This is a genomic window from Actinotalea alkalitolerans (assembly GCF_023369855.1).
Taxonomy (GTDB): domain Bacteria; phylum Actinomycetota; class Actinomycetes; order Actinomycetales; family Cellulomonadaceae; genus Actinotalea.
Genome location: NZ_JAMBPP010000002.1, coordinates 115344 through 172122, shown reverse-complemented (window position 1 = coordinate 172122; position 56779 = coordinate 115344). Strand labels below are relative to the sequence as shown.

Sequence of the window (56779 nt, the reverse complement as noted above, 5' to 3'; positions counted from 1 at the left end):
TTCGACCCGCGCCCCCCGCGCGTCACCTCGGGCCTGCGCATCGGCACCCCCGCCCTGGCCACCCGCGGGTTCGGTGACCCCGAGTTCCGTGAGGTCGCCGACATCATCGCCACGGCCCTGGTCCAGGGTCAGGGGGCCGACGTCGACGCGTTGGCCGCACGGGTGCGCACCCTGACCGACGGCTTCCCGCTCTACCCGGGTCTGCAGCAGTGACGGCGAGCGACGAGGGCGCCGGCCTGACCGACGCCGCGGCACCGGTGGCGACCGACGAGGCCCTGCCCGACGGCGCCGTGGGCACGGCCGAGACGGCGAGCCCGACCGGTACCGCGCAGGTCCTGGACGGCAAGGCGACGGCGGCTGCGATCAAGGCCGAGCTCGCGGTGCGGGTGGCCGCGCTGCGTGAGCAGGGCGTGGTCCCCGGGCTCGGCACGGTCCTGGTCGGTGACGACCCCGGCTCGCGCGCCTACGTGGGCGGCAAGCACCGCGACTGCGCGGAGGTGGGGATCGCCTCGATCCGTGAGGACCTGCCGGCCGACGCGACCCAGGCCGACGTCGAGGCGGCGATCGACCGGCTCAACGCCGACCCGGCGTGCACGGGCTACATCGTCCAGCTCCCGCTGCCCCGGGGCATCGACGTCAACGCGGTGCTCGAGCGCATCGACCCGCGCAAGGACGCCGACGGCCTGCACCCCACCAACCTCGGTCGGCTCGTGCTGCGGGTCAACGAGCCGATCGACTCACCCCTGCCCTGCACCCCGCGAGGCATCCTCGAGCTGCTGGGGCGGTACGGGCTGAGCGTCAACGGCGCCCACGTCGTGGTGCTGGGTCGAGGGACCACGGTCGGGCGCAGCATCGGGCTGCTGCTGACCCGCCGGGAGCACAACGCGACGGTGACGCTGACCCACACCGGGACGCGTGACCTGCTCGCCCACCTGCGCACCGCCGACGTGATCGTGGCGGCCGCGGGGGTGCCGGGGATCGTCCGGGCGGAGGACGTCAAGCCCGGTGCGGTCGTGCTCGACGTCGGGGTCTCGCGGAGCGTGGACGAGTCCACCGGACGGGCCCGGCTCGTCGGTGACGTCGACCCCGGGGTCCGTGAGGTCGCCGGGTGGATCTCGCCCAACCCGGGTGGGGTGGGTCCGATGACCCGCGCGATGCTCCTGGCCAACGTGGTCGACTCGGCCGAGGCCGCGCTGCGCTGAGGAGGCGGCGCGGTCTGCGTCGTCGACCGGTCGCGAGGATGTCGGGCATGTCGGTGGTGTGAGGTTGGATGTCCTGGTGCTGACCATCGCGACCGCCAACGTCAACGGCATCCGTGCCGCCTTCCGCCGGGGGATGGGGGACTGGCTCGACGAGCGCAAGCCCGACGTCCTGCTGCTGCAGGAGGTCCGGGCGCCGCAGGAGATGGTGGGCGACTTCCTGTCGCCCGACCTGTGGGACCTCGCCCACGCCGCGTGCGAGATCAAGGGGCGTGCCGGTGTCGCGATCGCCTCCCGCCTGCCGATGAGCGCGATCCGCATCGGGCTGGACCAGGGCGTCCCGGTCAACACCGGTCGGTGGGTCGAGGCGGACCTCGAGCTGCCCGACGGCGAGCCGCTGACCGTCGTCTCGACGTACATCCACTCGGGGACGGTCGGCACGCCGTCGATGGCCGAGAAGTACCTGTTCCTGGACCTGGTGACCGCACGGCTGGCCGAGCTGCGCGCCGGGGGCGGCAGGGTCGTCGTGGCCGGGGACGTGAACATCGCCCACCGCAACGCCGACATCAAGAACTGGAAGGGCAACCTCAAGGCCGCGGGCTTCCTCCCCGAGGAGCGTGCCTACCTCGACCGGTGGTTCGCCGGCGGCTGGGTGGACCTGGGGCGTCGGTTCGGCGGCGAGGGACCGGGGCCGTACACCTGGTGGTCCTGGCGCGGGCAGTCCTACGCGAACGATGCCGGGTGGCGCATCGACTACCAGCTGGCGAGCCCGGCTCTGGCCGAGGTGGCCCGCACGGTCGAGGTGGACCGGGCGCCGACCTACGAGGAGCGCTGGAGCGACCATGCGCCGGTCGTGGTGACCTACGAGGTCTGAGCGGTCGGCGCGGTCTGGTCGGGCACGATGTGGTCGGGCACGGCGAGGTCGCGCATCGTCCTGAGCGGTGACAGCAGCACGGGCAGTGCCGCGAGGGCCGTCCCGGCGGCGGCGACCCACAGGGTGGGCACGATCCCCAGCTGCGTCCCGAGGAGCCCTCCCAGCAGGCCGCCGAGCGGCACGGTGCCCCAGACGATGAACCGCACCGAGGCGTTCATCCGTCCGAGCAGAGCAGGCGGGCACAGCCGCTGCCGGAAGCTCACCTGGGCCACGTTGTAGACCACGACGGCGAAGCTGAACAGGGCTCCGCCGGCGACCAGCGGCACCTCGGGAGGGACGCCGAGGTCGGCGAGAGGCAGGGCCAACGGGCTCAATGTGAAGGCCGGTCCCATGGCGAGCGCCGAGAGCACGATGATCCGCCCCTCACCGACCCACCGGGCGGCCCGGTCGGCCGACACGGCGCCGACGAGCCCACCGATCGCCGAGGCGGAGAACACCAGACCGAGCCCGGCCTCGTCGAGCCCGAGCACCCGCAGGGCGAAGATCACGGTCAGCGCACTCGCGACGGCGTTGAACAGGTTGCCGATCGAGGTGCATGCCACGATGCGCCGGAGCAGCGGCTGGCGGACCACGAACTGCAGGCCCTCGGCGATCTCGGTGCGCAGCGGGCGACGGTCCTCGCGTCGCGGCAGGGTCTCGGGCTTGTCGATGCGTCCGACGGCAGCGGCCGAGAGCAGGTAGGTGACGACCGTGACAGCGATGAGGGCGGGCGCACTGATCACCCGCAGCAGCGCCCCACCCACCGCGGGCGCGGCCACCATCGCGACCGAGTGCGTGGCCTGGAGCTTGGAGTTGCCCTCGACGATCCGGTCCAGGCCGACCAGGCCCGGGACGTAGCTCTGGTGGGCGACGTCGAAGAAGACCGTTCCTGCACTGATGAGCAGGCCCGCGACGTAGAGCAGCGGCATCGACGCGTGGCCCGTGAGCGCGGCGACCACCACGACCGTCAGCACCGCGGCACGGACGAGGTCGGCGACGATCAGTGTGCGGCGCTTGCGCATCCGGTCGACCCAGGCGCCCGCCGGGAGGCCGATCACCAGGAAGGCCGCGGTCTCGGCGGCGTTGAGCACCCCCATCTGCCAGGCAGTGGCGTCGAGGTGGGTCACGGCGAAGACGGGCAGGGCGAGCCCGGTGAGCTGCGCGCCGAACTGGCCGAGGGCGTCGCCGACCCAGAGCTGGCGGAAGTTGCGGTGGTGCACCAGCGACCGGCGTCGCGTGACGGAGGTGGTGCTCATGGACGGATCATGACGTGACTGATTGGGAGATGTCAATCAGTGGGTAGGATCGAGTATGGACGACGACGAGGCGACCGACGACGCGACCCTCGAGGCCGACGCGCGGGCGCTGGCCTCGGTGGTGCGGATCCGGATCCTGCGGCTGTGCCTCGACGAGGCGCTGACCAACAAGGAGATCGCCGACCGGCTGGGCCGCGACCCGGCCACCACCTACCACCACGTCCGCACGCTGGCCGAGCGCGGTTTCCTGGCCGCCCAGCCCGAACGGCGGGGGACCCGGGGAGCCCGCGAGGTGCCCTACCTCGCCACCCGCAAGTCCTGGCGCACCCCGGGCGGCCCGACCATGGGCCAGGTGCTGATCGACACCTTCGTGGCCGAGGTCGCCGAGGCGGACCCGGCCGGCGTCCGTACGGTGCGGTTGGGAGTGCGCCTGGACGCGCCGGCCGTGGCCGAGCTGGACCGCCGGATCGGTGAGCTCTTCCAGGAGCTCGCCGACCGCCCGGTCGACCTCGCAGCGACGCCCTACTCGATCTTCTACGCGATGCACGAGGACGTCGGCCGCCGTCCCCGGTGAGCGACCGGCCCGCAGCCGGGCAGGTAGGGCTCAGGTGCCGCCGCGCAGCGCGGTGATCGGCTCGATCGCAGCGGCCTTGAGTGCGGGGTAGGTTCCCGCACCCAGGCCGATGACCCCGCCCAGCAGCGCCGCGCCGGCCACGACGGCGTTGTCCAGGATCGGCGTCCACTCCTTGCCGAACGAGACCCCGACCACGACCAGCACCCCCAGCGCGGCACCGATCAGGCCGCCCAGCAGACCGATGACCACGGACTCAACCAGGAACTGGCTCCCGATGTTCGTCCGTGTCGCACCCAGCGCACGACGCAGGCCGATCTCGCCCACCCGCTCCATGACCGAGAGCAGGGTGACGTTCGCGATACCGAGTCCACCGACCAGGAGCGCCACCGCGCCCAGGGCCAGGAAGATCGAGTTGATGTCGGCCTGGACGTTCTGCTGGACCTGGGAGCCGCTCGGCGGGACCTGCACCTCGAAGGTCTCCGGGCGCGAGGGGTCCAGTGCCCAGGGCGTCTGCTCACCCACCACCGACCCGGCGCCGACGGCGATCGTCGCGTGGGCCTGCTCGAGCTGGGTCATGCCGAAGTCGGCCCGGGCGGTGCCCACGGGCAGGATCACGGCGTCGAGCAGGTCTCCGCGACGCTGGACACCGTCGATCACGCCGATCACCGTGTACGACCGCTCGCCGATGAAGATCGAGGGCTGCCGGTCCACCCGGTGGACGCCGAGCCGCTGGGCCGCGCGGGCACCCAGCACGACGATCCGGTCGGCACGCGCGTCGTGCCCGGCGTCGAAGTAGCGACCGGTCACGACGGTGCCGCGCACCGCCTCGAGGAGGCCCGGTGTGGTGGCGAGCACCTGCGGGGCGACGGCCGCGGCCGCCGAGGGGTCGTTGACCGGCACCGCGGTGATCCGGGCGTTGTTGGTGTTGACGCTGCCGACCGCGCCGACGGCCTCGATCCCGGCCAGACGCACCATCCTGTCCTCGACGTCCCAGGGGATCCGCCCGATCGCACGCTCACCACCCTGCGTCCGGCTCGTCGTGGGCTGCACGAGGACCTGCGTCGCGGCCACCGCGTCGAACTGGCGGGCGATCTGACCGGCGGCGGTCTGGGCCAGCCCGATGGTCACCACCAGCGAGCCGATGCCGAGCACGGTGCCGACGATCGTCAGCACGAGCCGCCCGGGACGCGCCCCGATCCCGTGCGCGGACTCGGCCACGAGGTCGCGGATGCCGAACCGGTCCAGTGCACCGCCCCCGGCGAGGACGGGCACGGGCGGGGTCCCCGATCGCCTCAGCCGCGCCGGGAGGTGCAGCCACCTGGCACGGCGCGAGCGCGCCGGACGCGGGTCCCGAGGTGGTCGTCCGGAGCGGCGCCGCACCTTCGGCCACCGCACCATCAGGCCACCTCGGTGAGCGTGCCGTCGGAGATGCGGACCCGTCGCTCGGCGCGGCTGGAGACCGTGGCGTCGTGGGTGATCACCACGAGGGTCAGCCCGTCACGGTGGAGCTCGTCGAACAGGTCGAGCACGTCGGCCGAGTTGGATGTGTCGAGGTTGCCCGTGGGCTCGTCGGCCAGGAGGACGTGCGGGGAGGCGATCACCGCACGGGCGATCGCCACGCGCTGACGTTCACCACCCGACAGGACCGTGGGAAGGAAGTCGAGACGGTGCGACATGTGCACGCGCTCGAGCGCGGCCAGGGCCCGGTCGCGTCGCTCACCACGGGGGACACCGCTGTACAGGGTCGCGAGCAGCACGTTGTCGAGCACCGTGCGGTGCGGCAGGAGGTGGAACGACTGGAAGACGAACCCGATCCGGCCCCCACGCAGCCGTGCCCGGACCTTCTCCGAGGCGGTGCCGGTGGCGACCCCGTCGAGCAGGTAGTCGCCCGAGGTGGGGCGGTCCAGGAGCCCCAGGATGTGCAGGAGCGTCGACTTCCCCGAGCCCGAGGGGCCGATGATCGAGACGTACTCACCGAGCTCGATCCGCAGGTCGGCGTCGCGCAGGGCCTCGACCGGCGGTTCGCCGGGGAACGAGCGGGTCAGCCGGCGCAGCTCGATCACCGCGGGCGGTCGGCTGTCGACAGGATCCGGCTCCGGGTGCGGTGCCGGGTTCTCGAAGAGGTCCACGGCGGTCATCAGCCGGCCGCGTCCTGGGTCTCAGCCTCGTCGGTCTCCTCGGTCTGCGTGTCCGAGGAACCCGACTCCTCGTCCTCGTCGTCCCCGCTGGAACGGGTGATCCCCACGACGACACGGTCGCCGACGCCCAGCTTCCCGCCGTCCACCGCGGTGACCTCGACGAAGCCGCCGGCAGCGAGCCCGGTCTCGACCGTCACGAGGGTCGAGACACCGTCGCCGTCGAGAACCTCGACACGAGCCTCGCCCCCGGGACCGGCCGAGAGCGCTGCGGTGGGCACGGCGAGCACCTCGCCGCCGGTCGAGCTGACCGGGACCCGTACGCGCACGTTCGAGCCCTGGAGCTCAGCGCGCTGCTCCTCGGTGAGCTCCCCGGGCACGATGATGATGCGCTTGCGACCCGAGTCGCTGCCGGAGGAGCCACCCGATCCACCGTCCCCGCCGTCCCCGGAGGTCGTCGTCGGTGGCGCGCCGATGGACTCGATGGTCCCCGGGACGTCCACGCCGCCGGGGAGCGTGATGATCGCCTCGGCACCGACGGTGAGGAGCCGGGCATCGACGTCGGAGGCCGAGCCCGCGATCTGCAGGGTCGCGCCCGAGACGCTCATCACCGAGCCGGTCACGGTCGAGCCGCGGCTCACCGTGACCTGGTCGACCCGGCGCGGTGTCGTGGACAGGTAGACCACCTCGCTGGCCGGCAGTGGGGTGAGGGTGTCGCGCTGCGCGGCGGACAGGTCCTGCTGCGCCTCGGCAAGTGCTCGCTGGGCCGAGGCGAGCGCTGCCTGCTGCGACGACACGTCGGGTGCGACGTTGCCCTCGTCGCGGGCGGCGATCGCGTAGGCGAGCGCGCCGTCGGCCTCGACGACCGCACCCGGGTCGCAGAGCTGTCCCTCGACCGGTGCGTCGCAGGCCTGTCGGGCAAGGTCGAGGCGGGCCTGGGCGCTGTTGACCTCGGCCTGCAGGCGAACCCGCTCGGAGTGCTGCACCCCGGCACGGGCCGCGGTCAGCTCACGCTGCGACGAGGCGACCTGCTCCTCGGCGGAGCGTACGGCGGCGCGAGCGCTGTCGACGGTGGCGCCGGCGTCCTCGCTCGCCGACGGTGCGGGATAGCCGATCCGGTTGTACAGCTCGGCGACCCCCGCCGCGGCCGCGGCGTCGTACGCGTCGGACTCCGCACCACCCGGGTCGATGCCCAGGGAGAGCAGCGCCTGCTTGAGCTGGAGCACGTCGGGGCCCGACACCCCGGCCCGCAGCGTGCGGTACACCGGCAGCTCGCCGGGCAGCAGGATCACCGGCCGACCCGTGATCTCGAGCATGACCGCCCCCGCCTCGAGGGTCGCCCCGACCTCGGGGACCTGCCCGGTGACGATCGCCGGGCCGCCGATGTCGCCGGTCTCGACGGTCACCTGGACCGGGTCCTCGTAGATCGCGTCACCACGGATGGTGACGTCGTTGGCCAGCGCGCGTGACTCCACGGGGACGGTGATGGGACCGGCCTCGGGCGGCTCGGCGTTCGCGGCCGCCTGGGCCGGGGAGATGATCAGCTTGCTGAGTCCGATGCCCGCGATCAGGCTCACCACCGCGACGGCTGCGATGATCCAGATCGTGCGGGTCGAGCCCGTCATCGTCGAGACCTTCACGGCCGCCCCCGCCTCGGGGTCGTGGCGGGCAGCACGGCGGTCGCCGTGCGGGGGGACGTCCGGATCATCGTACAGGCCTCTCGTGGCGCGTGGTCAGGAGTGCGCAGGTCGGGCTGCGCGGGGTCGTGTCGCGGTCAGCTGGCCTCGTTGAACGCTGCGACCCACGCCTCGAGCTCGGCCTTGTGGGCGTCGACGAACTCCTGCTGGTACTCGAAGTTCACGTCGCGCTGGACCTTGTCGTAGCGGATCTTGTCCTTGCACTCCCAGTCGGCGACGGCCGTGGCGATCTCCTCCTCGGTGATCTCTGCGAGCTGGCTGTCCACCGTCGCCTGGAAGGCCTCCCAGTCCTCTTCGGTCGAGTCCTCGGTCCACTCGTAGCCGTCGTAGATCGCGTTGACCCGCTCGTGGATCGAGTTCTCCGCGTCGCCGACCGCGGCGAACCCGCTGTAGCCGGCGTCAGCCATGCAGGTCGACCACTTGCTGTTGAGCTCGGTCACCCGGGGGTCGTTCATCGAGCTCTCCCACATGGTGTTCATCTCCTCCTGGAGGGCCTCGAACTGCGGGTCGTTGAAGCCGCCGTCGGTGTCCCAGACCTCGTGCTGGGCCTTGCCGCTGCAGCCGGCCTGCTCCCAGTCCCACTCGACCTCGGCCTCAGGGTCGGACTCGTCGAAGGTCTGGACGCCGTAGAGAGCCTCGTAGTAGGCCGCCTGCTCGGTCTCGGACATCGACTCGAGGTACTCCTGGTTCGGGTCGAACCACTCCTGACCCTCACCCTCGTCGGGCATGGGCTCCTCGGCGTCGCCCCAGGGGTCGGTGGTCGCCCCGTAGCCGTACTTCTCGGCGAACTCCTTGCTGCCCCATTCCACGTCGAGGTCGTCCGAGGAGTAGCTCCCGCCGCTCATCGAGGAGTAGTCCACGGGCGTGTACTCGAAGCCGAGGTCCTGCATGCACCTGGCAGTGATCTCCTCGACCTCGTTCTGCTTGGCGTTGCTGTCCTCCTCGGACCACTCGCCGTACATCTGCTCGAAGAACGCGTCGAGCGGACCCGCCTCGGGGGTGCTGCTCTCGTCACCTCCGCCCGTCGAGCAGCCGGCGAGGACCAGCAGGAGGGCCATGCCGCCTGACGCGGTGGCGGTGCGGAGCGTGGTCGTCATGACAGAACCTCTCGGTCAGGCGTGCGGGCGGGGCTTCGTGGAGAACGTAGCGATCGGCGCCGGGCGCGCAGATCGTCCTGTGGGATGACATCGGCGAGGGGTGCCCCCCCTTGGAGGAGGACGTACGGGGGAGTCAGAACGTTGTGTCACGTTCGCGAGGAGTCGTGGCGATGCCTCGTCGCGGTGCCCCGGCACATCGGCACGCCGAGGGCGGCATCCGGCGCGTGCGTCGATCATCGGTGCCCCCGTGCTCACCGCAGCCGGCCGGTCCCCCCGGATCGGTCCTGGCTGCGCGAGGAAACCGTACCGAAGACAGCGCTCCCACGGTGTCACGACGCGGTCACGATCCGCACCGGGCATCGCGCGCCCACCGTCGTGCACGACGCTCCAGGTGGCACGGCGACCTCCGGTGGGCGCGGACCGCGGCGCGGACCCCTCACCGAGCCTGTGTCACGGGACCCGGCCGGCTTGCAGGGTCCCGCCGGCCGTCAGTCGCGCCCGGCAGGTCCGTCTGCGATCGCGACCAGGAAGGCCGGGGCGGTCATGCCCTGGCGGTCGAAGGCGCGTGCGACAGCGGTGGCCACCGCGGAGAGGTCCGCCGTCCGGACCAGGGCGACAGCGGAGCCACCGAAGCCCCCGCCCACCATCCGACCACCCAGTGCACCCGCGGCGATCGCGGTGTCGACGGCGAGGTCGAGCTCGGCGCAGCTCACCTCGTAGTCGTCCCGCAGCGAGGCATGGGCGGCGGTCAGCACCGGTCCGATCTCCTGGACCGCGCCGCTGTCGAGAAGCTGCTCGACCAGCTCGACGCGGGCGTTCTCGCGGACCACGTGGCGTACCCGTCGGCGGGCGACAGCACCGCCCTCACCGTCCACGGCGCCGGTCAGCGCGGCCAGCGCCGCCTCGAGGTCGTCCACCTCCCGCAGGGTCCTCAGGCCCAGGTGGGCCGCGGCCCGCTCGCACGTCTCGCGCCGCGCGGCGTACTGGCCGTCGGCGAGCTGGTGGGCGGCCCGGGTGTCGATGACGAGCAGGGCGAGGTCGTGGGCCGCGAGGTCCAGGGGGATGTGGCGGGTCGACCCGTCGCGGCAGTCCAGGAGCAGGGCGTGACCGGCGCGGCACCGCAGCGAGGCCGACTGGTCCATGCCTCCGGTCGGGGCGCCGGCGATCTCGTTCTCGGCGCGGATGCACGCGGCGACCAACCGGGTGCGACCGGCGTCGTCGCCCGCCAGGCCCAGGCCGTGCACCTCGTCCAGCGCCACGGCCACGGCGCACTCGAGGGCAGCCGAGGACGACAGCCCTGCGCCGTACGGCACGCACGAGTCCACGACCGCGTCGAACCCGCGGACGTCGTGCCCGGCCGCGCGCAGCGCCCAGGCCACGCCGACGGCGTAGGCCGTCCACCCCTGCACCGTGCCCGGTCCGACCTGCTCGAGACGGACCGTGCGCAGGCCGGCTGCGGGCTCCTGCGCAGAGGCCAGCCGCACGACGTCGTCGGGCCGGCTGCGCAGCGCGACGTAGGTGCGGTGCGGAAGGGCGATCGGCAGGCACAGCCCTCCGTTGTAGTCGGTGTGCTCACCGATCACGTTCACCCGGCCGGGAGCGGACCACAGGCCGTCGGGCTCACCGCCGAAGCGCTCGGCGAACGCCGTGGCCACCCGGGCTGCCCCGGCGTCCCGGTCCCAGGACTCGATCCACTCGACGCTCATGCGGAGACCTCCTGCAGACGGGCGGCGATGCGCTCGGGGGTGGTGTCGCTGATCCAGGCCGCCTGGCCCGACTCGACCCCGGCGAGGTACTTGAGCCGGCCGGGGGCCCTCAGCACCGAGAAGATCTGCAGGTGCAGGCGACCCAGCTCGCGACCCTCGCCGACCACGGCCTGGTGCCAGCCCGAGATGTAGGGCAGGGGGATGGGTGCGCCGGTCTCGGGCTCCACGAAGAACCTGTCCAGCCGGCCCAGCAGCGTGAGGTAGGTGGTGGCCAGGTCGTCCCGTTCGGCGTCGGTCAGGCCCGGAAGGTCGAGCACGTCGCGACGCGGGGCCAGGTGGACCTCGACCGGCCACCGGGCGGCGGCCGGGACGTACGCCACCCAGTGCTCGGACTCCAGCACGACCCGGGTCCCGGCCCGCAGCTCGGCGTCGAGCACCTCGCGCAGCAGGTGGCCCCCGGTGCGCTCACGGTGAGCGGCGGCCTGGCGCAGCATCGCCTGGGTGCGCGGGGTGACGAAGGGGAAGGCGTAGATCTGACCGTGCGGGTGGGGGAGGGTGACGCCGATCTCCGCGCCGCGGTTCTCGAAGCAGAAGACCTGCTCGATGCCGGGCAGGTCGCTGAGCGCGGTGGTGCGGTCGGCCCAGGCCTCGATGATCGTCCGCACACGTCGCGGTGTCAGGCCCGCGAAGGAGCCGCTGTGGTCCGAGCTGAAGCACACCACCTCGCACCGCCCGGCGGCGGGTCGGGCGGGCCACACGGCCTCGCCGTCCACCGACCAGCCGTCCTCCAGGGTGACCCCCGGGAGCTGCATGAGCGCCGGGAACCGGTTCTCGAAGACGGCGACGTCGTAGTCGGTGTCCGGGATCTCCCCGTCGGAGTACGCGGCGCCGGGGGTCGCCGGGCACAGCGGGCACGAGTCCGCGGCCGGGAGGAAGGTCCGGTTCATCCGGTGGGAGGCCATCGGGATCCAGTCCCCGGTGAGCGGGTCGAGTCGCATCTCGGGGCCCGTCACCGGCCGCGCGACGCCGTCGGGCCCGACGACCGGGGCGAACCTGTCCGGCAGCGGGCGGGGGTCGTCCAGCCGCCGGGTCCGGGCGCCCGAGACGTGGTCCGGGGAGTCGTCGAAGTAGATCAGCTCGCGACCGTCGGCGAGGGTGGTGGCGGTTCGCCGGAGGTCGGTCACGGGTGCTCCTCGGTGGGGTGGGCGGGACGGACGACGACCAGGTGCCCGACGACGTCCTGCACGGTGGCGCGGACCTCCTCGGGCAGGCGGTCATCGGTGATCAGGACGTCGACGGCAGTCAGGTCGACGATGCGGCTCAGGCCGATCGCGCCCCACTTGGTGCGGTCGGCGAGCACCACGGTCTGCCCCGCGGCGGCGATCAGGGCGCGGTCGGTCTCCGCCTCGAGCAGGTTGGGGGTGGTCAGCCCTGCGGTGAGGTCCAGGCCGTGCACGCCGAGGAAGAGGGTGTCGACCCGCAAGGTGGCCAGCGCCCCGGTCGCGACCGGCCCGACCAGGGCGTCCGAGGGGGTGCGAGTCCCGCCGGTGAGCACGACGGTGAGCTCACGGTCCTCGGGGCGGTGCAGCGCCTCGGCGGCAGGCAGGGAGTTGGTCACCACGGTGAGCGGACGCAGCGTGGTGTCGGCGGCGATGAGCTCGGCGAGCAGGTGCGTGGTCGTCCCGGCGGACAGCGCGACGGCGCCTCCGGCCTCGACCAGGGTCAGGGCGTGGGCCGCGATCGCGGACTTCTCGTGCGCGGCGAGGCCGCGCTTGGCGCCGAAGCCGGGTTCGTGGGCCGCGTGCCGGGCGTCGACCGCTCCGCCGTGCACCCGGTGGACCAGGCCGCGGCGGGCCAGCTCGGCGATGTCGCGCCGGATGGTCATGTCCGAGACGTCCAGGCTGGTCACGAGGTCGGCCACCCGGACCGCTCCGCGCGAACGGATCTCGGTCAGGATGAGCTCCTGGCGCTGGGTCGCGAGCATGGAAACAGTATCCACCACAACTCAACACTTTCCAACATGCCCGAGCCCCGGGGTGGCCACCAGGACGGGTCGGAGAGGTGGCGTGCCGGGGACGTGCTCAGTGCGAGACGGGTGACAGCCCCAGGGATCGGCCGGCGAGCCCGCGCGAGCGGCGCACCAGGCCCGAGGCGACCTCGCGGAGCACCCGCGCCGCGGCGGAGTCCGGGTCGGTCAGGGTCACCGGGGTCCCTCCGTCGCCCGCCTCGCGCAGCCGGGGGTCCAGCGGCACCTGGCCGAGCAGCGGCACGTCGGTCCCGGTGATCCGCGAGAGGTTCTCGGCGACCCGCTGACCGCCCCCCGAGCCGAAGACCTCGAGCCGGCTGCCGTCGGGCTGCTCGAGCCAGGACATGTTCTCCACGACACCCACCACGTGCTGGCGCGTCTGGGTCGCGATCGACCCGGCGCGCTCGGCGACCTCGGCCGCCGCGACCTGCGGGGTGGTGACCACGAGCAGCTCGCTCGAGGGAAGCATCTGCGCGACCGAGATCGCGATGTCCCCGGTCCCCGGCGGCAGGTCGAGCAGCAGCACGTCGAGGTCGCCCCAGAACACGTCGGCGAGGAACTGCTGGAGCGCCCGGTGCAGCATCGGCCCTCGCCACACCACGGGCTGCCCTGCCGGGACGAACATCCCGATCGAGATGACCTTCACCCCGTGCGCCACCGGCGGGAGGATCATGTCGTCGACCTTGGTCGGGGTCTGCGAGACACCCAGCATGCGCGGGATCGAGAACCCGTACACGTCGGCGTCGAGCACCCCCACCTTGATGCCGTCGGCGGCCATCGCGACCGCGAGGTTCGCCGTGACCGAGGACTTGCCCACGCCGCCCTTCCCCGAGGCGATCGCGTACACCCGGGTGAGGTTGTCGGGCTGGGCGAACGGGATGACCGGCTCGGCGGCCCCGCCCCGGAGCATCGACTTGAGCTCGGCGCGCTGCTCGGCGCTCATCGCGCCCAGCTCGACCCGGACCGAGGTGACCTCGTCGAGGGCCTGCACGGCCTCGGTGACCTCGCGGGTGATCGTGTCCTTGAGCGGGCAGCCCGCCGTGGTCAGGTCGATTCCCACCACGACGGCCCACCCCGAGCCCTCGGCGGTCAGGTCGACCGACCGCACCATCTTGAGCTCGGTGATGGGGCGACGGATCTCGGGGTCGATGACCCCGGCGAGGGCGGCGGTGACGGACTCGACGGTGGGGGACGGCATGCCCCCATCGTAGGTGCGCCGTGCAGGACCGCCTGGGCCCTGGGGTCGTGAGCTCTCCGCGGTGTGCTGCGACCAGCCCGCACCTAGGTTGGTCCCATGGACCACGAGGCCTACGTGATGACCGTCCGCGAGCAGTCCGAACGCTTCCTCGAGGCGCTCGCGGACGCACCGTCGACCACCCCGGTCCCCACCTGCCCGGGCTGGACCGCCGCCGACCTGCTGCACCACCTCACCGAGGTGCAGCACACCTGGTCGCGGGTGGTCGCCGAGGGCCTCGAGGGGCCTGACGTCCCCGAGCCCGTGGCCGACGAGCCCATCACCGGGGCCGCCCGCGCCGGCACCGCGCTGCTCGCCGCCCTCGAGGCGCACCGGCCCGAGCAGCCCTGCTGGTCCTGGCACGAGGCCGGCGGCACCGTCGGCTGGGTCGCGCGGCGCCAGGCGCACGAGGCCCTGGTGCACCGGGTGGACGCCGAGCTCACGGCAGGCCTCGCCGTCCGCCCGCCCCCGGTCGACCTCGCTGCCGACGGTGTGGACGAGGTGCTGACGGTCATGCTCGACGGCGTTCCCGCCTGGGGCACGTTCACCCCCGACGGGACCACCGTCGTGCTGCGGTGCAGCAACCACCCCGACCGCTGGACCGTGCGGCTGGGACGCTTCGCGGGGACCTCGCCGACCACCGGGACGACCCACGACCTGGACGCCGCCGCGGTCGACCGTGGGGAACCCGCGGACGGGGCGAGCGACCTGACCGTGACGGGTGCTGCCTGGGACCTCGACCGCTGGCTGTGGGGCCGCGGCGACGCACAGCGGCTCGAGGTCGCCGGTCCGACGGAGCTGCTCGACCGGCTGCGGGCCCTGCTCGCCGAGACGACCGGCTGATCCCGCGTCCCGGTCAGCCCTGGTACCGCTGGCCCCGGTCCTCACGCGCCGGGGGGCCGCCGTCACCCTCGGCGCGGGCGCGGTCGGCCACGACGTCCTCGAGCAGGTTGCGCAGCTCGGACCGGACGAAGTCGCGGGTCGCGACCTCGCCCAGCGCGATCCGCAGCGAGGCCATCTCGCGGGCCAGGTACTCGGTGTCGGCCAGCGACCGCTCGGCGCGCTGCCGGTCCTGCTGGAGGCTCACCCGGTCCCGGTCGTCCTGGCGGTTCTGCGCCAGCAGGATCAGCGGGGCGGCGTAGGACGCCTGCACCGAGAAGAAGAGGTTGAGCAGGATGAACGGGTACGGGTCCCAGCGCAGACCCCACAGGGCCACCGCGTTGAGGATCACCCAGACGATCACGAAGCCGGTCATGTAGAGCAGGAAACGGCCGGTGCCCATGAAGCGGGCGAAGGCCTCGGCGCCCCTGCCGATGATGTCGGGGTCCAACCGAGGACGCCAGGTCCGACGGCTGTCCTTGGGGGTGTCGAGCCGGTCATCCACGGCCGGTCTCCATCCGCTCGTCCATCACACGGTCGGTCTCCTCGTCGTCGGACTCCCGCCAGTCGTCGGGCAGCAGGTGGTCCAGCACGTCGTCGACGCTGACCGCGCCCAGCAGGCGCCGTTCCTCGTCGACCACGGGCAGGGCGAGCAGGTTGTACGTGGCGAGCAGCCGGGTCAGCTGACCCAGGGGAGCGTCAGGGGTCACCGTCTCGATCTCCGCGTCGATGAACCCGCCGATCGGGTCGTGCGGGGCCTCCCGCAGCAGCCGCTGGATGTGGACCACCCCCAGGAACCTGCCGGTGGGTGTCTCGAGCGGTGGGCGCACCACGAAGACCATCGAGGCCAGCGCGGGGGTCAGGTCCTGACGGCGCACGTGCGCCAGTGCGGCGGCCACCGAGGTCTCGGGGGGCAGCACGACCGGCTCGGTGGTCATCAGACCGCCGGCGGTGTTCTCCTCGTAGGCCAGCAGCCGCCGGACGTCGCGGGCCTCCTCGGGCTCCATCAGCTCGATCAGCTGGGCGGCCTGGTCCTGCGGGATCTCGCTGAGCAGGTCGGCGGCGTCGTCGGGCTGCATCGCGTCCAGGACGTCCGCTGCCCGGTTCGCGGCCAGGCCGGTGAGGATCGCCACGCGGTCGTCCTCGGGGAGCTCCTCCAGGACGTCGGCGAGTCGTTCGTTGGGCAGCGCGGCCGCGACCTCGAGCCGCCGGGTGGTGCCCATGTCGTGCAGGATGTCGGCGAAGTCCGCGGGCTTGAGCCCCTCGTAGGAGGCGAGCAGCAGCTCGGCGCCCTGCACGTCGGTGCCCGCCGCGAGCGTCACGACGTCCTCGACGTCCACCAGGAGGGTCTCGCCCCGTCGCCGGATCCCCAGGCCGGACTTGCTCCTGGACTGGCGACGCACGTAGACCTTGGTGATCAGCCAGTCGCGGGTGCGCTGCTGCTCCATGGCCAGGTCGACGACGGTCGCCGACCCGCTGCCGTCCACGAGCTCGACCTCCCGGTCGAGGAGCTCGCCGATGGCCATCGTCTCGCTGGCCCGCTGCTCGAACCGTCGCATGTTGACCAGCCCGGTGCTGATGACGTGGCCGGCGTCGACGCTCGTCACCCGGGTCAGGGGGAGGAAGACACGTCGTCGGCCCGGGACCTCGACGACCAGGCCCACTGCCCGCGGGGCACCCTTGGAGCGCAGCAGGACGACGACGTCGCGCACCCGGCCCACCTGGTCGCCGAGGGGGTCGAAGACCGCCGTCCCGGCGAGGCGCGCTGCGAAGACACGGGTTCCGACGGTGCTCACGCGGTCAGCGTAGTGCGCGCCCTGCCGCCAAGCCTGGCCGGTGCTGGCGCCGTGGGCGACAATCGTGCCATGAGCATGAACCGGTCAGCCCGTGTCCCTGCCGTGCCGACGCCGCCGCGTGGCGACACGATCGCCACCTACGACACCTATCTCGAGGCGCAGAAGGCCGTGGACCACCTCTCGGACAAGGAGTTCCCCGTCCAGCACGTCACGATCGTCGGCACCGACCTGCGGATGGTCGAGCGGGTCACCGGACGGCTCACCTACTCGCGGGTCGCGCTGGCGGGGCTGGCCTCGGGCGCGTGGCTCGGGCTGTTCGTGGGTCTCCTGCTGTGGATGTTCTCCGGCCCCGAGCAGGCAGCGCTGCCGATCTTCCCCGCCGTGGCCATCGGCGCCGCCTTCGGCATCCTGTTCTCGATCATCTCGTACTCGTTCACCAGTGGTAAGCGCGACTTCACCTCGTCGAGCCAGATCGTCGCCTCGACGTACGCCGTGCTCTGCGCGGGTGAGCACGCGCACCGGGCCCGCACGCTGCTCACCGAGCTGGGTGGAGGGCGTCCGATGCCCACCCCGGCCCGACCCGTGGCCTCGACGGCCCCCGGTGAGCGGGACCCGGGCGTCGGGCAGGACCCGTACGCCTCGCCCACCCCGCACACCACCCCGCACGACCAGGCCACCGGACGGACCTCGCCGGACGGAGCGAGCGGACCCCGGCAGCACGAGGGCTGACCCGCGGCCGCGCGCCCGGTCGGTGCGGCAGCCGCCCGGTCAGTGCGGCAGGAGGGTGCGCATCCAGGCCTCGACGTCCTCGGGCCGTCGGGGGAGGGCCGCCGAGAGGTTCTCGTGCCCGTCGGCAGTGATCAGGACGTCGTCCTCGATCCGCACCCCGATCCCGCGGTACTCCTGCGGCACGGCCAGGTCGTCCGCCTTGAAGTACAGCCCCGGCTCGATCGTGAAGACCATGCCCGGGACGAGCTCGGCGTCCAGGTACATCTCCCGGCGGGCCAGGGCGCAGTCGTGCACGTCCAGGCCCAGGTGGTGGCTGGTGCCGTGGACCATCCACCGCCGGTGGAACTGCCCCTCGGGAGACAGCGACTCCTCGACGGTCGAGGGCAGCAGGCCCCAGCCCGCGAGCCGGTCGGCGATGACCTCCATGGCGGCAGCGTGCACGTCACGGAACCTCGCTCCTGGACGGGCCACCGAGAACGCTGCGTCGGCGGCGTCGAGCACCGCCTGGTAGACCCGCCGCTGGACCTCGGTGAACGAGCCGTCCACCGGCAGGGTGCGGGTGATGTCCGCGGTGTAGAGGGACTCGACCTCGACCCCGGCGTCGACGAGCACGAGCTCGCCGGTGCGCACCGCGCCGTCGTTGCGGATCCAGTGCAGCGTGGTCGCGTTCTCCCCGGCTGCGGCGATGGTCTCGTACCCCACCGCGTTGCCCTCCTCGCGGGCGTGCCCGTCGAAGGTCGCCTCGATGACGCGCTCACCCCGCCGGTGCGCCGTCGCACGGGGAAGTGCGCGCACGATCTCGGCGAACCCGGTGACCGTCGCGGCCACGGCCCGCCGCATCTGCTCGATCTCGTGCTCGTCCTTGACCAGCCGCAGCTCGCTGAGGGCCTCGGCGAGCTCGGCGTCGGCCGCCTCGGTCTGCGCCGCGGTGAGGTCCGCGTCGCCGCGGAGGCGGTCGACGGTCGCACTCACGGAGGCGTCCGCACCAGGGACCACGCGCAGCCGTACCCCGCCGGGGCCGACGTCCTTGGCCAGCGCGTCGGTCAGCTCCTCGAGCGGTGCGGTGCGCACCCCGGTCAGGTCGGCGAGGTCGGTGAGCGAGGGACGGGCGCCCACCCAGAACTCCCCGTAGCGGGCGTCGGCGAAGAACTCGCGGCTGTCCCGCCCGGCCATCGGCCGGATGTGCAGCACCGCCTCGTGGCGGTCCTCGACCGGGTGCAGCACCAGCACGGCGTCCGGTTCCTGGTCGGTCCCCAGCCCGGTCAGGTGGGCGAAGGCCGAGTGCGGGCGGAAGCGGTAGTCGGTGTCGTTGGACCGCACCACGTGCGTCCCGGCGGGTACCACCAGGCGTTCGCCCGGGAACAGCTCCGAGAGCCGCTCACGGCGGTGCGCGGCGTACGGTGCCACCGGGGCGGGTGCGCACCGCGCACCAGCCCCGGTGGCAGCCTGCGCCCACTGGCCGGCGATGAAGGACAGGAAGGCCTCCGACGAGGGACGCTGGGACCGGTTGGCTCCGCGGTCCTCCAGGGGCTGGTCGTCAGGGGCTTCGGTGTGCTCGGCAGACATGACCCCATGGTCGCACCTGAGGTCCGGACGCGGCACACCCGGCGAGCCCTATCCTTGCGCGTGTGCGCATCGACCTCCACACCCACTCGAGTGCCTCGGACGGGACGGACGCACCGGCGCACCTCGTCGCCCAGGCCGCGCTGGCCGGGCTCGACGTCGTCGCGCTGACCGACCACGACACGACCCGAGGCTGGGCCGAGGCCGCCGTCGCGAGCCTCGAGCTGGGGGTCGACCTGGTCCGTGGAGCGGAGATCTCGTGCCGCGCCGCAGGGGTCAGTGTCCACCTCCTCAGCTACCTGCACGACCCCGAGTCACCGGGGCTGCTCGCCGAGGGCGAGCGCACCCGAGAGGCCCGTCTCGAGCGTGCCCGCGAGATGGTCGAGCGCCTGTCGGTCGACTTCGCCCTGACCTGGGCGGACGTCGAGGAGCAGTCCGAGCCGGGCACGACCATCGGCCGGCCGCACCTCGCGGACGCCCTGGTCGCCCGTGGGTACGTCGCAGACCGCTCGGCCGCCTTCACCAGCCTGCTCGCGACCGGCTCGCCGTACTACGTGCCGCACTACGCCCCTGACGCCGTCCGGGCCGTGAGGCTCGTGCGGGCCGCCGGTGGGGTACCCGTCATGGCCCACCCGGCCGCGTCGGTGCGGGGACGGGTGGTACCGGACTCGGTGATCGAGGAGATGGCCGCCGCCGGGCTCGCGGGCCTCGAGGTCCACCACCGTGACCACGACGACGCGCAGCGCGCGCACATGACCGAGCTCGCCCACGACCTGGGGCTCCTGATCACCGGGTCGAGCGACTACCACGGCGAGGGAAAGCCCAACCGCCTGGGCGAGAACACCACCGCGCCCGAGGTCCTCGAGGTGATCGAGGCCCAGGGGCTGCTCGCGGTGGTCCGCCGATGAACGATGTGGCGGCCCTGGTCGACGCCCGGCTGCTGGCCGAGGTCTTCATCACGCTCTTCGTGATCATGGACCCGCCCGGGACGGTGCCGATCTTCCTGGGCCTGACCGGGGCGATGACCGGCAAGCAGCGCAACCATGCGGCGCGCCAGGCGATCCTCGTCGCCTTCGGCGTGATCGTCTCGTTCGCGCTGTTCGGCCAGCAGCTGCTGAGCTACATGCACATCTCCCTGCCGGCCCTGCAGGCCTCGGGCGGCCTGCTGCTGCTGCTCGTGGCGATGGACCTGCTCACCGGGAAGATGGAGGAGCCCCAGCCCTCGGGGACCAAGGGGGTCAACGTCGCCCTGGTGCCCCTGGGCACGCCGCTGCTGGCCGGGCCCGGCGCGATCGTCGCGACCATGGTCTTCGTGCAGCGCTCGGACGGCACCCTCGCCGACTGGGTCTCGATCGCCCTCGGCGTCCTGGGGGTGCACCTCTGCCTCTACCTGTCGATGAGGTTCGCCAACGTGATCCACCGGGTGCTCAAGGACAGCGGGACCATCCTGATCTCCCGCATCGCCGGGCTGCTGCTCGCGGCGATCGCGGTCCAGCTCGTCGCCGACGCCGTGCGGGAGTTCGTCCTGGCCGGCTGACCCACCCCTCGAGGCGTCGCCCCGGTCGACCGGGCCGGACCCGACCTCGCGACGCCCGACGCCCGCCGTCGGATCCTCGGGAGGACCCGACGGCGGGCGTCGGTTCGTCGTGCGTGGGCCGCGGGTGCCCGGTCCGGTCAGGACTCGGTCGGTGCCCCGCCGCGGGTGCGGCGACGGTTGCGCGAGCGGCGACGTCCGCCGCCCTCGCCTGCCGGTGCAGCCTCGGCGCCGGGCGCGGCGGGCGCGCCGTCGTGCGTCGCGGACCCGGCGCCCTCACGCACCGCCTCGGGACGCTCACCCTGGCCCGAGCGGGAGCGCGAACGCGACCGTTCTCCGTTGCGCTCGCGGTCGGTGCCCGGGCCCTTGCGGCCGCCCGGGCCGCCACGCTCTCCGGTCTCGCGGCGCTCGCTCGGCCCGGAACCCGCGCCCGCGCCCTTGCCGGCGGTGCGCTTGCCGGTGTCACCGATGTCCTCGTAGCGCTCGGCGGCGAGGCCCGCACGGGTGCGGTCGGCGGTGGGCAGCGTGCCCTTGGTGCCCTCGGGGATGTCGAGCTCGGTGAACAGGTGCGGCGAGCTCGAGTACGTCTCCACGGGCTCGGGGTAGCCCAGGTCCAGGGCCTTGTCGATCAGCCCCCAGCGCGGCAGGTCGTCCCAGTCGACGAAGGTGACGGCCGTCCCGGTCTTGCCCGCGCGGCCGGTGCGGCCGGTGCGGTGCAGGTAGGTCTTCTCGTCCTCGGGGCACTGGTAGTTGATGACGTGCGTGACGTCCTCGACGTCGATGCCGCGAGCCGCGACGTCGGTGGCGACCAGCACGTCGATCTTGCCGGACCGGAACGCGCGGAGCGCCTGCTCGCGGGCTCCCTGGCCGAGGTCTCCGTGGATGGCGCCCGAGGCGAACCCGCGGGTCGCGAGGTCGTCGGCGACCTTGGCGCAGGTGCGCTTGGTCCGCGCGAAGACGATGGTCAGGCCGCGGCCGCGGGACTGCAGGATGCGGGCGAGCACCTCGACCTTGTCCATCGCGTGCGCACGGTAGACGACCTGCTTGATCGCCTTGAGCGTCGCGCCGCCGTCATCGGGGTCGGAGGCCCGGATGTGCGTGGGCTGGGTCATGTAGCGGCGGGCCATCGCGACGACCGCACCGGGCATGGTCGCCGAGAACAGCATCGTGTGGCGCGACGCAGGGGTCCGTGCCAGGAGCTTCTCGACATCGGGCAGGAAGCCCAGGTCGAGCATCTCGTCGGCCTCGTCGAGCACCACGGTGCGGGCGCGGGACAGGTCCAGGAAGCCCTGGTTCATCAGGTCGATCATCCGGCCGGGAGTGCCGACGACGACGTCGACACCGCTGCTCAGGGCCTCGACCTGCGGCTCGTACGCACGGCCGCCGTAGATCTGCAGGACCCGCACGCTGCGTCGGCTGGACGCGGTGGACAGGTCACCGGCCACCTGGACGGCCAGCTCGCGGGTCGGCACGATCACCAGCGCCTGAGGCTTGCCGGGAGCGGGGAGCGCGTCGTAGCCCTCCTCGCCGGGCGAGACGATGCGGTGCAGCAGCGGGACGCCGAAGCCCAGGGTCTTGCCGGTGCCGGTCTTGGCCTGGCCGATGATGTCGTGGCCGGCGAGCGCGACCGGGAGGGTCATCGCCTGGATCGGGAAGGGCTGGATGATCCCGGCGTCGGCCAACGCCTGGACGATCTCGGGGCGGACGTCGAAGTCCGCGAAGGACGGGTTGTGCGCCTGGACGCTCGAGCCCGAGGTGTCGCCCTTGATGTGGGTGCTCGCGTCGTCGGCGAACCCGGAGGTGTCGGTGGTCTGGTCGGTGGTCGTCATGCTGCCTCGCGTGGGGTGAGGGCCGCGGGGCCACACGACTCCTGGTGGGCGAGGAGCTCGCCGCACCGGGACCGGGCCGCGCCGCGGACGGGGGCCGGCAGCCGATCGCGAATGGCGCCGCCCGGGCTGGAGGAGCGAGGCCGTCGTGAGCTGGTCACGACGGACCGCGGGTCTCTGCGGGCGAGGGTGTCGGGACGACCGGTCAACCGATGTACGAGGTGATCCTAGCCGACGGTGCGTCCCGAGGCCCGCTGCCCCGGGTCTAGCCTGGTCGGATGACCGGACAGACGCCGTCGAGCACCTCCGCACCCCCCCTGAGCCACGACGAGGTCGGGCGTGCCCTCGCCGTGCTCGGGATGACCGCGTCGAGCGAGCTCGCAGCGTTCTCGCGGCTCGCGGCCGACGCCGCACTGGCCCCCGTGCTCGGCCAGCGGCTCGAGCTGAGCGGTCTGGCCGGGACGGCGCTGCGCCGGCTCGAGCGGATCGGAGCCCGGGTCCGCGAGCTCGGCGGCGACCTCGAGACCGTGATGGCGCCGTTCTCGGGCGTCCTGGTCGACTTCGACGGACGGACCGTTCCGAGCACGTGGTGGGAGCGGCTGCTCAAGGCCTACGTGGGCTACGGCATCGCCGACGACTTCAGCCGGATCGCCGCTGGTGCGCTGGACCCGGTCACCCGCGAGATCGTCCTGGAGGTGCTGACCGACGACGGTCACGCCCAGCTGGTGGTCGACTCGCTCGCTGCCGCCGGCGAGCAGGACCCGGCGCTCGCCTCGCGGCTCGCGCTCTGGGGTCGCCGACTCGTGGGGGAGGCCCTCGGGGTCGTGCAGCGGCTGCTCGCCGACCACGCCGAGATGCGCGACCTGCTGGGCGCGGCGATCCCGAGCGCGGACGGCGCCGAGGCGCAGAGCCGACTCTTCGCGACGCTCACCGCCGAGCACACCCGGCGGATGGACCGGCTCGGCCTGACCGCCTGATGGACCGGCTCGGCACACCCGACGGATGGACCGGCTCGGCCTGACCGCCCGTTCGGCCGAGGGGCCCTTCCGTCAGATGTTGTGGAACCCGACCTTGCGCGTCTCGTCGCCACCGATCTCCACGTAGCCGAGCGTCCCGGCCGGGACGATGACACGACGCCCGCGCGTGTCGGTCAGGGTCAGGGTCGCGCCTCCGTCGAGGGCCTTGGCGACCGCCGCGGCGATCTCCTCGGAGGTCTGGTCGATCTCCAGCACCAGCTCCCGTGCCACGTGCTGCACACCGATCGTGATCTCCACGTCCATCGCCTCCACACCGTCTGGTCAGTTCCGCGCCCATCCTAGGCAGGCATGGGGACGGTCGGCGTCCGCGTCCGCTCAGGGCGATCAGGCGGGGGTGCCGTCCTCGGTGCTCTCCGGCCGGTCGCGGACCAGTCCGGCCACTCCCCGCCAGGCGAGCCGGCTGACCAGCTCGACGGTGTCGTCGACCGGTACGGGCTCGCTCGAGCGGTAGCGGGCGGTGGCGCTGACCCGGGCCATCCCGACCAGGGCGGCGCTCAGGAGCTCGGCGTGAGCGGGCGGCAGCCCGGCGAGCTCGTGCAGCCCGCGGCAGATCGCACGGGCGGCGTCGGCCGAGGCGAGCTCGATGCGTGCCCGGACGTCGGCGTCCCGCGTCACGTCGGACTCGAAGAGCAACGAGAACGACTCGCCGGCCTCCTCGACGAACTCGACGTAGGCCCGGACGATGGCCCTGACCACCTCGCGCCCGCTCGGCGCGGTGTCGGTCGGGGGCTGCGTCCCCGGGACGGGAACGGCCGCCAGCGCGGCGTCGACGGCCGCCACGAGGGCCAGGCCCCGGTGGTCGACGACGGCGAGGTAGAGGTCGAGCTTGGACGGGAAGTGCCGGTACAGCACCGGCTTGCTGACCTCTGCCCGGTCGGCGATGTCATCCATCGAGACGTGGTGGAAGCCCTCGTGGGCGAAGAGCTCCTGGGCGACCGTGAGCACCTGCGCGCGTCGCTCGTCGCGCGGCATCCGTGCCGCCCGTGGGCGGCTGCTGCTCTCGGGGGTCACGTGCTGATGCTAGCCAGGCGACGGTCGGCGTGGTCGGTGCACCTGCACACCGGGCGCCCCCACGGTCGTGCCCGGCTTGCCCCGAGGTGCCACCATGGAGCGGTGGTCGATCACCGAGGTGCGCGCACGGCGGGTCGCCGTCGTGCGCCCCAGCACGGGCGTCGCCGGGGGGACGGCGTGTTCGGCGCCTCGGCGCTGGTCCTGGCCTCGGTCCTGGCGCTCACCGGCGGTGCAGGGGTCGGCGCGGCGCTGAACGGGGTCGGCGTGCTCGAGCTCGCCGACGGTCTGGCCGCGGTGCGCAGCAGCGCGCAGGAGCCCTCCCGCGGCACGGGACGGACGTCCTCGGAGCAGGCGCAGACCGGACCGGTGGGCCCCGCCGCGGACGAGGTCGGCAACCGCGGCCCGTCCTACCGCGAGGGTGACCTGCCGATGCTCACCCTCACCGTCCCGCCGGCCGTCACCCCCACCCCCCAGCCATCGCCACCGCCGGACCCGGACGCGGTCGACGAGAACGGCCTGACCGCCGCCGACCGGGCCGCTGGCCTGCTCTCGCGCGAGACGCCCGCCGCAGCGGGCGGTGAGCTCCAGGTGGTCGCCGGCCAGACACCCGCACCGCTCGACGACCGACCCGTGCAGACCGTGCGGGTCGAGGTGGAGGCCGGGCTCGCGGTCGACCACGCCCTGTTCGCGGCGACCGTGATGGAGATCCTCAACGACCCGCGCGGCTGGGGCGCCGACGGCTCGGTGACCTTCGCCCGGACCGACGGCCCGGCCGACCACCGGGTGGTGCTCGCCTCGCCCCAGAAGGTCGACGAGCTGTGCGCCCCGCTGCGCACCGAGTCGCTGTACTCGTGCGGGCGCAACGGCCACGCCGCGCTGAACCACTGGCGCTGGGTCGAGGGCGCCTCCGAGTTCGACGACCTCACCGTCTACCGCCAGTACCTGGTCAACCATGAGGTCGGGCACCTGCTCGGGCACGGGCACGTGGAGTGCCCCGGCGAGGGTCTGCCGGCCCCGCTGATGCAGCAGCAGTCGATCTCGGTCGCTCCGTGCACCCCCAACGGCTGGCCGTTCCCCGACGCCTGACCTGGCGTGGTCGGGCGTGTCGGGCCGCTGTGGTGGGATCGGTGCGTGCCCCCGCCGCTGACCCTGTCGCCCCCGCTCGCCCGGGGTGGGCTGCCGACCCCGGACGCCGACCAGCGTCGGGTCCTGGCGCACCGTGGGTCGGCCCTGCTGGTGCGAGGTACCGCCGGCACCGGCAAGACCACCACGGCACTGGCCTGCGTCGTCGACCGTGTCGGACGGGAAGAGGTCGAGCCCGGGCAGGTCCTGCTGCTGGCCCCGACCCGGCGGGCGGCCGCACGACTGCGCGACGACCTGTCCGGAGCCATGCGGCGGACGGCAGGGCAGGCGATCGTCCGGACGCCGGCCTCGGCGGCCTTCTCGGTGCTCCGGTCCCGTGCGGCTCTGCTGGGAGAGCCGCCGCCGACCCTGATCAGCGGCCCCGAGCAGGACCTGGTGCTCGCCGACCTGCTCGCCGGCCACGCCGAGGGAGAGGGCGCACCGGTGGGCTGGCCCGAGCGGGTCCCGCCCGCCGCCCTGGGGCTGCGGGCCTTCCGGGACGAGCTGCGTGACCTGCTGATGCGGGCCGCGGAACGAGGGCTCCGGCCCGTCGACCTCGCCGGGCTGGGCCGACGGCACGGCCGGCCGGAGTGGGTGGCGGCCGCGGCCGTCTACGAGGAGTACCTGGACGTCACGCAGCTGCGTCAGGCCACCCCTGACGCCGGAGAGCGGTACGACCCGGCCGCCGTGGTCGACGAGGCCGTGGAGGCGCTGCGCAGCTGGGAGGCGACGGTCCCCGGCGCGCCTCGCCCCCGGTGGGGCCTGGTGGTCGTGGACGACTACCAGGAGGCGACGGCGGCCACCGCCCGCCTGCTGCACGTGCTCGCCGACGACGGCGCGCAGCTCGTGCTGCTGGGGGATCCCGACGCCGCCGTGCAGACCTTCCGTGGCGCGACGCCGGCCCTGGTCGCCAGGGCGACCGCGACGCCCGGTGCGGCCGACCCGGCCGCACTGGGCGCCCACGAGGTGGTGCTCGGCACGGTGTGGCGGCACGGGCCGATCCTGCACCGCGCGGTGCGGTCGGTGACCGAGGAGATCCGGACCGGCGCGGGGCGACGTCACCGTGCGGCCACGGCAGCGGCCGCCGACCACGGTGGCGCGCCGGCGCGGGTGGCGATCCTGCGATCTCCGGCGCAGGAGGCTGCCTACGTCGCCTACACCCTGCGCGAGGCCCGTCTGCACGAGGGCATGCCGTGGAGCCGGATGGCCGTGGTGGTTCGTTCGGGCAGTCAGGTCACCGAGCTGCGCCGGGCTCTGCTGGCCGCCCAGGTCCCCGTGGCGGTGGTCGGCAGCGACGTGCCGCTGCGTGCCGAGCCTGCGGTCCGGCCCCTGCTGCTCGCGCTCGAGTGCGCGCTGCACCCCGCCGACCTCTCCGCGGAGGCAGCCGGGCTGCTGCTCGCGTCGCCTCTCGGCGGGCTGGACGCGGTCGGCGTGCGTCGGCTGCGCCGGGCGTTGCGAGCCGAGGAGCTCGCCGGCGGAGGTGGACGTTCGAGCGACCCGCTGCTGGTCGAGGTCCTCGACGACCCTGCCCGCGCGGCGTCGTTGCCCGCGTCGGTGCGCCGACCGGTGGTCCGTCTCGCAGGGCTGCTGGCCGCAGGTCGCGACGCCCTCGGGCGACCGGGTGCGACCGCCCTGGACGTGTTGTGGGTGCTCTGGTCGCACGCCGGTCTCGCCGAGCCGTGGCGGCGCAGCGCCCTTGCCGGCGGTCCGGCCGGCGCCCGGGCCGATCGCGACCTGGACGCCGTGCTGGCCCTGTTCAAGGCGGCCGAGCAGTTCGTGGACCGGTTGCCGCAGGCACCGGTGCGGGCCTTCCTCGAGCACCTCCAGTCCCAGGACCTGCCTGCTGACTCGCTCGCGGCGCACGGGGAGAGCACCGAGTCGGTCGCGGTGCTGACGGCCGCCGGTGCCGCGGGCGGTGAGTGGGACCTCGTGGTGGTCGCGGGGGTCCAGGAGGGGACGTGGCCCGACCTGCGCCTGCGTGACTCGATGCTCGGCGCGCAGCACCTGGTCGACGTCATGGCCGGGCGCGTGGCGACCGACGCAGGTGCCGGTACCGACGCGGCGAGCGGTGCACGGGTCGTGGAGGCGGCCGAGGCCCGGGCGGCGGTCCTCGACGACGAGCTGCGGGCGTTCGCCGTGGCCGTGTCGCGGTCCCGTCGTGCTCTGCTGGTCACCGCGGTCAAGGACACCGACCGGCAGCCCTCGGCCCTGCTGGACCTCATCGACCCCGGCCCCGAGGGCGCGGCGGTCGACCCTCGACTCACCAGCGTCCCCCCGGCGCTCGACCTGCGCGCCGTGGTCGCGCAGTGCCGGTCGGAGCTCGAGCAGGACGCCGTGCCCGGCCGGCCCGCGGCACACCTGCTGGCCCGGCTGGCGGCCGAGGGTGTCCCGGGTGCCGATCCCACGCAGTGGTACGGGGCGGTCGCACTGTCCACCACGGCGCCGCTCTGGCCCCAGGAGCGGCCCGTGCCGCTGTCCCCCTCTCGTCTCGAGGCGGCCTCGACGTGCGCGCTGCGATGGGCGCTGGAGGCCGCAGGCGGCACCGCGGCGGACTCCGGTGAGCAGACCCTGGGGACTCTCGTCCACGAGATCGCCGCCGCGCTCCCGGGGGGGACCGAGGACGAGCTCGCCGCTCTGCTGGACCAGCGCTGGAGCGAGCTCGGGCTCTCCGACGGCTGGGTCGGTGCGGTGCAGCGGCGCCGGGCCCGGGCGATGGTCCGGCACCTGGCGGCCTACCTCAAGGCGCAGGGGGAGCCCGTCGCGGTCGAGGAGCCCTTCAGCGTGCAGATCGGCAGGGTCGTGCTGCGAGGTTCGGTCGACCGCCTCGAACGGGTCGGTGACACCCCCGAGGGTCGACCGCTGCTTCGGGTGGTCGACCTCAAGACAGGACGGTCGGCGGTCTCCAAGGACGACGCCGCCCGGCACGCCCAGCTGGGCGCCTACCAGGCGGCGGTCGAGGCGGGTGCCTTCGAGGACCGGTTCCCCGGTGCGGCCTGCGGCGGCGCGGGCCTGGTGTACGTCGGCACCACGAACAGGTCGTACTCCGAGAGGCAGCAGGACGCCCTGCGTCAGGACCCGGACCCCGGCTGGGCCGCCGACCTCCTCGAGCACGTCGCGGACACGGTGAGTCGTTCGGCCGTGGCCGCGACGAGGAACGACCTGTGCCGGGTCTGCCCGGTCACCCGCTCGTGCCCGGTCCAGCCCGAGGGCCGCGGGGTCGTCGGATGAGCCAGGGACCCGCGTACAGCGCCGAACGCATCGCCGGGATGCTCGGGATCCACCCGCCGACCCCCGAGCAGACCGCGGTGATCGAGGGGCCGCTCGAGCCTGTGCTGGTGGTCGCGGGCGCGGGCTCGGGAAAGACCGAGACGATGGCCGCCCGCGTGGTCCACCTGATCGCCAACGGGCTGGTCGCCCCCGAACGGGTGCTCGGGCTGACCTTCACCCGCAAGGCAGCGGGGGAGCTGTCCGAGAGGGTGCGGCATCGCCTGCGGGGTCTGCGGGTCGCTCTCGGTGACGACCGCGGCCGGCGTTCGTCCCTGGTCGCCCCCACCATCTCGACGTACAACTCCTACGCCGCGGGTCTGGTCGGCGACCACGCGCTGCGGCTGGGACTCGAGCCGTCCTCGCAGCTGCTCGGTGAGGCGGGTCGTTGGCAGGTCGCGCACGGTGTGGTCGAGCAGTGGTCCGAGGACCTCGACGTGGACCTGGCGCCGGCGACCGTCACCCAGGCCGTGCTGGACCTGGCCGGGAGCCTGGCCGAGCACCTGGTCGATCCCGAGCAGCTGCGCTCCGAGGCCGAGCGGCTCGTCGAGGTGATCACCCGGCTGCCCGGCGAGGGTGTGCTCAAGGGGCCTCTCGCCACGGTCCAGGCGGTCCAGGCCTCACTGGGTCTGCGTGCGCGTCTGGTGGACCTGGTCGTGGAGTTCGTCGAGCGCAAGCGGCAGGCCGACATGATCGACTTCGCCGACCAGGTGGCCCTGGCGGCTCGGCTGGCCCGCGAGGTGCCCGAGGTGGGGGCGATCGAGCGGGCCCGCTTCGGGGTGGTCCTCCTCGACGAGTACCAGGACACCTCGGTGGCCCAGCTCGAGCTCCTGCGTCACCTGTTCGGGGCGGGTGACCCGGCCGGGGCCGGGCACCCGGTGACCGCCGTCGGTGACCCGCACCAGTCGATCTACGGGTGGCGCGGGGCCAGCGCCGGCGGGCTGGCACGCTTCCCCGTCCAGTTCCCGTCGCGCACTCCGCAGGGAGGCCTCGTCCCTGCGCGCCGGCTGGTCCTGCCGACCTCGTGGCGCAACGACCGGGCGGTCCTGGACGCCGCGAACCAGGTGGCTGCACCGCTGCGCCAGGAGGCGGGCAGCGGACCGCACGGCCTGGACCTGCCGCTGCTCGCCCCGCGCCCCGGTGCCGGGGAGGGTGCGGTGGCGGCGTGCTACCTCGAGACGCACGAGGACGAGGCGCGCGCGGTCGCCGAGTTCGTGCGCAGCCACTGGGAGGGTGCGCGGCACCCCGACCAGGGGCCGGCGACGCCTGGCGGGACCGTCCGTGCCGCGGTCCTGTGCCGCAAGCGGTCCCAGTTCCCGGTGATGCAGGCGGCACTGCTGGCAGCCGGGCTGCCGGTCGAGGTCGTCGGGCTCGGTGGCCTGCTGTCGACACCGGAGGTGGTGGACCTGGTCGCGGCCCTCGAGGCGGCGCACGACCCGTCGCGGGGGGACTCGCTGATGCGGCTGCTGACCGGACCGCGCGCGCGGCTGGGGTTGTCCGACCTGCACGCGTTGGCCGACTGGTCGGCCGAGCTCGGTGGCCCGGGACCGCGGGCGAACCGTTCGGCGCGCGCCGGCACGCCCGGCAGCGCACCCGATGGTGCCGGGGTGCAGGAGACCGACGTCGTCGACGAGCGCAGCATCGTCGACGCCCTCGATGCTCTGCCGCGCCCGGGGTGGCAGAGCCACCGGGGACGCAGCCTGAGCGAGACCGGGCGTGCGCGCCTGGAGGACCTCTCGGCACTGCTGAGCGCACTGCGCAGCCAGACCTTCCTGCCCGTGGTCGACCTCGTCACGGAGGCTGAGCGCCTGCTCGGGCTCGACATCGAGGTCGCCGTGCGCCCCGGGGTCGCCCCGGCGACGGCGCGGGCCAACCTTGACGCCTTCCGTTCGGTCGCCGCCGCGTTCAGCGACTCGAGCGACGCGAGCACCCTCGGTGCCTTCCTGGCCTGGCTCGACACGGCCCAGCGTGAGGAGAGGGGCCTCGAGGCGCCGGTGGGGGAGATGGACCCGGACGCGGTGCAGCTCCTCACGGTGCACGCCTCGAAGGGCCTCGAGTGGGACGTCGTCGCGGTGCCGGGAATGGTCGAGGGCAGCTTCCCGACGACGCCACGGACCTCGGGGTGGATCAAGGAGCACGGGTCACTGCCGACCTCGCTGCGCGGCGACCGTGACAGCCTGCCCGACATCGACCTGTCGGCGGCGAGCGACATCACCGACCTGGCCCGGCGTTGTGACGCGTTCAAGGACGAGCACGCGGCCCACCACCTGTTCGAGGAGCGGCGACTCGCCTACGTCGCCCTCACACGCGCCCGCAGCGCGCTGCTGCTCAGCGGCTCGTGGTGGCGGGAGGGGAAGCGGCCCACACCTCCGTCACGGTTCCTGGTCGAGCTGGTCGACTCCGGCGTCGTGGGGGTCGACGAGCGGTCGTGGGTGCCGGACCCTGCGGCCCCCGACGAGGACGGTCGCCCGGTCACTCCCGTCAGGCCCGAGCCCGTCGCGACGGACCCCCCGCTCTGGCCGCCGACGGACGCCTTCGCGCCCGACCGGCAGGTCCGTGTCGAGCAGGCGGCGGTCGCGGTGCGCGCAGCCCAGGAGGATCTGCGCCGGGGACGACGGGCCGAGGGCGGGACCAGGTCGGACCTCGAGCTGGTGGCCGAGCTGCTGCTCGACGAACGGCGGCGCGGACGTACCGAACGTTCGTCGGTCGCCCTGCCGGCCCACCTGTCCACGTCCTCGGTGGTGCGGCTCGCCGGCGACGCCGACACGTTCGCACGGCAGCTGCGTCGACCCGTCCCGCTCGCACCGTCCGTGCACGCCCGGCGAGGGACGGCCTTCCACGCCTGGGTCGAGTCGTACTACGGCTCGGCGGCGCTGGTCGACGTCGACGAGCTCCCCGGGGCCGACGACGAGTCCGTCGAGGACGGGCTGGACCTCACCGCCCTCCAGCAGGCGTTCCTCGCCTCACCGTGGGCGGGTCGGACACCTCTGGCCATCGAGGTCGACATCGAGACCCCCCTGGCCGAGGTCATGGTGCGCTCCAGGATCGACGCGGTCTTCGGCGAGTCCGACGGCGGGGTCGTGGTGGTCGACTGGAAGAGCGGGCGCCCCCCGCGGGAGCCCGCACAGGTCCGGGCCCGGGAGGTCCAGCTGGCCGTGTACCGGCTCGCCTGGTCCCGGTGGAAGGGGGTCCCGCTCGAGACGGTGCGGGCAGCCTTCTTCTACGCGGCGACAGGGGAGACGATCCGACCCGACGTGCTGCTCGACGCGCACGAGCTCGAGGCCCTCATCGCAGGGACGCCGACCCCGCGGGCGGGCTGAGGTCTATCGGGTGAGCGGCGGCTCGAGACCCTCGCCGCGGTCGACGGACCCGGCCTGGTCCGTCGGGTCACCCGGGTCCACCTGGTCCGTCGGCTCCACCTGATCCGCCGGTTCCACCCGGTCGCCCGGCTCTCCTGCGTCCGTGGGCGACCGGGGACCTCCCGGGTCGGAGGAAGTGTCGGGTTCGCCCGGGTCGGTGCCGAACGTGTCCGAGCCGGAGGGTGACCCGTGCTCCTCCAGGTCAGCGGCGGCCTCCTCCTCGGCCAGCAGCTCGGCGGCAGCGAGCTCCTCGGCCAGACGCGCGTCGAGGTCCACCAGCATCTCGACGGCGTCGTCGATGACCGTCTGGTCCTGGTTGCGCACGCCGAACAGGAGCCATCGGGCCAGGGCCAGCTCGCCGGCGAGCAGAGCACGGTCGACCAGGTGCCGGTCGGTGAGCTCGGTCCGCCGCAGGCTGTAGGCCTCGAGGATCGGGTCGACGGCCTCGTGCGGGGCGGCCACCAGGAGCCACGCGAGATCGTCCGCCGGGTCGGCCACCTTCGCCTCGGCCCAGCCGAGGATCCCGGTGGGCCGTCCCGACCAGCACAGGACGTGGTCGGCCGAGAGGTCGCCATGGACGACGGTGGGATGGAACCGCCAGAGCGCGACGTCCTCGAGGGCGGACTCCCAACGACGCAGCAGCGCGGCGGGGACCCTGCCGGTGCGGGCCGCCTCGTCGACCTCGCTGAGCCGGCGTCGGCGGTAGGACTCGGCGTCGTAGACGGGCAGGCCTGCGTCCTCGACGGTCGAGGTGGGCAGCTCGTGGAGGGCGGCGATCGCGCGTCCCAGCTCGGCGGCGAGCCCGGGCCCGGGACCCAGCGCGTCCAGGCGCAGCGGGCGTCCGGCCAGCTGCGGGTGGACCACGGCGCGACCCCCCTCGGGCAGCTGCGCGAAACCCACGGGGCGGGGTACGTCGAAGGGCAACCGGTCGGCGTCGACCTGCACGGCCAGTGCCTCGAGGAGCGCGACCTCGGCCTCGAGCGCGGCACCGGCGGCGGCGGTCGTGGGTGCCCTGACCACCCAGCGCCCACCCGAGGCGTCGATGACCACGGCCGTGTCCACCCCTGCACCGGGGTGGGCCGGTCGACGCACGTCGAAGGCGTCCAGTCCGGGGACGGCGACCGTCGCCAGTGCGGCCAGGGCGAGCGGTGATCGGGGCACGGTGCCACGGTAGGCGCCCGGTGCGGCCTCGGCACACCTGTGCGCGGGCGTGTCCGGGTTTCCTGATGCGTGAGGGGCGGGATCGGTGACCCGGACGGCGACGGACACCGGTGCGGTCGTCCGCTCCACGCCCCGTAGCGTGAGCACATGGACTGGACCCGCCTGCCACTCTCCCGCTCCGAGGTCGACCGTGCGGCACACCTGCGGACCGGTGTCACGGTGATCGACGACGCACGTGCGGCGACGGCGACGCGCGTGGTCCTGCTGCACGAGGGGCGCCTGGCCACCCGGCAGACCGAGGACGGGCAGGTCCGGCTCGACCTGCGTCGTCCACCGACGGTGCCGGTGGACGACGCGCTGTGGGTCTTCCTCGGTGTCGGCCCGGACGGCGTGGTGTACCTCGCCGCGGACCTGCCCGACCTGCCCACCGAGTCGGTGGACATCGAGGGTGTGGTGGCCCCCGGTGCGCTCACCGACCTCGTGGCGGGCGCCACCTGGTCCTCGTTGCGCGAGGTGGGCTCGCGGCTCGACGCGCGCGACGCGGGGCTCGCCACGACCGCCGTGGGGCTCGCGGCGTGGCACTCGCGGCACCCCCGGTGCCCGCGCTGCGGCTCGATGACCGAGCCGGCGACCGGTGGATGGACACGGCGCTGCGCCGTCGACGGGTCGGACCACTACCCACGGACCGACCCGGCCGTGATCATGGCGGTCCTCGACGCCGACGACCGTCTGCTGCTGGGGCACGCCGCCCACTGGCCCGAGCACCGGTTCTCGACGCTCGCGGGCTACGTCGAACCGGGAGAGTCGATCGAGGCAGCGGTGCGTCGAGAGGTCGCCGAGGAGGTCGGTGTGTCCGTCGGCGACGTCACCTACAAGGGCAGCCAGCCGTGGCCCTTCCCGGCATCGCTCATGCTGGCCTTCACCGCGCGGGCCCTGACCACCGACCTGACGGTCGACGGCGTCGAGGTGACCGAGGCGCGGTGGTTCACCCGCGCGGAGCTCGCCGAGGAGGTCTCACGCGCTGCGGTGCTGCTGCCGATGCGGACCTCGGTCGCACGGGCGCTGATCGAGGAGTGGTTCGGCGGAGAGCTCGGGGGTCCCTGAGCCCGAGCCCCGGCGCCCACCTCGCTCCGCCGCCCACCTCGCTCCGCCGCCCACCTCGCTCGGCCCCGCACGGCACTCAGCCGCCGAGGCGCCGGGTGACCTCCGCGAGGGAGGGGTTGGTCGCGGCCGACCCGTCCGGGAAGACCAGCGTCGGGACGGTCTGGTTGCCACCGTTGACGTGCTCGACGTACGCCGCGGCGGCGGGATCCTGCTCGATGTTGATCTCGGCGAACGCCACCCCGGCTGACCGCATCTGGGACTTCAGGCGGGAGCAGTAGCCGCACCACGTGGTCGAGTACATGGTCACGGTTCCGGCGGGGGGCAGGGTGGTCGTCGCGTCGCTCATCAGGTCCCTCGGGTCGGTGCGGTTGTCGAGGGCTCCAACACCCACCGGGCTCGATCCCTTCCCGTGACGGTGACGTCGCCCACAGCCCGCACGGGCCGGGCCTGCCACCGTCGGTGGCGGCTGCCACACTGCGCAGTGATGTCAGCCGACCAGCTCCTCGACGCGCTCGACCCCGACCAGCGGGAGGTCGCCCGCGCCCTCACCGGTCCCGTGTGCGTCCTGGCGGGCGCGGGCACGGGCAAGACACGGGCCATCACGCACCGGATCGCCTACGGCGTGCGGACGGGGGCGTACACCCCCACCGCGGTGCTCGCGGTCACCTTCACCGCTCGCGCCGCGGGGGAGATGCGCACCCGTCTGCGCGAGCTGGACGTCGTCGGGGTGCAGGCCAGGACCTTCCACGCGGCGGCGCTGCGTCAGCTCAGCTACTTCTGGCCCAAGGTCATCGGGGGTGCGCCGTCCCGCATCCTCGAGCACAAGGCACCCGTGGTCGCCGAGGCCGCAGCCCGGCTCGGTCTCGGGGTCGACCGGCTGAGCGTGCGGGACCTGTCCTCCGAGATCGAGTGGGCCAAGGTCTCGCTGGTGGCCCCCGGTGACTACGCGGTGGCCGCCGCGGCGATCGACCGCCCGCCGCCCGCCGGGTACGACCGCACCACCGTGGCCCGGCTCATGGAGCAGTACGAGCAGGCCAAGGAGGGCCGCAACGTCATCGACTTCGAGGACGTGCTGCTCTACCTCGGACGGATCCTGCAGGAGAGGCGCGACATCGCCGAGACGGTGCGCTCGCAGTACCGGCACTTCGTGGTCGACGAGTACCAGGACGTCTCACCGCTCCAGCAGTGGCTGCTCGACCAGTGGCTCGGCGGACGCACCGAGCTGTGCGTGGTGGGCGACCCGAACCAGACCATCTACTCGTTCACCGGCGCGACACCGCACCACCTGCTCACCTTCTCCACCACGCACCCCGGCGCCACCGTCGTCCGGCTGGTCCGGGACTACCGGTCGACCCCCCAGGTCGTCGACCTGGCCAACCGGATGCTCAGCCGCACCCCGGCACAGCGGCGCCGCGAGGGCGGCATCGAGCTGATCGCGCAGCGCCCCGCCGGCCCCCCGGTGGGTTTCACCGCGTACGGCGACGACGAGGCCGAGGCCGCCGGTATCGCCGGTCGGATCCGTCGTCTGGTCGCCGCGGGGACCCCGGCGCGGGAGATCGCCGTGCTGTACCGGACCAACGCCCAGTCGGCGGCCTTCGAGCAGTCGCTGGCCGAGGCGGGGATCGGGTACCTGGTCCGTGGAGGCGATCGGTTCTTCGCGCGCCGTGAGGTGCGCGACGCGATCCTGCTGCTGCGCGGTGCGGCTCGTGCCCGGGCCGAGGAGCCGATGGTCGAGGCCGTGCGCAGCGTCCTGTCCTCCTCGGGCTGGAGCCCCGACCCGCCGTCTGCCCGCGGAGCGGTCCGGGAACGCTGGGAGGCGCTCCAGGCGTTGGTCGCGCTCGCCGACGACCTCGCGGCGGCCCGCGGAGGGACCACCCTGGTGGACCTGGTGACCGAGCTCGACGAGCGGGCCGCGGCCCAGCACGCGCCGACGGTCGACGGGGTGACGCTGGCCTCGCTGCACGCAGCCAAGGGGCTCGAGTGGGACGCGGTCTTCCTCGCGGGCCTGTCGGAGGGGCTGATGCCCATCTCGCTCGCCGAGACCGACGCCGCCGTGGCCGAGGAACGGCGCCTGCTGTACGTCGGGGTGACCAGGGCCCGCGAGCACCTCGAGCTCAGCTTCGCGCGCGCCCGGAACCCGGGAGGCCGTGCCGGGCGCAAGCGCACCCGGTTCCTGGACGGCATCTGGCCCGAGGAGGGCAGCGGCCGACGACGTCCCGGTGCGGTCCGGGGCTCCGTGCTCACCGGTGAGCACGACCCCGCGCTGTTCGAGGCCCTGCGGGAGTGGCGTTCCCGGGTCGCCGCGGAGACCGACAAGCCCGCCTGGACGGTGCTCGTGGACGCCACCCTCGAGGCGATCGCCGAGCTCAAGCCGGCGAGCGTGAGCGAGCTCTCACGGGTCCAGGGCATCGGCCCGGCGAAGATCGACCGGTACGGCGCCACGGTGCTCGCCATCGTCGCCGCGCACCGCTGACGAGCACCGCGGAGGAGCACCACGGAGGAGCACGGCAGGGCCACCGTCACCCCTGCGCCACCCCCCGTCGGGGGAGCCCGCAGGAACTGATCGGGAAGAAGTTCGAATAATCGGTTGTGCGGTGCGTCCTGGCAGTCCTAGGGTTCTTCTCGTCCTTGTAGGAGGTCCGGCCGAGAGGTCTGGGCCTGAGTCGAGAGGGGGTGGGTGCACTGATGATCACAAAGACCGTGGTGATGGCCGCTGCGACAGCAGCAGGCTTCGTCCCGCGTCTCCTCGCGCCCGCCACCCCGCTCTCGCCCCAGGGGAGTGGTCTGCGCGCGATCGGCGGCAGTGACTTCCGTGGAGGGAAGCACCGCACCACATCCATCGAGCTCGACTCCGTCACGGAGGCGCTCCGGGTCTGACGACCAGGAGCCTCATCCAGGCCGCGGAGTCCTCTCGGGACCCGCGGCCTTCGTCGTTCTCCGCCCTGTTCGGGCGATCAGCGAAGGCAGCCGGTCCCGGCACCCACCACAGCTGATCATCAAGGACATCCAGGAGGACCTCGTGCGGCTCACGACGCTGCTCGACACCTTGAACCAGGGCGGATCCGGCCCCTGGCCCTCGTCCCATCCCGCATCCATCACCTCTGCCTCGCCGGCCGAGGTCGAGACCTTCGACCAGCTGATCGCCACGCTCATCCCCTGCCGTGAGCACGATGCCGAGCTCTGGTTCGCCGAGTCCACGGCCGACGTCGAGCTCGCCAAGTCGCTCTGCCAGGAGTGCCCGGTCCGTGCCGGGTGCCTCGCGGGGGCGATCTCCCGTGAGGAGCCGTGGGGCGTGTGGGGAGGAGAGGTCTTCGTCGGCGGGACGGTCGTCCCGCGCAAGCGGGGCCGTGGGCGCCCGCGCAAGGACGAGTCTGCTCCCGCCGCGTGAGCGGCGGGAGCAGGCCGTCACGACTCGTCGGACAGTCCTGTGCACCCGCAGCGAGGATGAGGCGACCACGGTCGTCGACGAGGGAGGGCCTCGGGCAGGGTGATCTCGAAGGACCCGCCCAGGGCCGAGGCCTCTCGCCCGTCCACCACCGCGAGCGCCTGCGCACCGGCCGTCGCTGCGGCGACGGAGGCCAGCACGGACTCCTCGGACGAGCGCCCGGTCCCCGACGCGAGCTGCGCGCCGACGGTCGGCCAGCCGGTGTCCCCGTCGGCCCGGTGCAGGTCGACACACCGCAGGCAGGCCGAGCGTCCCGGGTGCACCAGCGGTCCCACCAGGGTCGAGGCCTCGCGCAGGACGACCGACAGGTGCGCGACCCTGTCGGCCACCAGGGGGTGGGACCGGACCGGGTCGGCCGCACCCGCCTCGACCAGCACCACGAGGTCGACCCGCCCGTGGCGCGGCGTCCGGGTGCGGACCAGGGGGGCGACCTCCTGCAGGACCCGACCTGCGGCGACCTGACGGGGTCGGTGCAGGTCGCGCGTGGTGTACCCGCCCACGCCGAGGTCCGAGGGGGTTACCGGCCGGTCGTCGTCGAGCTCGACCGTCCCGATCCCCGCCGCGGCGAGGAGGCCGGCCAGGCCGACCCCGGTCCGTCCGAGCCCCACGACCCGGACGACGGCGGAGCGGCGGCGTCGCAGCACGGCCGCGCCGTCACCACCCTCGCTCAGCATCGACCAGGCAGTGACATCGGGCTCGAGGCCCGCTGACGGTGCCGGTGCCGTGGAAGGAGGGGGGACCAGGAGCCGGGCGGTCCGCAGATGGGTGACCAGGAGATCGCTCTCGGTCGGTGGCACGGCCTCCCGTCGGAAGGCGGCTCGCAGGGCGCGGAGGTCGGCGCCCGAGGGCAGCGACCGCAGCGCGCGGGCGGCGGAGGGGCTCAGGTCGGTCAGGGTGACCGCCCAGCGAGGGTCGGTGCCGATCTGGACCCGGGTCGGGCTGCGCCACAGCACGGTCAGCCCGGGACGGAGCCGCAGCCGGACGTCGGCCGGGTCGGTGGTGCCCGGCTCCGGAGCGGAGCGGGCCGTGGTGGTGCTGCCGGTGTGCTTCATCGTGCCAAGCATCGGCGTGCGGGAGCGGTCACCGCAGGCTGTCCACAGGGACAGAGTCCGGAGACGCGGAAGGCGGCCCGCACGGGGCCGCCTTCCGTCGAGACTGGGTCAGGCCTTGCCGAGGATGCGGTTCAGCTTCGTGCCGCACACCGGGCAGATGCCCTTGGCCATCTTGCGACCGTTGGCGACGACGACGTCGCCCTCCGCCTCACGCTTCTCCTTGCACTTCACGCAGTAGAACTCACCCTTGTAAGTCTCAGCCATGAGGTATCTCCGTTCAGAAGTCTTGCGCCACCGAGCATGATCGGCCCGGCCAGCGACAGTGAGCGACGACCGGGGGTCGATCGTGCTCTCGTGCACCGGACAGCGTAGTCCGCACAGCGGATCCCGCGCGCCGAGAGGCCCGGCGGCGCGCCGTGGAGCGCCCCTCTCAGGATCGCGGCTGGTCCGACCGGGTGACCGCGCACACCGCGAGGGTGGCTGCAAGTACGGTGCTCGGGTGACCGAGGACACAGCTGAGACGTCGCTGGGGGAGGTCGAGGTCCGTCGCAGCAGGCGTCGGGTCCGCACCGTGACCGCGTTCCGGGAGGGCGACCGCACGATCGTGGCCATCCCTGCCCGGTTCACCCGGACCCAGGAGCGTGAGTGGGTCAGGCGGATGGTCGCCAAGCTCGCCGCGCAGGAGAAGCGCCGCCGGCCCTCCGACGAGCAGCTCGCGACCCGGGCTGCCGAGCTGTCGGCCCGCTACCTCGACGGCCGAGCGGTACCGACCAGCGTCGCGTGGTCGAGCCAGCAGGGTCGACGGTGGGGGTCCTGCACGCCCGGAGAGGGGACCATCCGCATCTCCACGCGCGTGCGCGGCATGCCGCGCTGGGTGCTCGACTACGTGCTCCTGCACGAGCTCGCCCACCTGCTCCACGGTGGTCACGGCCCCGAGTTCTGGGCTCTCCTGGACTCCTACCCGCGGACCGAGCGTGCCCGGGGGTTCCTCGAGGGGTTCGCCTTCCTGGCGGACAGGGCGGGCGACGGCCCCTCCGACGCCGGCCCCGCTGCGACCCACGGACCGGACGTTCACGACGGCGGGGACGACGACAGGGACGACGATGATGGGGAGGACCACGACGCGCGTGAGCCGGTCGGCGACCTCTCCGAAGAGGTCGAGGTGCACGAGCGGAGCTGAACCCTGCGCCGCGCGGTTCTCGCCTCGGTCAGGTCTGCTGCTCCTCGGTCGTGTCCGGGCCGAGGATCTCCGCCAGCGCGCGGTCGACGTCGGCGTGCTCGGTCCGCGTAGCCGCCCGTCGACCGGCGTAGCCGGCCGGGTCGTCGAGGTCCTCGGCCGTGGGCAGGAGGTCGGGGTGCGCCCAGACGGCCTCGCGGGCGGTGACGCCGCCGTCGGCGGCGATCGTGGACCACAGTCGTGCGGCGTCACGTGAGCGGCGCGGGCGCAGCTCGAGCCCCACCAGCGTCGCGAACGTGTCCTCGGCGGGCCCGCCGGCCGCGCGGCGCCGACGCAGCATCTCGCGCAGCGCCTGGGTGTGCGGCAGGTGCGGGGTGGCGGCGGCCGCGGTGACCTCGTCGACCCACCCCTCGACCAGGGCCAGCGCGGTCTCCAGGCGGGCCAGGGCGGCGTCCTGCGCGGGAGTGGTCTCGAGCGAGAACACCCCGCCCGACAGCGCCTGCTGCAGCGCCTGGGGGTCGGTCGGGTCGATCGACCGCACCGCCTCCTCGATCCGGTCGGTGTCGATGGTGATGCCGCGGGCGTAGGCCTCGACCGTGCCCATCAGGTGCGCCCGCAACCACGTGACGTGCGTGAACAGCCGTGCGTGGGCGGCCTCGCGCAGGGCCAGGAAGAGCCGGACCTCGTCCTCGGGCACGTCCAGGCCCTCGGCGAAGCCGGTGACGTTGCGCGGGAGCAGGGCCATGCCTGGCTCGGTGACCAGCGGGATCCCGATGTCGGTGGTCCCGAAGACCTCGTGGGAGAGCGTCCCGGCGGCGTGGCCGACCTGCATGCCGAACACCGCGCCGCCGAGCTGGCGGAGCATCTGCCCGGCGCCACCGAGGGCGCCGCCCGACGGGTCCTGGCCGAGAAGACCGGCACCCTCGAGCCCGGGCAGCTCGAGGTCCTCCGGGAGCTGCGAGGCGAGCGCGGCGGCGAGGGCGTCGGCGACCGACGAGGCCACCGGCTCGGTCAGCGACCGCCACGTGCTCAGCGTGTGCTCGACCCACTCCGAGCGGCTCCACGACCGCACCGGGCCGCCTGCGGGGGGAAGGTCGGTCGCCGAGTCCAGCCAGAGCTCGGCCACGGAGAACGCGTTGCTGACCTCACGTCGCTGCGGCTCGGAGACCGAGGGGTCGCCCTGCGCCACCGCGGTCTGCCGGGCCAGGTCGTGGGCGAGGGTCCAGTTCACCGGGCCGTCCCCCGAGGTCGCGAGCATGCGCTGCACCTGGCCGAGCACCTGGCTCAGGATCGCCGGGTCGTCGGGCAGGCCCGCAGCTGCGGCCATCGCGCGCAGGTCCGGCGTGCCGGCGTCACCACCCAGGCCCAGGGCGCTCAGGTCGCCGCCCCCGCGCTCGCGGAGCTCACGCAGCACGGCGTCGGCGTCGGGCCCGAGCATCGAGCGCAGCAGCTCCTCCCACTGGGCGGGCACGTCCGGGCCCCCCGGGGCGTTGGAGTCATCGGGCGGGATGCTCATCGGTTCCTCCTGGGACGATGGGCCGGTGGATGTCCCACGGTAACCACATCGGCGCACGACACGAGGGCGAGGCGACATGACGACCACGACGGTTCGCTCTGGGCGCAGCGACGCGGGCGACGCCGTCGTCGTGGTGGGTCGCGGCCCGCTCGCGGTGGCCGTGGTCACCCGGCTCGCGGCCTCATCGGCCCTCGGCGCGGTCCGCTCGGTGCCCGAGCTCCCGGCCGTCGGGGCGCACGAGGTCCTGGCGGGAGCCGCGGCGGTGGTCCTGGTCGCGGACGAGGCCGACCTGTCGGCGCAGACGAGCGTGACGCCCGACGAGCGCCGCACCGCCGCGGTCGCCCAGGCGCAGCGCACGGTCGAGGGGGCGCGGGCCGCAGGCGTGCGCCAGGTGGTCGCGGTCACGTCGGCGATGGTGCACGGTGCGAGCCCCGGCCGGGCTGTCATCACCGACGACGAGCCACCCCCCGCGGGACCCGGCGACGGACTCGTGGGGGATCTCGTGGCGACCGAGGCCGTGCTGGCGCGGGCCGCCCGACGTCGCGGACCGAAGAGCCCCACGATCATGGTCCTGCGACCTGCAGCGGTGGTCGGTCCGGGGGTCGACACCCTCGTCACCCGCCATTTCGCTGCCCCACGACTGCTCGCCGTGCGGGGGGTCGAGCGGGGGTGGCAGCTGGTGCACGCGGACGACGTCGCCTCGGCCGTCGAGCTCGCCCTCGTGGAGCGCTGGAGCGGTTCGGCGACGGTCGCCGCAGGACCGGTGCTGACCCTGGCGCAGGTCGAGCTCGCCGCGGGGATGCGGCGCATCGAGCTCGCGGCGGTCACGGCGTTCGGGACGGCCGAGCGGCTGCAGAGGGTGGGGGTGATCCCGACCCCGGCGAGCGAGCTGGCCTTCGCGGTGTACCCGTGGACGGTCGAGCCGGCACGGCTGACCGCAGCGGGGTGGGAACCCGCCCACGACGCGGACGACTGCCTCGCCGTGCTGCTCGAGGGGGTCCGCGGGCAGACGGCCGTGGCGGGGCGTCGGCTCGGTGGCCGTGACGCCGCGCTCGGGGCGGCCGGAGCCGCGGTGGCGGTCCTCGGCACGGCCGCGGCGTGGCGTCAGGCGCGGGCGCGACGCCGCGGGTGACGGATGATGTCCCCGTGACGCAGCACGAGAGCGGTGGCCTCGCCGCCGACCAGGAGCAGACCGACCCGGCGGGGTGGCCTGCGACGGGCGCCCCCACGAGCCACCGCGCGGAGCCCGCCCCGCCCTCGCCCCGGGCGATGACGCTGTCCGTCGCGACGGTGTCCACGGCCCTGCTCGTCGCGGTCGCGATGATCCTGCCGGTGCCCTACGCGGTGTCCTCCCCGGGGCCGACGCGCGACACGCTCGGTGAGCACGAGGGGTCACCCCTGATCACGATCGAGGGCGTCCCCACGTACGAGTCGACCGGCGAGCTGCGGCTGACGACCGTCTCGGTCGCGGGCGGGCCGGCGTACCCCGTCACCCTGAGCGGCCTGGTGCGGGGCTGGCTCGACCCGGCCCGTGCGGTCAGACCTGTCGAGGAGGTCTTCTCCCCTGACGAGTCCCGCGACGCGATCGACGCGCGCAACGTCGCCGCGATGGTCTCCTCGCAGGAGTACGCGACGGTCGCTGCCCTGGAGGAGCTCGGCTACGAGGTCCCCACGGTGCTGCGGGTCGGCGACACCGTCGAGGGCACCGGCGCGGACGGCGTGCTGCGAGCCGAGGACGTCATCGTGGAGATCGAGGGGGTCGGCGTCCCGAGCTTCTCGGTGCTCTCCGAGCAGATGGACGCGGTGGATCCCGGGGCGACGATCACCGTGGCCGTCGACCGGGACGGAGCGCGCCACGAGCTCGAGGTGACCACGGTCGAGGACGAGGGTCGGGCGTTGCTCGGTGTGCTCATCGACCCCCAGTTCGAGCTCCCCGTGGACGTCACCATCGACATCGACAGCATCGGCGGCCCGAGCGCCGGGTCGATGTTCGCGCTCGGGATCATCGACCTGCTCACCGAGGAGGACGAGGCCAACGGCGTGGCCATCGCCGGCACCGGCACGATCGACCTGTCCGGGCGCATCGGGGCCATCGGCGGCATCCGGCAGAAGCTGCACGGGGCGACGCGCGACGGCGCGACGTGGTTCCTGGCGCCGTCGGGCAACTGCGACGAGGTCGTGGGTCACATCCCCGACGGCCTGAGCGTCACCCCGGTCGCCACACTCGCGCAGGCGCGTGCCGCGGTCGAGGCGATCGGCGCGGGCGAGGGCGCGGACCTGCCCACCTGCGACCAGCTCGCCTGAGCTGTGCCGGGCCGGCCCGGGATCGGGCTGCCCGGGGCGTCGGGCGCGGGTGGAGGGAGCGCTCAGGTGGCGGTCAGCTGAAGGTCGCGCGGACGGCTTCGACGAGCCCGGGGACGAGGTCGGGTCCCCCACCGACGGCGTCGTCGGAGTCGTTGGCCCGGGTCCGTACCGCGCACCAGCTCTCGCCCGTGCGCAGCGCGCCGACAGCGATCCGCACGTCCTGCCGCTCGGGGTGGCTCATCAGGTAGTCCAGCGCAGCCTCGGGGTCGCCCGGCATACCCTCCTCGGCGGCCGGGGGCAGGACCACGCGCTCGACGACGACCGCGGCGCCGTCGACGCTGGGCGGCCACGTCAGGCCGCCGAGCAGCTGCTCGAGGTCGGTCACCGACGGGAGGCCGTCCTGCTCGACCGAGGTGAGGTGGTGCGGGTCCCGGCGTGCGCGGGCGACGACGTCGGCGGGGAGCTGCTGCTCCAGACCCGGCTCGGTCGCCAGGGCGTTGGCCGTGCCGACCAGGGCGAACACCCGGACCGGGCCGTCCCATCCGCCCGAGGAGACATGACGCTCGATCTCGTGGACCGCGTCGGCGAGGCCAGGTCGGGCGGGCGTGGAGTCGGTCGGGATGCCGGGCTGGGTCGGGTCGTCGCTCATCGCCCCATGCTTGCAGGTACCGGGTCGGGATGCCGTGCGCTGCACGGGGCGGCGGCTCGTGTGGGAACCTGGGAGCCACCTGGGACGTTCCACAGCAGACACCTCGTACTGCCCTTCCGAGGGTACGTGCGCGGTGACAGCCGCCGCCCGCCGACGACGCCGATCCACGAGGTACCCACGACGTGACCTTTGCACCTTCTCCCCGCCCAGCTGCCGGCGCCCCGAGCCCGGCCCGACGTCGTGGGGCCCTGGGCCCCACGCTGATCGTCCTCGCCGCGCTCGGCGTGCTCCTGCTGATCACCGCCCAGGTGTGGACCGAGGTGCTCTGGTACAGCCAGCTCGGGTTCCTCGAGGTCCTGCGGACCGAGTGGGTGACCCGTGGCCTGCTGTTCGTCATCGGCTTCCTGCTGATGGCCACGGCCGTGGGCGTCAGCCTGAACGTCGGGTACCGCACCCGGCCGATCTACGCGCCGTCGACCCCCGAGCAGGCGTCGCTGGACCAGTACCGCGAGATGATCGAGCCCCTGCGTCGCCTGGTCATGATCGCCGGACCGGCGCTGCTGGGCTTCTTCGCCGGCGCGGCGGCCTCGGCGCAGTGGACCACGGTGCAGCTGTACCTCAACCAGGTCGAGTTCGGCGTGCTGGACCCCCAGTACGGCATGGACCTGTCGTTCTTCATCTTCACGCTGCCGGCGGTCCGGTTCGTGGTGTCCTTCCTCATGGCCGTGGTGGTCATCGCGGGGATCGCCGGTGCGGCGACCCAGTACCTGTACGGCGGCCTGCGTCTGGGCGGTGGAGGTGAGCGCACGACGCGCGCCGCGCGCGTGCAGCTCGGTGTCGTCGCCGCGCTCGTCATGCTGCTGATCGCCGCCAACTACTGGCTCGACCGGTACTCGCTGCTGACCAAGTCCGGTGAGCGTTTCGAGGGTGCGTCCTACTCGGACATCAACGCCGTGCTCCCCTCCCGGGTCATCCTCACGGTCATCGCGATCATCGTGGCCGGGCTGTTCCTGGTGGCCGCGCTGCGCGGCACGTGGCGCCTGCCGGCCGCCGGTGTGGCCGTGATGGTCGTCTCGGCCATCGCGATCGGCGGGATCTACCCCGCCGTCGTGCAGCGGTTCCAGGTCGACCCGAACGCACAGACCCTCGAGGCCGAGTTCATCCAGCGCAACATCGACGCGACCAAGGCCGCCTTCGGGCTCGAGGACGTCGAGATCACCACCTACAACGCGGCCCTCGAGCCCGAGGAGGGTGGCCTGCGGGCCGACGCCGAGACGGCGGCCAGCATCCGGCTGCTCGACCCCGCGATCATCAGCCCCTCGTTCCGCCAGCTGCAGCAGAACAAGCAGTACTACAACTTCGCCGACACCCTCGCGGTCGACCGGTACGAGATCGAGGGTGAGAGCCGCGACACGGTGATCGCCGTCCGCGAGCTGAACCTCGCCGGTCTGGGCGCCGACCAGCGTTCCTGGATCAACGACCACACGGTCTTCACCCACGGATTCGGCGTCGTCGCCGCGTACGGCAACACCACCGCGGCCGACGGTCGCCCCGCCTTCTACCAGGGCGGCATCCCCTCGACCGGTTCGCTGGGCGACTACGAGCCGCGCATCTACTTCGGGCAGAGCACACCCGAGTACTCGATCGTCGGCGCCCCCGAGGGCGCCGAGCCGTGGGAGCTCGACTTCCCGGACGACGACGCCGGTGGTCAGGTCAACACGACCTTCCCCACGCAGGACGTCGCGGCCGGGCCGAGCATCGGCAGCACCTGGAACAAGCTGCTCTACGCGATCAAGTTCGGCTCCGAGCAGATCATGTTCTCCGACCGGGTGACCGAGGACTCGCAGATCCTCTACGACCGCGACCCGCGGGACCGGGTGGCCAAGGTCGCACCGTTCCTGACCCTCGACACCCGGGTCTACCCGGCCGTCGTCGACGAGCGGGTGGTCTGGATCGTCGACGGGTACACCACCTCCGACGCCTACCCCTACTCGGCCTCGCGGCCCCTCGAGGACATCACCACCGACTCGCTGACCACCCAGTCGGACGTCATCGCCGCGCTGGCCCCCCAGCAGGTGAACTACCTGCGCAACTCGGTCAAGGCGACGGTGGACGCGTACTCGGGTGAGGTGACGCTCTACGCGTGGGACGACGAGGACCCGATCCTGCAGGCATGGACCAGCGTGTTCCCGAACATCGTCTCGCCGATGAGCGAGATCTCGGGCGACCTGATGAGCCACCTGCGCTACCCCGAGGACCTGTTCAAGGTCCAGCGGAACCTGCTGTCCAGGTACCACGTGGACAACGCGTCGGACTTCTACTCGGGCCAGGACTTCTGGGCCAACCCGAACGACCCGGTCAACAACGAGCGCGGCCCGCAGCCGCCGTACTACCTGACGCTGCGGATGCCCACGCAGGACGAGCCGACCTTCTCGCTCACCTCCACCTTCATCCCGGGTGGCAACACCGACCGCAACGTGCTCACCGGCTTCCTCGCGGTGGACGCTGAGCCGGGCAACGGCGAGGGGGAGCGGCGTGAAGGGTACGGGCAGCTCCGTCTGCTCGAGCTGCCACGTAACGCCACCGTGCCCGGGCCGGGCCAGGTCAACAACAACTTCCGGTCCAACCCGGAGGTCTCCGAAAGCCTCAACGTGCTGGGGCTCGGCAACTCCACCGTGGTGCCCGGCAACCTGCTGACCCTGCCCGTGGGTGGCGGCCTGCTCTACGTGCAGCCGGTGTACGTGCAGTCCTCCACGGGCACGCAGTTCCCGCTGCTGCAGCGGGTGCTGGTCTCCTTCGGTGAGGAGATCGGCTTCGCCAACACCCTGGACGAGGCCCTCGACCAGGTCTTCGGCGGAGACGCAGGGGTCGGCGAGGTCGGCCCCGGTGACGACGTCGAGGTGGTGCCCGACCTGCCCCTGGACCCGCTGCCAGGTGAGGGTGACCCGCCCCCGGCCCCGACGACGGCCCCCGAGCCGACCGACGAGCCCGAGGTCGACGAGCCGACGACACCGACGGTCCCCGGCGACGCCCGGGCCCGCCTGTCCGCCGCGCTCGACGACGCCCGTGAGGCCATCGCCGACGGGCAGGACGCGCTCTCCGCAGGTGACTTCGCGGCCTACGGCGACGCTCAGGAACGGTTGCAGACCGCGCTCGAGGCAGCCATCGCCGCCGAGGCCGAGCTCGCCGGGTGAGGACGACCCGCTGACCTGAACGGTGACGTGCTGCCGGGTCGGGTGAGCGGGGAAGGATCGTGGACGGGGCGGTGCCGAGAAGGCACCGCCCCGTCGCGTCTGCGCGAGGTGTGCGCGGCCGAGGCGTGAGGCGGTGCCTGAGCCGGCGCCTGAGTGGTGAGCTGGCGGGGCCAGGGCGACGATTTGCTCTGGTCGTCCCCGGGCACGTATGGTTACGGAACCGACGCGGGGTGGAGCAGCTCGGTAGCTCGCTGGGCTCATAACCCAGAGGTCGTAGGTTCAAATCCTACCCCCGCTACTTGTGAAGTAGCAGTTCAGAGGCCCTTTCGATCTTCGGATCGAGAGGGCCTCTGGTGTTGTGGCGATGAGGCGCGACGATCTCCTCGGCCGGGGTGTCGGGCTGCTCGAGTCGTCGCACGAGCCTGCTCACCGCCCTTCCGGCGATCAACGAGGTGTTGAGTGACGCCGTGCTGAGCGAAGGGGCGAGTTCCGTGTGGTTCGGCGGCAGAGAACGGTCAGGCCGGGCTGCACACGCTGGTCTCGATCATGTCGCCGATCGCCGCGACGTCGTCCTGCGTGAGCTCCTCGACGGCGCCCTGGCTGAACAGCTCGTCGACGCGCTCGTGAACGTCGTCCTGAGTGGCTCCGTCGTCGATCTCGGCACAGATCTCCTGCGCCCACTCCACGACCTGCCCACCAACAAGCCCTTCGTCGATCTGACTCACCTGGTCCAGGAAAGCCCCGTACTCCTCGGCGCCCTCGGTCGGGGCGGGCGAGCCGACCGGCGACGGCGAGTCGGGCGGGTCGGGCTGCTCACCGGTTCCTCCGCAAGCAGTCAGGGCGAGGCAGGTGGCAACCAGCAGAGCTGCGGGACGACGACGCACGGTGCCTCCTGGTGGGTCGAACGGGTGCCCCTCCATGACAGCACGGTGCCCTGGTGTACGCGCGGCGTGCGGGTCACCACGGCTCACAGACCCGGTGACCGAGCCTGACACCGACGCCGACGCCGACGCCGACGCCGACGCAGGTCCTGAGTCCGAACCGAGGTCTGTCGGTCGAGGCCGAGGTGCTGGACCGCAACGCCGAGCCGGTCGAGGTGACGGTCGACTACAGCTTCTTCGCCACCGCCTACGGCGGCGACTGGTCGTCGCGGCTGCGTCTGGTTCACCTGCCAGAGTGCGCCCTGACGGCACCTGGGCGACCCGAGTGCCGTGAGCAGATCGAGCAAGGAGCGCGAGGCTTATCTCTTCAGTGCATGGCCGTGTCCGGGCTTCGCGCGTCCCGCCGGGCGCCGCGTTCTCCCTCAGAGTCCATCGACCGGACCTCGATCCGCTCTGCGTCGGCGTAGCGCAAGCGCTCGGGCCCGAAGGGTCGGTCGAGGCGGTACGGACGCACGCTGCACGCACACCACGCGACCCGTGCCCGTGACCCGGGTACTCATCACCGGGGAAGGGCGGCGGTGGCGACGACGACGCTGTTGACGATGATCGCGGAAGTGGTGCGCGTGACCGCTTCGCCGGCGGCTCCTGCGCCCCAGCTCCCGCGCTCGAGCTCCTGGGCGCGGGTGACGACGGACGAGGTCCAGGGGATCCACGGGTCGAACTGGGGGAGCGTGCCGCTCGCCCAGATCAGTGCAGCGAGCGCGGCGGTACGGGGTGTCGGCTCCGCCCCGTCGACGAGGACGTCGCGGACGTCCTCCAGGAGTCCGAGCCGGCGCCCGTTCCCGCCGTCCTCGAGAGCTGTGGTGGTGAGCAGGCCAAGCACCTTGCGGCTCACCTTGCGGAGGTCACCACGTGCGATCAGACGCCCCAGCAGAGGCTGGCGGAGCGTCGGTCCGATGGCGGCGAGGAGGGTCTGGACGTCGCGGGGTCGCTCGGAGACGTAGTCCCAGGCAGCGAGGAGGATCTCGTCCGACGGTGCCCGACCGTCGACCGCCTCGATGCTCTCGGTCCCGGTCCGGGCCCCCGTGGTCGTCACGCGCTCGTCGAGGGCGAGGTCGGCGAGCGCGGCCCCGGCGAGGACGTAGTAGAGCGTGGTCTCTCCGGCGATGGTGCCTGAGGCGGGTTGGAACAGGAGGAGAAGGAGGTCCTCGGCCAGAGTCGGTGCGTCCGGGGCCTTCGCCCCGCCGGGTGTCTCGGCCGCGCCCTCGACGCGGGGATCCTCAGGAGGCTGAGTCATCGGTTCTTCCTCTCGCTTGTGAACCGGAGCTCCGACCGATCGGTCCGCAGGGTGCGCCGGGTAGCGGCGCCCTGCGGAGCGCCCTCCATGCTCAGCAGGGTAGGTCGAGCACCGCGGCGAGACGGATGCGTCCTCGGTAGCCGGTCGGAGACCACCATGTGCGTTCGTGACCGCGGTCAGTGCATCAGCTCGTGCTCGTGCTCTGCGGCGAGGTCCTGGTTCGCGGCTACACCCCGGAGCGTGACGAGGGCCCAGATGGCGGCGAGGACCAGAACAGTGCCGTCGATCGTGATCAGCAGCAGCGGGAGGACCAGCACGGCAAGACCGACCCAGCTCCTGGCTGTGGCCTTGAGAACGATGTCGTTCATGACGGTTGCTCCTCCGTGGTCCGGTGGGTCGTGGTCGAGACGTCAGAGAGCGCTCTGATCGGGGTCATCCCTTCGGGTGGCGTCGGGCGAAGTCCCAGGCAATGGCGCTGGCGTCGGGACCGGCGTGATCGGTGAAGAGACCGTCGCCGGCCGGACCCGGCCAGGCGTGCCCCAGGTCCTGGACGACGTACGCCTCGACGACGGACGTGCCGTCCGGCGCGGTGACCGCAGTGTGCGAGTACGCGTATCTGCCCTCTTCCGCGGGCACCGTCGTGGTCTCCTCGACCAGGTCGAGGCTGCCGTTGAGCAGGCCGTCGTCGACCAGGTCGCTGACCGCGATCCAGTGCTCGACGAGCCGGTCTCCGACGAGGGGCGGAACGACCTCGTCCTGCTCGCCCTGGACGACCAGCAGCGGCACTGTCCGCGCCCGGCCGCCCATCTGCGCCCACGCCTGACGTGCGGTGTCGTCCGGTGGCGTGGAGTCGGGGTCGCCCGGGTCCACCTGGTTCAACCCGTACTCGCCGCCGGCGATCGACGTCACGGTCGCGAAGACGTCGGGGTAGGTCACGGCGAGGATGATGGCGGCCCCCGCGCCGGATGAGGCACCGGCGACGTGCACGCGGCCCGGGTCCGCGTCGTACTTCTGGACGACCTCCCGGGCGACGCCGGCCAGCAGCGCGGGTTCTCCGTCATGGCGGTGCTGCTCTCGCGGGTCGGCCGAGTTCCAGCAGTTGAACACGTCGCGGAGAACCCGTTGCGTCGGGTAGACGACGATGAAGCCCTCGCTGTCGGCCAGGCTGTTGAGCTGAGTCGTGGCCTTCATCGAGTTCCATCCGTAGCCGGTCATCCCGCAGCCGTGGATCGCCATCACCGTCGGCAGTCGGGTCGTGCCGTCGTACTGCGGCGGAAGGTGGACCTGGTAGCGCAGAGAACCGGCTTCGCCCTCATGCACGTGGTTGCGATCTCCTACCTCCATCCACCAGGGAAGGCCGAGCTGGAAGACCGCCGTGGCGGTGCCGACGACGACCACGAAGACCACGAGGACGCTGGAAGTGACCCACGGCCATCGCCGTCGCCGACGAGGGCGCTCCGCATCAGGCGGGTCGGACGCGAGCGTCGTGACGGTGCGTGACCCCTTCTTCACGGTGCCCTTCTCGTCAGCTCGCGCCGAGGAAGGTGCGTAGGGCTGCATTCACCTCGTCGGCGTGCGTCCACAGCAGCCCGTGCGGGGCCCCCTCGACCTCCACGTAGTGCGCGTCGGGCAGCGCCTGGCGGAAACGGCGGGCCGTGACGTCGATGGGAAGGATGTTGTCGGCGGTGCCGTGCAGGATCAGTGTCGGCTTGCCGCTGGCGCGGACCGCCTCCACGTCGGCGCGGAAGTCCTCGATCCACGAGGAGACGACGGCGTAGGCCGCCACCGGAGCACTGGAGATGGCGACGTTCCAGCTGCCGGTCACTGCCTCTTGGCTGATCAGGCGGCCGAGGTTCTCGTCGAGGTTGTAGAAGTTGGAGAAGAACTGCTCGTACCAGGCGTAGCGGTCGGCTCTCGCCTGGGCCTCGATCCCGTCGAAGACCTCCTGCGGCACGCCCTCGGGGTTGTCGTCGCGGGCGACGAGGAAGGGCTCCAGCGAGGCGAGGAACGCGAGCTTCGCGACTCTCTCGTGGCCGTACCGCGAGACGTAGCGGGCGAGCTCGCCCGTGCCCATCGAGAACCCGACGAGGATGACGTCGCGCAGGTCGAGGGTCTCCAGCACGGTGCTCAGGTCAGCGGCGAACGTGTCGTAGTCGTAGCCGGTCCCGGCCTTGGTGGACTGGCCGAAGCCGCGACGGTCGTAGGTGATGACGCGGTACCCGGTGGCGAGCAGCTCGCGCATCTGGCGCTCCCAGCTGTGGCCGTTCAGCGGGTACCCGTGGAGGAGGACGACAGCCTGGCCCGCGCCCTGGTCCTCGTAGTAGAGCTCGATCGGCGTGCTGTTCTCGTTCCCGACGGTGATGTATCCCATGATCCCTTTCCTTTCGCGTGGCCAGCGAGAGCAGTCGGCCTCACTGGCGGTCCCTGTGTGTGTGTTCGCCCCCGTCCATCGGTCGGAGCGGTACGTCGTCCTCCCCTGCGGCGTGGAGGCCGCTGCGCGTCAGGTGGCTCATCGGCGTGGCTCCCAACGGACCATCCGGGAGGCGAGCGCGATGGCCGCCACGACCCATGCGAGGGTCACGGCGAGCAGCGGAAGCGTGGCGGCGAGCTCTGCCCCGCCGTTCCAGGAGCTCACCACCAGCTCGGTGGCCGCCCCGCCGGGCAGCAGCCGCTTCAGCAGGGTCAGACTCTCCGTACCTGTGATCCCCACCCAGCTCGCCACGGCGATGACCCCCAGGCTGAGCGGGAGCGCGGTGACCTGGGCGTGCTCCGGAGAGTTCGTGACGCCGGCCGTGGCTATGCCGAGCGCGAGCATCATGGCGAAGGTCGCGACCACGGCCGCTGCGGCCAGCACGCCGTCGGCGGGCGCGCTGCCGACGGCCGCGAAGACCACCAGGATCACCCCCACCTGGACCACGGCGATCACGCTGACCGGGAGCACCAGACCGGTCAGGATGGTCGCGTCGCTCGCGGCGGTCGAACGCAGCCGCTTGAGGAAGAGGCTCTGACGGCGAGCGGCGAGCGTCGTCACGGTCGTCGAGTAGAGAGTGAATGCCGCGATCGTGAAGACGAGCACCGCCGCGATGTAGCCGAGGCTGCCGATCCTGGAGAACACGTCGCGGTTGTAGATGAAGAAGGCACTCGCCGCCACGGGCATGACGAGGCTGGTGATCAGTACGGCGCGGTTGCGGACGATCTGGAGCAGTTCACTGCGCGCGATGAGAAGCATGAGGTTCTCTCCTTCAGGCTGGTCAGGAGACAAGAGCCGGTTCGGCCTCGATGGCTCGGAAGACGTCGTCCAGGCGGGTCGGTGCGGCGGAGAGCGCGTTCAGCTCCACCGCGTGGGCGTCCGCCCAGTCGAGGAGCTGCTTGAGGTCCCGCTGGAGCTGGAACGTCTCGATCTCGAAGGACTGGTCGGCGAGCGCAGCCCATCGCAGCGGCGGGGCCGGCACGCCGGGCGGGAGGGAGAACCGGATGGAGGCCGGCAGAGACCGGGTCAGCTCGGACACCGTTCCCTCGTGGCGCAGGGAGCCGTTGTGCATGAGCCCGATGCGGTCGGCACGCTGCTGGGCCTCTTCGAGGTAGTGCGTGGTCAGCACGACCGTCGAGCCGTCCTCGCGCAGCTGCTGCACGGTGTCCCACAGAGCGTCCCGGGACTGGATGTCCAGCCCCGTGGTGGGCTCGTCCAGGACGATCAGCTCGGGCCGCCCGTACACAGCGGTCGCGAAGTCGAGGCGGCGCTTCTCCCCGCCGGACAGCTGAGACACGCGCGTGTCGGCCCTGCGTGCGAGGTCGGCGAGGTCGAGCAGGCGGCGCACGGAGTCCGAGCGGCCGGAGAGCCGACCGATCAGGCCGACCGACTCGGCGACGGTGAGGTCGGGCGCGAAGCCGCTCTCCTGGAGCATGATCCCCATGCGCGGTCGCGCCCCGCGGCGGTCCGTGGGGCTCTTGCCGAGCACGCGAACCGTTCCCGACGATGCCTTGCGGTGCCCCTCGATGACCTCCAGGGCCGAGGTCTTGCCCGCTCCGTTCGTGCCGAGCAGTGCGTAGAGCTCCCCACGCTCGACGTGGAACGACAGGTCGGTGACCGCCTGGAAGCTGCCGTACGTGACGTCGAGCTTGTCTACCTCGATGACGGGGCTGGAGATCATGGCAGGCAGTTCCTTTCGTCTCGCCGGGCTGCGGCATGCCCTCAGGCTCGCCCGGCGGCGGCACCGTCGCGTCGGTAGAAACCCCTGATGTTGGCGCTGCGCGTTACCGTTCCGGGGCCAGCAGGTGTCGGCCTGCTGGAGCTCGTCGAGGCGGCCGTGCGGGCTGGCCATCCGGACGTCGCGGCGCGCGTCCTCGAGCAGTTCAGCTCGCGCCCGCGAACCTGCAATCCGCCCTGGGCTCTCGGCCTCGCGACCCGCTCGCGCGCGCTGACCAGCACCGGGCCGGTCGCCGAGGAGCACCATCACGAGGCGATCGAGCTGCTTCGAGACTCCGGTGCGGATATCAGGGGCTTCTACCGACGCGATGGTGCCGCTACCGGTGCGAGCTTGATGGCACGGAACCCTCCTTCGGGCTGAGTCCACCCGACGGCGACACACGAAGGGCACCACGATGAGCAACGCCTCCACGACGATGACCGTGTCGATCCAGCGCATCGAGAACGCGGCGATCGCCCTAGCGCTCCTTCTGGTGACGCTTGCGTCCGGGCAGCCCTGGTGGCTCCTGCTCGCCGCGTTCCTCCTGTTCGACCTCTCAGCCGTCGGCTATCTCCGCAACTCCCACGTGGGTGCGACGACCTACAACGCGGTCCACAACTACACCGGACCGGCGCTCGTCCTGGCGCTCTACGGCGCCCTGCACCTTGGAGACCAGCAGGTGACTTGGCTCGCCCTCCTCTCGGCGTGCTGGGCCTTCCATGTCGCCGTCGATCGAGCACTCGGGTACGGACTGAAGCTGGAGGAGTTCACTCACACGCATCTGGGGCAGATCGACCGGCGGTCGCGCACAGGAGCGGTCTAGTCGATCGGCCGTACCTGTGGACCGGTGGCACCTCACCCCGCACCTGGACACCTGTCGTCTGCCAGAGTACGAACCAGGCCATCCGCACGGCGTCCACCTCTTGCGTCCCGAAGGGCAGACCATCACCGACAGGGTCAACCAGGGCACCGACTCCTCCACGCTGTGTGGGAGCAATGGTCTCCCGACGAACGCGACGCACATCCGTGAGCAGGATCACGTGAGGTCCCAGCTGCTGGGTGGGGCAGTGGTGGTGGCAGCCCTGGGGGCCGCTGCATTGCTGCTGGCGCGTCCCGCTACTGATGGCCCGCTGGACGTCGCATACGAGGCGGGGGTGGTCGTGCAGGCCTTCCCTGCCGGGTCCACGGTGACCTACGGGCTGCAGATCCTGGGGAACACCAGCAGGACGAGCACGATCGAGCTGGTCTCGCTGACCCCTGTGCTGGGTGACCCTCCGGCCGAGGTGCTCGGCGAGGCGATGCTGCTCGGTCCGGAACGGGTCGAGGCGCTCGGCGTCGGTGGGTTCGACGTCATGGCCGGATGGCCACCTGCCGGGGTGACACCGCTGGAGGTCGCCGGACAGCTGGTGCCACCGCAGACGAACGCGCACTACGAGGTGGTGCTGCCGGTGTCCGTCCCCCAGGACGGCATGGTCATCATCGAGGGCTTCGACGTGGAGTACCGGGTCGAGGGTCGCCCGTACCGCGAGCGCAGCAGCACCACCCTGGTGCTCTGCCCGGTGGAGAGCTATCAGCAGTGCCTCGAGTTCGAGCAGAACCTGTAGGCCTGCCCGTCCAGTGGAGCTCAAGGGCGGGAGCAAGGCGCTCCCCGCGGTCTGGCGGTCACAGTGACCGGGGGCAGCGAGGGGGGGAGGGCTCGTCGGCGGTGGTTGAGGGCGCGGGCGGTGATGTTGTCTGCGATGCGGCCTGAGCGAGGATCTGGCCGGCGGCGGGGGTGGTCGTACCGCAGCTGTCGAGCAAGCGCTTCCGAAGCCCCGCCTGCTCGATGAGACCACGTGGCCGGCGTTCGCCGAGCTGGTGGAGGCCAACAACGGTGTCTGGGGCGGCTGCTGGTGCATGGGCTTCCATGTCCGGCTCGGTCAGGGGCGCACCGGTGCGCAGAACCGTGCCGAGAAGCTAGAAGTTCCCTCCCGAGTCAAGCGTGATGTCGTGCGGGCCACTCGTCGCGGCGATCTGAGCCATGCCCAGTCGCTGCCGACCTCGAGATCTCTGTGGAGTCGGTCAGGCGCTGGGTGCGCCAGGTCGACGTCGACGACGGCGTCGTGGCCGGCCAGACGCAGCGAGCAGAACGAGCTGGTGCAGCTGCGCCGCGAGAATCGCCGGCTGGAGAGTGTTTACCGCCGTCCTGGGGGAGGGCCTTCGGGGTGGTGAACGCTGCGCTTACTGCTAAGCAACACGGAATTTACTTCGCGCCCCACTGCGCGTAACAGGGTCTGGCATACGGTGAGTTCACGGCCAGTAAACGCCATGCTTACCGATGGGAGTGGTCATGACCGCCACGGGGACCGACACCGACAACGCCGCTCTTGGCCAGCGGGTCCGCAGCCTGCGCGCCATCACCGGTATGTCGATGCGGGACCTCGCGTCCCGGGCGGGGGTCAGTGCCGGCTACGTCAGCCAGATCGAGAACGGTCAGGCGAACCCCAGTCTCGCCGTCATCCGGTCGATCGCCGAGTCCTTCGGCGTGACGTGGCTCGAGCTGTTCCAACCCGCCCCGAGGCACGGTCGCGTGCTGCGCCGCGAGGACAGACCCCGGCTGTTCTCCGACGGGAACGTGGCCCACTACGGGATCACTCAACCTCCTATCGGCAATGTTGAGGTCATCGTCACCGAGTACGCCCCGGGCCAGGGCGCCGGCGACGAGGACTACACCCACGGCGACTCCCAGGAGATCTGCCTCGTGATCCGAGGCAGTCTCCAGTTCACGGTCGACGGCGAGACCTCGACCCTCGCTGCGGGCGACAGCATCGAGTACCGCACCTCTGTCCCGCACCGCCTCATCAATCTCGGCGACG

At 72.8% G+C, this 56779-nt stretch carries 52 protein-coding genes and 1 tRNA gene (2 of these 53 only partly in view); 25 read left to right on the top strand and 28 right to left on the bottom strand.

The window, feature by feature from the left end:
* From glyA to M1R94_RS02565, 3 genes are all read left to right on the top strand, one after another.
* Positions 1-213: the end of a serine hydroxymethyltransferase gene (glyA, locus tag M1R94_RS02575; protein ID WP_283252803.1), read on the top strand. It extends 1065 nt beyond the left edge of the window; 213 of the gene's 1278 nt are visible here — the last part of the coding sequence; its start codon lies off the left edge, out of view; the stop codon is at positions 211-213.
* Positions 214-290: 77 nt separating this feature from the next.
* Entirely contained in the window at positions 291-1202 is a 912-nt protein-coding gene (locus M1R94_RS02570; protein ID WP_249380282.1) for a bifunctional methylenetetrahydrofolate dehydrogenase/methenyltetrahydrofolate cyclohydrolase, read from the top strand.
* A gap of 76 nt (positions 1203-1278) precedes the next feature.
* Entirely contained in the window at positions 1279-2073 is a 795-nt protein-coding gene (locus tag M1R94_RS02565) for an exodeoxyribonuclease III (protein WP_249380103.1), read from the top strand.
* On the opposite strand, the gene M1R94_RS02560 is transcribed toward M1R94_RS02565, so the two are convergent.
* Positions 2061-3368: an MFS transporter gene (locus M1R94_RS02560; RefSeq protein ID WP_249380102.1), complete on the bottom strand. Its 1308-nt coding sequence runs from the start codon at positions 3366-3368 to the stop codon at positions 2061-2063. The two genes, M1R94_RS02565 and M1R94_RS02560, sit on opposite strands and share 13 nt — an antisense overlap.
* 55 nt (positions 3369-3423) lie before the next feature.
* On the opposite strand from M1R94_RS02560, the gene M1R94_RS02555 reads away from it, so the two are divergent.
* Entirely contained in the window at positions 3424-3942 is a 519-nt protein-coding gene (locus M1R94_RS02555; protein ID WP_249380101.1) for an ArsR/SmtB family transcription factor, read from the top strand.
* 30 nt (positions 3943-3972) lie between these two features.
* On the opposite strand, the gene M1R94_RS02550 is transcribed toward M1R94_RS02555, so the two are convergent.
* From M1R94_RS02550 to M1R94_RS02515, 8 genes are all read right to left on the bottom strand, one after another.
* Positions 3973-5214 (bottom strand): ABC transporter permease, encoded by a 1242-nt coding sequence (locus M1R94_RS02550; protein ID WP_249380100.1) that lies wholly within the window; start codon positions 5212-5214, stop codon positions 3973-3975.
* Positions 5215-5339: 125 nt separating this feature from the next.
* Positions 5340-6080: an ABC transporter ATP-binding protein gene (locus M1R94_RS02545; RefSeq protein WP_249380099.1), complete on the bottom strand. Its 741-nt coding sequence runs from the start codon at positions 6078-6080 to the stop codon at positions 5340-5342.
* Positions 6080-7702, bottom strand: a complete 1623-nt coding sequence (locus M1R94_RS02540; RefSeq protein ID WP_249380098.1) for an efflux RND transporter periplasmic adaptor subunit — start codon at positions 7700-7702, stop codon at positions 6080-6082. The genes M1R94_RS02545 and M1R94_RS02540 overlap by 1 nt, the downstream gene beginning before the upstream one ends.
* Positions 7703-7851: 149 nt before the next feature.
* The gene (locus M1R94_RS02535) at positions 7852-8871 is read right to left on the bottom strand and encodes a hypothetical protein (RefSeq protein WP_249380097.1); all 1020 of its coding nucleotides are present in this window, start codon (positions 8869-8871) and stop codon (positions 7852-7854) included.
* A gap of 488 nt (positions 8872-9359) precedes the next feature.
* Positions 9360-10577, bottom strand: a complete 1218-nt coding sequence (gene galK / locus M1R94_RS02530) for a galactokinase (RefSeq protein WP_249380096.1) — start codon at positions 10575-10577, stop codon at positions 9360-9362.
* On the bottom strand, positions 10574-11761 hold the full coding sequence (gene galT, locus M1R94_RS02525; RefSeq protein ID WP_249380095.1) for a galactose-1-phosphate uridylyltransferase: 1188 nt from the start codon (positions 11759-11761) through the stop codon (positions 10574-10576). The genes galK and galT overlap by 4 nt, the downstream gene beginning before the upstream one ends.
* Positions 11758-12561 carry a DeoR/GlpR family DNA-binding transcription regulator gene (locus M1R94_RS02520; RefSeq protein ID WP_249380094.1) on the bottom strand — a complete coding sequence of 268 codons (804 nt, stop codon included), beginning with the start codon at positions 12559-12561 and terminating at the stop codon, positions 11758-11760. Before M1R94_RS02520 ends, galT begins: the two co-directional genes overlap by 4 nt.
* 97 nt (positions 12562-12658) lie before the next feature.
* Positions 12659-13801 carry an Mrp/NBP35 family ATP-binding protein gene (locus tag M1R94_RS02515; protein WP_249380093.1) on the bottom strand — a complete coding sequence of 381 codons (1143 nt, stop codon included), beginning with the start codon at positions 13799-13801 and terminating at the stop codon, positions 12659-12661.
* Between the two features lie 96 nt (positions 13802-13897).
* Here M1R94_RS02515 and M1R94_RS02510 point away from each other — a divergent pair, with 96 nt between their 5' ends.
* Positions 13898-14680 (top strand): maleylpyruvate isomerase family mycothiol-dependent enzyme, encoded by a 783-nt coding sequence (locus M1R94_RS02510; RefSeq protein ID WP_249380092.1) that lies wholly within the window; start codon positions 13898-13900, stop codon positions 14678-14680.
* A 13-nt stretch (positions 14681-14693) separates the two neighbouring features.
* On the opposite strand, the gene M1R94_RS02505 is transcribed toward M1R94_RS02510, so the two are convergent.
* Positions 14694-15221, bottom strand: coding sequence for a DUF1003 domain-containing protein (locus M1R94_RS02505; protein WP_249380091.1), 528 nt, complete (start codon positions 15219-15221; stop codon positions 14694-14696).
* Positions 15214-16512: a magnesium transporter MgtE N-terminal domain-containing protein gene (locus M1R94_RS02500; RefSeq protein WP_249380090.1), complete on the bottom strand. Its 1299-nt coding sequence runs from the start codon at positions 16510-16512 to the stop codon at positions 15214-15216. The genes M1R94_RS02505 and M1R94_RS02500 overlap by 8 nt, the downstream gene beginning before the upstream one ends.
* 69 nt (positions 16513-16581) lie before the next feature.
* On the opposite strand from M1R94_RS02500, the gene M1R94_RS02495 reads away from it, so the two are divergent.
* Positions 16582-17241 (top strand): YflT domain-containing protein, encoded by a 660-nt coding sequence (locus M1R94_RS02495; protein WP_249380089.1) that lies wholly within the window; start codon positions 16582-16584, stop codon positions 17239-17241.
* 39 nt (positions 17242-17280) lie between these two features.
* Here M1R94_RS02495 and M1R94_RS02490 read toward each other — a convergent pair whose 3' ends face one another.
* Positions 17281-18807, bottom strand: coding sequence for an aminopeptidase P family protein (locus M1R94_RS02490; RefSeq protein WP_249380088.1), 1527 nt, complete (start codon positions 18805-18807; stop codon positions 17281-17283).
* Positions 18808-18869: 62 nt separating this feature from the next.
* Between M1R94_RS02490 and M1R94_RS02485 the strand changes: the two genes are divergently transcribed.
* Together M1R94_RS02485 and M1R94_RS02480 are read left to right on the top strand one after the other, a co-directional pair.
* On the top strand, positions 18870-19712 hold the full coding sequence (locus M1R94_RS02485) for a PHP domain-containing protein (RefSeq protein ID WP_249380087.1): 843 nt from the start codon (positions 18870-18872) through the stop codon (positions 19710-19712).
* Complete coding sequence (locus M1R94_RS02480; protein WP_249380086.1) at positions 19709-20341, top strand: MarC family protein; 633 nt, start codon at positions 19709-19711, stop codon at positions 20339-20341. The genes M1R94_RS02485 and M1R94_RS02480 overlap by 4 nt, the downstream gene beginning before the upstream one ends.
* Before the next feature lie 137 nt (positions 20342-20478).
* On the opposite strand, the gene M1R94_RS02475 is transcribed toward M1R94_RS02480, so the two are convergent.
* Positions 20479-22167 (bottom strand): DEAD/DEAH box helicase, encoded by a 1689-nt coding sequence (locus tag M1R94_RS02475; protein ID WP_249380085.1) that lies wholly within the window; start codon positions 22165-22167, stop codon positions 20479-20481.
* Between the two features lie 275 nt (positions 22168-22442).
* Between M1R94_RS02475 and M1R94_RS02470 the strand changes: the two genes are divergently transcribed.
* The gene (locus M1R94_RS02470; RefSeq protein WP_249380084.1) at positions 22443-23141 is read left to right on the top strand and encodes a ferritin-like fold-containing protein; all 699 of its coding nucleotides are present in this window, start codon (positions 22443-22445) and stop codon (positions 23139-23141) included.
* A gap of 72 nt (positions 23142-23213) precedes the next feature.
* Here the strand turns inward: M1R94_RS02470 and M1R94_RS02465 are convergent, their stop codons facing one another.
* On the bottom strand, positions 23214-23444 hold the full coding sequence (locus tag M1R94_RS02465) for a DUF3107 domain-containing protein (protein WP_283252802.1): 231 nt from the start codon (positions 23442-23444) through the stop codon (positions 23214-23216).
* Between the two features lie 81 nt (positions 23445-23525).
* The gene (locus M1R94_RS02460) at positions 23526-24212 is read right to left on the bottom strand and encodes a TetR/AcrR family transcriptional regulator (RefSeq protein WP_249380082.1); all 687 of its coding nucleotides are present in this window, start codon (positions 24210-24212) and stop codon (positions 23526-23528) included.
* 102 nt (positions 24213-24314) lie between these two features.
* On the opposite strand from M1R94_RS02460, the gene M1R94_RS02455 reads away from it, so the two are divergent.
* Genes M1R94_RS02455 through M1R94_RS02445 form a run of 3 tightly spaced genes read left to right on the top strand, consistent with a single transcriptional unit; the run spans position 24315 to position 31918 of the window.
* Positions 24315-25298 carry a DUF3152 domain-containing protein gene (locus M1R94_RS02455; protein WP_249380081.1) on the top strand — a complete coding sequence of 328 codons (984 nt, stop codon included), beginning with the start codon at positions 24315-24317 and terminating at the stop codon, positions 25296-25298.
* Positions 25299-25343: 45 nt separating this feature from the next.
* Entirely contained in the window at positions 25344-28562 is a 3219-nt protein-coding gene (locus tag M1R94_RS02450; protein WP_249380080.1) for an ATP-dependent helicase, read from the top strand.
* Positions 28559-31918: an ATP-dependent DNA helicase gene (locus M1R94_RS02445; protein ID WP_249380079.1), complete on the top strand. Its 3360-nt coding sequence runs from the start codon at positions 28559-28561 to the stop codon at positions 31916-31918. Before M1R94_RS02450 ends, M1R94_RS02445 begins: the two co-directional genes overlap by 4 nt.
* Before the next feature lie 3 nt (positions 31919-31921).
* Here the strand turns inward: M1R94_RS02445 and M1R94_RS02440 are convergent, their stop codons facing one another.
* Positions 31922-33118: a phosphotransferase gene (locus tag M1R94_RS02440; protein WP_249380078.1), complete on the bottom strand. Its 1197-nt coding sequence runs from the start codon at positions 33116-33118 to the stop codon at positions 31922-31924.
* Positions 33119-33265: 147 nt separating this feature from the next.
* On the opposite strand from M1R94_RS02440, the gene nudC reads away from it, so the two are divergent.
* Positions 33266-34222 (top strand): NAD(+) diphosphatase, encoded by a 957-nt coding sequence (nudC, locus tag M1R94_RS02435; protein WP_249380077.1) that lies wholly within the window; start codon positions 33266-33268, stop codon positions 34220-34222.
* Between the two features lie 76 nt (positions 34223-34298).
* Here nudC and M1R94_RS02430 read toward each other — a convergent pair whose 3' ends face one another.
* Positions 34299-34568, bottom strand: coding sequence for a mycoredoxin (locus tag M1R94_RS02430; RefSeq protein ID WP_249380281.1), 270 nt, complete (start codon positions 34566-34568; stop codon positions 34299-34301).
* Between the two features lie 138 nt (positions 34569-34706).
* Here M1R94_RS02430 and M1R94_RS02425 point away from each other — a divergent pair, with 138 nt between their 5' ends.
* The 3 genes from M1R94_RS02425 to M1R94_RS02415 all read left to right on the top strand — a co-directional run bounded on the left by M1R94_RS02425 (position 34707) and on the right by M1R94_RS02415 (position 37610).
* Positions 34707-36695 (top strand): ATP-dependent helicase, encoded by a 1989-nt coding sequence (locus M1R94_RS02425; protein ID WP_249380076.1) that lies wholly within the window; start codon positions 34707-34709, stop codon positions 36693-36695.
* Between the two features lie 212 nt (positions 36696-36907).
* On the top strand, positions 36908-37099 hold the full coding sequence (locus tag M1R94_RS02420) for a hypothetical protein (RefSeq protein ID WP_249380075.1): 192 nt from the start codon (positions 36908-36910) through the stop codon (positions 37097-37099).
* A 142-nt stretch (positions 37100-37241) separates the two neighbouring features.
* Entirely contained in the window at positions 37242-37610 is a 369-nt protein-coding gene (locus M1R94_RS02415) for a WhiB family transcriptional regulator (protein WP_308199863.1), read from the top strand.
* Between the two features lie 17 nt (positions 37611-37627).
* On the opposite strand, the gene M1R94_RS02410 is transcribed toward M1R94_RS02415, so the two are convergent.
* Positions 37628-38719 (bottom strand): ThiF family adenylyltransferase, encoded by a 1092-nt coding sequence (locus tag M1R94_RS02410; protein WP_249380074.1) that lies wholly within the window; start codon positions 38717-38719, stop codon positions 37628-37630.
* Positions 38720-38827: 108 nt separating this feature from the next.
* Positions 38828-38983, bottom strand: coding sequence for a DUF5679 domain-containing protein (locus M1R94_RS02405; protein ID WP_149204333.1), 156 nt, complete (start codon positions 38981-38983; stop codon positions 38828-38830).
* 235 nt (positions 38984-39218) lie between these two features.
* Here M1R94_RS02405 and M1R94_RS02400 point away from each other — a divergent pair, with 235 nt between their 5' ends.
* Complete coding sequence (locus M1R94_RS02400) at positions 39219-39899, top strand: M48 metallopeptidase family protein (protein ID WP_249380073.1); 681 nt, start codon at positions 39219-39221, stop codon at positions 39897-39899.
* A 28-nt stretch (positions 39900-39927) separates the two neighbouring features.
* Here the strand turns inward: M1R94_RS02400 and M1R94_RS02395 are convergent, their stop codons facing one another.
* A complete protein-coding gene (locus tag M1R94_RS02395; RefSeq protein ID WP_249380072.1) occupies positions 39928-41412 on the bottom strand; it encodes a zinc-dependent metalloprotease in 1485 nt (494 codons plus the stop codon).
* A gap of 76 nt (positions 41413-41488) precedes the next feature.
* Here M1R94_RS02395 and M1R94_RS02390 point away from each other — a divergent pair, with 76 nt between their 5' ends.
* Both M1R94_RS02390 and M1R94_RS02385 read left to right on the top strand, forming a co-directional pair.
* Positions 41489-42544, top strand: coding sequence for a Rossmann-fold NAD(P)-binding domain-containing protein (locus tag M1R94_RS02390; RefSeq protein WP_249380071.1), 1056 nt, complete (start codon positions 41489-41491; stop codon positions 42542-42544).
* A 14-nt stretch (positions 42545-42558) separates the two neighbouring features.
* Positions 42559-43716, top strand: coding sequence for a YlbL family protein (locus tag M1R94_RS02385; protein WP_249380070.1), 1158 nt, complete (start codon positions 42559-42561; stop codon positions 43714-43716).
* 73 nt (positions 43717-43789) lie between these two features.
* Here M1R94_RS02385 and M1R94_RS02380 read toward each other — a convergent pair whose 3' ends face one another.
* Positions 43790-44365, bottom strand: a complete 576-nt coding sequence (locus M1R94_RS02380; protein ID WP_249380069.1) for a PPA1309 family protein — start codon at positions 44363-44365, stop codon at positions 43790-43792.
* A gap of 182 nt (positions 44366-44547) precedes the next feature.
* On the opposite strand from M1R94_RS02380, the gene M1R94_RS02375 reads away from it, so the two are divergent.
* Positions 44548-47559, top strand: a complete 3012-nt coding sequence (locus M1R94_RS02375) for a UPF0182 family membrane protein (protein WP_249380068.1) — start codon at positions 44548-44550, stop codon at positions 47557-47559.
* 224 nt (positions 47560-47783) lie between these two features.
* Positions 47784-47857 (top strand) — tRNA-Met (locus tag M1R94_RS02370).
* A 217-nt stretch (positions 47858-48074) separates the two neighbouring features.
* Here M1R94_RS02370 and M1R94_RS02365 read toward each other — a convergent pair.
* From M1R94_RS02365 to M1R94_RS02335, 7 genes are all read right to left on the bottom strand, one after another.
* Positions 48075-48479, bottom strand: coding sequence for a hypothetical protein (locus M1R94_RS02365; protein WP_249380067.1), 405 nt, complete (start codon positions 48477-48479; stop codon positions 48075-48077).
* Between the two features lie 520 nt (positions 48480-48999).
* A complete protein-coding gene (locus M1R94_RS02360; RefSeq protein WP_249380066.1) occupies positions 49000-49737 on the bottom strand; it encodes a GOLPH3/VPS74 family protein in 738 nt (245 codons plus the stop codon).
* Positions 49738-49913: 176 nt separating this feature from the next.
* Positions 49914-50105: a hypothetical protein gene (locus M1R94_RS02355; protein ID WP_249380065.1), complete on the bottom strand. Its 192-nt coding sequence runs from the start codon at positions 50103-50105 to the stop codon at positions 49914-49916.
* 64 nt (positions 50106-50169) lie between these two features.
* Entirely contained in the window at positions 50170-51249 is a 1080-nt protein-coding gene (locus M1R94_RS02350) for an extracellular catalytic domain type 1 short-chain-length polyhydroxyalkanoate depolymerase (RefSeq protein WP_249380064.1), read from the bottom strand.
* A 13-nt stretch (positions 51250-51262) separates the two neighbouring features.
* Positions 51263-52108, bottom strand: coding sequence for an alpha/beta fold hydrolase (locus tag M1R94_RS02345; protein WP_249380063.1), 846 nt, complete (start codon positions 52106-52108; stop codon positions 51263-51265).
* Positions 52109-52246: 138 nt separating this feature from the next.
* Complete coding sequence (locus M1R94_RS02340; protein ID WP_249380062.1) at positions 52247-52966, bottom strand: ABC transporter permease; 720 nt, start codon at positions 52964-52966, stop codon at positions 52247-52249.
* A 22-nt stretch (positions 52967-52988) separates the two neighbouring features.
* On the bottom strand, positions 52989-53888 hold the full coding sequence (locus M1R94_RS02335; RefSeq protein ID WP_249380061.1) for an ABC transporter ATP-binding protein: 900 nt from the start codon (positions 53886-53888) through the stop codon (positions 52989-52991).
* A gap of 87 nt (positions 53889-53975) precedes the next feature.
* Here M1R94_RS02335 and M1R94_RS02330 point away from each other — a divergent pair, with 87 nt between their 5' ends.
* From M1R94_RS02330 to M1R94_RS02315, 4 genes are all read left to right on the top strand, one after another.
* The gene (locus M1R94_RS02330) at positions 53976-54305 is read left to right on the top strand and encodes a hypothetical protein (protein ID WP_249380060.1); all 330 of its coding nucleotides are present in this window, start codon (positions 53976-53978) and stop codon (positions 54303-54305) included.
* A 34-nt stretch (positions 54306-54339) separates the two neighbouring features.
* Positions 54340-54747, top strand: a complete 408-nt coding sequence (locus tag M1R94_RS02325; RefSeq protein ID WP_249380059.1) for a DUF4260 family protein — start codon at positions 54340-54342, stop codon at positions 54745-54747.
* A 217-nt stretch (positions 54748-54964) separates the two neighbouring features.
* Positions 54965-55528: a hypothetical protein gene (locus M1R94_RS02320; protein WP_249380058.1), complete on the top strand. Its 564-nt coding sequence runs from the start codon at positions 54965-54967 to the stop codon at positions 55526-55528.
* A 725-nt stretch (positions 55529-56253) separates the two neighbouring features.
* Positions 56254-56779 carry the 5' portion of a helix-turn-helix domain-containing protein gene (locus M1R94_RS02315; protein WP_249380057.1) on the top strand. It continues 74 nt past the right edge of the window, so only the first 526 of its 600 coding nucleotides appear in the window; it begins with the start codon at positions 56254-56256; its stop codon lies beyond the right edge, outside the window.

Coding starts and splice junctions, on each gene's coding strand:
- M1R94_RS02560 (WP_249380102.1), bottom strand. CDS start 3,368: ATGAGCACCACCTCCGTCACGCGACGCCGGTCGCTGGTGCACCACCGC.
- M1R94_RS02555 (WP_249380101.1), top strand. CDS start 3,424: ATGGACGACGACGAGGCGACCGACGACGCGACCCTCGAGGCCGACGCG.
- M1R94_RS02545 (WP_249380099.1), bottom strand. CDS start 6,080: ATGACCGCCGTGGACCTCTTCGAGAACCCGGCACCGCACCCGGAGCCG.
- M1R94_RS02540 (WP_249380098.1), bottom strand. CDS start 7,702: ATGACGGGCTCGACCCGCACGATCTGGATCATCGCAGCCGTCGCGGTG.
- M1R94_RS02535 (WP_249380097.1), bottom strand. CDS start 8,871: ATGACGACCACGCTCCGCACCGCCACCGCGTCAGGCGGCATGGCCCTC.
- galK (WP_249380096.1), bottom strand. CDS start 10,577: ATGAGCGTCGAGTGGATCGAGTCCTGGGACCGGGACGCCGGGGCAGCC.
- M1R94_RS02520 (WP_249380094.1), bottom strand. CDS start 12,561: ATGCTCGCGACCCAGCGCCAGGAGCTCATCCTGACCGAGATCCGTTCG.
- M1R94_RS02515 (WP_249380093.1), bottom strand. CDS start 13,801: ATGCCGTCCCCCACCGTCGAGTCCGTCACCGCCGCCCTCGCCGGGGTC.
- M1R94_RS02510 (WP_249380092.1), top strand. CDS start 13,898: ATGGACCACGAGGCCTACGTGATGACCGTCCGCGAGCAGTCCGAACGC.
- M1R94_RS02495 (WP_249380089.1), top strand. CDS start 16,582: ATGAGCATGAACCGGTCAGCCCGTGTCCCTGCCGTGCCGACGCCGCCG.
- M1R94_RS02490 (WP_249380088.1), bottom strand. CDS start 18,807: ATGTCTGCCGAGCACACCGAAGCCCCTGACGACCAGCCCCTGGAGGAC.
- M1R94_RS02480 (WP_249380086.1), top strand. CDS start 19,709: ATGAACGATGTGGCGGCCCTGGTCGACGCCCGGCTGCTGGCCGAGGTC.
- M1R94_RS02475 (WP_249380085.1), bottom strand. CDS start 22,167: ATGACGACCACCGACCAGACCACCGACACCTCCGGGTTCGCCGACGAC.
- M1R94_RS02470 (WP_249380084.1), top strand. CDS start 22,443: ATGACCGGACAGACGCCGTCGAGCACCTCCGCACCCCCCCTGAGCCAC.
- M1R94_RS02465 (WP_283252802.1), bottom strand. CDS start 23,444: ATGGACGTGGAGATCACGATCGGTGTGCAGCACGTGGCACGGGAGCTG.
- M1R94_RS02445 (WP_249380079.1), top strand. CDS start 28,559: ATGAGCCAGGGACCCGCGTACAGCGCCGAACGCATCGCCGGGATGCTC.
- nudC (WP_249380077.1), top strand. CDS start 33,266: ATGGACTGGACCCGCCTGCCACTCTCCCGCTCCGAGGTCGACCGTGCG.
- M1R94_RS02430 (WP_249380281.1), bottom strand. CDS start 34,568: ATGAGCGACGCGACGACCACCCTGCCCCCCGCCGGAACCGTGACCATG.
- M1R94_RS02425 (WP_249380076.1), top strand. CDS start 34,707: ATGTCAGCCGACCAGCTCCTCGACGCGCTCGACCCCGACCAGCGGGAG.
- M1R94_RS02420 (WP_249380075.1), top strand. CDS start 36,908: ATGATCACAAAGACCGTGGTGATGGCCGCTGCGACAGCAGCAGGCTTC.
- M1R94_RS02410 (WP_249380074.1), bottom strand. CDS start 38,719: ATGAAGCACACCGGCAGCACCACCACGGCCCGCTCCGCTCCGGAGCCG.
- M1R94_RS02405 (WP_149204333.1), bottom strand. CDS start 38,983: ATGGCTGAGACTTACAAGGGTGAGTTCTACTGCGTGAAGTGCAAGGAG.
- M1R94_RS02395 (WP_249380072.1), bottom strand. CDS start 41,412: ATGAGCATCCCGCCCGATGACTCCAACGCCCCGGGGGGCCCGGACGTG.
- M1R94_RS02390 (WP_249380071.1), top strand. CDS start 41,489: ATGACGACCACGACGGTTCGCTCTGGGCGCAGCGACGCGGGCGACGCC.
- M1R94_RS02380 (WP_249380069.1), bottom strand. CDS start 44,365: ATGAGCGACGACCCGACCCAGCCCGGCATCCCGACCGACTCCACGCCC.
- M1R94_RS02365 (WP_249380067.1), bottom strand. CDS start 48,479: ATGGAGGGGCACCCGTTCGACCCACCAGGAGGCACCGTGCGTCGTCGT.
- M1R94_RS02360 (WP_249380066.1), bottom strand. CDS start 49,737: ATGACTCAGCCTCCTGAGGATCCCCGCGTCGAGGGCGCGGCCGAGACA.
- M1R94_RS02355 (WP_249380065.1), bottom strand. CDS start 50,105: ATGAACGACATCGTTCTCAAGGCCACAGCCAGGAGCTGGGTCGGTCTT.
- M1R94_RS02345 (WP_249380063.1), bottom strand. CDS start 52,108: ATGGGATACATCACCGTCGGGAACGAGAACAGCACGCCGATCGAGCTC.
- M1R94_RS02340 (WP_249380062.1), bottom strand. CDS start 52,966: ATGCTTCTCATCGCGCGCAGTGAACTGCTCCAGATCGTCCGCAACCGC.
- M1R94_RS02335 (WP_249380061.1), bottom strand. CDS start 53,888: ATGATCTCCAGCCCCGTCATCGAGGTAGACAAGCTCGACGTCACGTAC.
- M1R94_RS02330 (WP_249380060.1), top strand. CDS start 53,976: ATGTTGGCGCTGCGCGTTACCGTTCCGGGGCCAGCAGGTGTCGGCCTG.
- M1R94_RS02325 (WP_249380059.1), top strand. CDS start 54,340: ATGAGCAACGCCTCCACGACGATGACCGTGTCGATCCAGCGCATCGAG.